Source organism: Cardinium endosymbiont of Oedothorax gibbosus (genome assembly GCF_936981045.1).
In the GTDB taxonomy this organism is placed as follows: domain Bacteria; phylum Bacteroidota; class Bacteroidia; order Cytophagales; family Amoebophilaceae; genus Cardinium.
This window is the reverse complement of the sequence record NZ_OW441264.1, coordinates 288,358-346,028: the sequence shown is the minus strand read 5'-3', so window position 1 is coordinate 346,028 and position 57,671 is coordinate 288,358. Positions and strand designations below refer to the sequence as shown.

Sequence of the window (57,671 nt, the reverse complement as noted above, 5' to 3'; positions counted from 1 at the left end):
TCTACTGTTCCACTAGTACCAGTAACTGTATATTTGGTTAAATCCTTTGTAGCACGCAACCCACTCCCTCTTAACACATGCCCTTTGTCTGTTATTACGATGGGCCATTCTGTAAATATTATTTCTTGCTTTGTATCGTACCACAACTGCTCCGTATGCATGCTTAATGATTGCTGTGGTTTACTAACCAGCACATTGCCTGCTATCATACAAAGGTCTTTTTCCTTGCTATAAGAGAGGGTATCGGCTTGAATGTGTGTAGGACCCTCCTCTTGATCCACTGTATTGGCCCATAAAACGATTTCTATACCACCTGCTAATGCTACATTTCCATTTTCATATTGACACATCTCACCTGCCTTAATGGTTGCATATAACCTACCACCATCTGTAGCCAATAGCTCAAATCGAGTCGTTTCCAATAGAGGCACTCCTTCCTGAAAATCTGCATATATTGGCGTGCAACACCCCATTATAAAAAAGTACAATAGCCCTACAAGGCCATTGCCTCTATAAGTAAGCTTAAAAGAGCAATTTTTTCTGATCATCATACTAAAAATAGTATATACCAGCCATAAAAAAGGATATACTAAGCGTTATCGCTCCCCATGAGGGGTGCCCAACTCGACTGCCAAATAATAGATCCCCCCTTGATTAGGTTCCAGAACCTGTATCAGAACAGGCTCGGTAGTACGTCGAATCATTTCATCTAAGTCCGCTATATTCTTAACAGGTTGCTTATCAAAAGCAAGTAAAATATAGTCTTTTTTAAGGCCAGCAGCTTGAAATTTTCCTTTGGCAACCTCCTGCACTAGCACCCCACCAGAAAGTTTCAGTTTCGCTTTTATTTTTTCATCCACATTTTGAAAAATAGCACCTTCCACCTGCAGTGTACCCTCTTTTCGCACAGTTTGTATCGCATCAGGTTGTTTTTCCAACAGCACGTTAATACACTTCTCTTGTCCCCTACGATATAGGGTAATGGTTACCTTATCACCCGGCTTAGCACAACCTATTACTTCTTGCAACTCTGAACTTTTATGAATTAGACGGCTATTGATTTGGGTAATCACATCTTCTTTTTGCAATAACTTTGCACAAGGACTATTGTCTTTAACTGCATCAACATAGACACCACTAATTATCTTTAAGCCTAATTTTTTAGCCAATTCAGCATCGACATCCCGAATGGTTACACCCAATAATACCCGTTGTACAACACCATACTGGATGAAATCATCAGCCACTTTTTTTACCAAGGAAGAAGGTATAGCAAAGCCATATCCTATAAAGGAAACTGATCTTGAAGAACAAATAGCTGTATTAATGCCTACCAATTCCCCATATATATTAACCAACGCGCCACCACTATTACCATGGTTAATCGCTGCATCAGTTTGAATAAAAGATTGAATACCTAATTTTCCGCTACCAAGGGTCTCTAAAGATCTAGATTTAGCACTTACAATCCCTTTGGTAACCGTAGAATACAAGTTAAAGGGATTACCAACAGCCAAAACCCACTCCCCTACTTCTAATTTATCCGAACTACCCAGCACTAAAGCAGGCAGACCAGATGCTTCAATTTTTAAAAGTGCTAAATCAGTAAGAGGGTCTGAACCAACTAATTTTGCTTTATAAAGCCGATTATCATTTAATTTTACTTCTATTTGATCAGCTCCCTCAACCACATGGTTATTGGTAATAATATATCCATTACTAGTATAAATCACCCCAGACCCAGAAGACTCTTGGGCAGGTCGTTCATATTCTTTAGGCACCAATAATCCGTCTCCAAAAAATTCTCTAAAAAACTGCTCTAAAGGACTAGGACTAAGAGATTCTCGTCTAAGTAATTTAGGATGCTGAGATGCTTTTATATGCACCACGGCTGGTGTAGCCACTCTAGCTGCATAGGTAAAATCAGGTAGGGTTGTCAACAAAGCTTTACCTTCTGATCCCAATGGGCTTTTTCCCAATGGTTGACGGGGCTCCACAGCAGCAACCTGCTGCACAGAGGTAACAGGAACTAAGCCTTCGTTTTTACTCCTTGCATAAGGGCTGGCCAACGATAGAGATACGCCCAATGCAACCACAACAACAGCACTAACCACCTTTTTACCTGCAACCTGTTTACTAAATTGGTCGTACATAGGAATTTTATTTTTGTATTTTTACCATCATCTTTTTCCTTGAGCCCTAAAGGGACCTTATACTAGTACTATCCGCCCACTATGCAAATAAGCACACAGCGCGCTAACAAAAATCTAAAATATTTTTCACCTATACAAAGATGCATCAAATATTACGGATCTACAACAGCTTAACCAGGCAAAAAGAAATGTTTCAGCCACTCAAGCCGCCTTTTGTAGGCATGTATCTGTGTGGCCCAACGGTTTATGGAAAGGCACATCTAGGTCATGCACGTGCGGCTATTACCTTTGATATCATCTTTCGTTATCTACAACATTTGAACTACAAAGTTCGTTATGTACGCAACATTACGGATGTAGGCCATTTGGAAAGAGATTTAGATGAAGGAAAAGACAAAATACAACAACAAGCCAAGCTGGAGGAGATCAGTCCTATGGAGGTAGCGCAACGCTACACCCATGCCTATCATAAAAACATGGAACAGCTTAATGTATTACCCCCTAGCATTGAGCCCTGCGCAAGCGGACATATTTTGGAACAAATTGCCATGATTGAACAAATCATTCAACATGGCTTAGCCTACATAATAGATGGATCTGTCTATTTTAATGTAGCCAAATACAATCAAATGCATCATTATGGTAAACTTTCGGGAAGGAGTATAGCAACCACCCGCTCAGGAACGCGTGCATTGGCCAAACAAACAGATAAAAAACAACGGGTAGATTTTGCTTTATGGAAAAAAGCAACCCCTATGCATATTATGCGTTGGCCTTCTCCTTGGGGAGAGGGTTTTCCTGGATGGCACATTGAATGCACTGCAATGTCTGTAAAGTATTTAGGCAACCAGTTTGACATTCATGGGGGAGGAATGGATTTGCTTTTTCCACACCATGAATGTGAAATCGCACAAGCACAAGCTGCCTTAAAAACAGATTTAGCTACCTATTGGATCCACAATAACTTGGTTACCATTGATGGTGTAAAAATGGGAAAATCATTGGGTAATTTTATTACACTAGATGAGCTTTTTACAGGAAACCATCTGGCCATAGACGAGCCCTACAGTCCTATGGCATTTCGATTTTTTATGCTACAGGCCCATTACAGAAGCACACTTTCTATTACCATAGAGGGCTTAAAAGCAGCCCATCAGGGCTATCGTAAATTAATGAATGGCCTGCATCTCCTGGAAAGGCTCCACCACAAGGCAATAGAGCCCTCTACAACAAGTGGGCCGTTAGATGCAGCCATTTATGCAGATTGCGCAGCTTGCTATAGCGCTATCAATGACGACTTTAATACGGCAAAGGTTTTGGCGCATTTATTTAATTTACTCAAAAAAATAAATGGATGGCACAATGGCACACTGAATGATGGCTCGATTTCAAAAGCTGCATTCAACCAATTACGTAGTACCTATACGACCTTTATGATCGACCTACTAGGTTTAAAAGAGGAACATCCATCCACTACTGACCAAACGTTAGAAATATTGCGCACCATTTACCAAGAAGCTAAAGAAGCGCAGCGCTACGATCAAATTGATTTTATACGCACCTCACTCCATAAAATAGGCATTGCTATAAAGGACCACCCGAATGGCGTCTGTTGGGAATACCAATAGTTTTTACATCTATTTAGCCAATGGTGGGGCTTAAGCCATGTATATGCTGTTTTCTTCCTGAATAAGCGTATCTATACAAGTTAATGGTAAAAAAGGAATGTATATGCTGCTTTTTGCTTGATAAAAAGAGGCCATTGTGATAGGTCGGTGGTATAATTTTTGCTATGCTTCTAAGGGTATACTGGACTGATTTATTCGGACATTTTTTTCTTAATTTTATTTTCTATTTTTTCCCATTTGCTAGTCTACCAATTTTACATGGTTAAGATGGACGTTCATAGGTTTTTGATAGTTAATACTAGAATGAAACCTTTGGTAATTGTATTTAGTAATGTACCTGTTAATTCCCTCTTTTAACACTTTAATATTTTTAAAATCATTGATAAATATGGAATTATATTTTAGGGTTGTAAAAAATCTTTCCATTACAATATTATCAATGCTTCTACCTCTGCCATTCATAGAAATTTGAATATTATGCCTTTTTAATAAGTCTGTATGCTTATGACTAGTATATTGACTGCCTTGATCACTATTAAAGCATTCTGGTGGAGGATATTTACTCAGTGCCTCTTGCAAGGTATCTATTACAAGCGTTGTATCCATAGTATTGGATACCTTATAACTCAATATGGCTTTACTGTGCCAATCTATAATAGCTGAGAGGTAGATAAACCCAATACTGGTGCGAATATAAGTAATATCCCCACTCCAAACTTGATTCGGTTTAGGTACATGCACCTGCTTTGTTGTACCAGCGTTGACCCAATATTTATCCAACAAGTAACTATATACGAACTATGTTAAAAAACAAATCTGATCGTAGAAATTTTTATAATTATTTGGTTCATTAATCTCAAACAAGAGCGCTTTAAGATGCTCCTAAAAGTCTTCTCTTAACTGCTAAGAAGTTACTTTCAGCTTAGAAAGGTACCCATCAATATAGCAAGTATGGTCCTTAAGAATAGCAAACACTTGTCTAATCAGTTTATTAGCGACAGCAATAAGCGCCACTTTCCCAGGTTTTCTTCTGGCTTTTAATCTCTCATAAAATGTTTTACACGCCTTATTAAACCGTATAGCAGACCAAGAAGCCATATAGAGCAAAGAACGCAGCTGGGAGTTCCCATGACGGTTGATATGCCCCTTCTTCCTTATGGAAGAGCCTGAATGCTCATAACTAGGAGCTAAGCCAATGAACTTAGAGAACTGTTTGGCCCTTTGAAAATGTTGCCCCCCTCCAGTGGAAACAATAAGCTCCAGAGCGGTTCTATCTCCAATGCCCTTAATAACCTAAGTTCGGGATTAGCTTGTTAAAAAATAGCTTTAAAAAGCTCCTTTGTGTTTTAAATTTGGAGATAAAAAAATACTAACCAGATTATCCAAAGGAGCCAGTTATGAATGTAGAAAAATTAGTTGAAATATATTATGCTGTTGATGAATTTCTCATAAAGTTTATGCCGTATATGGAAAAACAACTGTTAACCAACTCTAAAAGAAAACCCACTAGAACTTGTTCATTAACTTTGAGTGAAATAATGACTGTTCTTATTGCCTTTCATGTGATTGGTTTTAGAAATTTTAAGTCTTATTATATTCATTTACAGCAATTTCATTCTAGTAAATTTGGAAAGTTAGTAAGATACAATAGATTTATAGAACTGATCCAAAGAACGTTAGTTCCCTTGTACTGTTTTACACAAAGTCTTTCTAAAACAAAAACAGGTTGTTATTTTATGGATGCAACAGCCATCAAGGTTTGCCATATCAAAAGAGCCTATACGCACAGGGTTTTTAAATCGATTGCTACTAAAGGTAAAACCAGCATCGGTTGGTTTTTTGGATTAAAGTTGCACTTGATAGTCAATGATTTAGGAGAAATTATGAATTTTCAACTGACCACAGGTAAAACTAATGATAGGCTTCCTGTAGAAAATTTATGTAAACACTTCATGGGTAAAATGTTTGCCGATAAAGGTTACATAAGCAAAGATTTATTTGAAAAACTGATCGAGAAAGGCGTGGAACTCATTACCCAGATCAGAAAAAATATGAAAAATGCTTTTATGCCACTCTGGGATAAACTGATGCTTAGAAAACGATCTATAATTGAAACTATTATAGATCAGCTCAAAAATATTAGCCAGATAGAACATTCCAGGCATAGAAGCATACCTAATTTTCTAGTCAATTTGATAGCTGGAATTACAGCTTATGCACTAAAAGAGAAAAAACCTTCTATAACTAATATATATATGACTGGTTCACAATACGTCTAATCCCGAACTGAGGTTAATAGAACTAATGCGCTTATAGAGCTCATTATAGCTCTCCTGGGTGATAGAAAGCATTTATTGCTCCAGAAGCTCTATTTGTTCTTCCAGGCAGGCTATAGTTTCCTTGAGTGTTCTTAAGGCGAAGTCATCTGCTTGAGGCAACACATTAAAAGACTCTAGGAGATTATAGAACATAGTAAGTTGTTTTTTTAGCTAAACAAGAAGCGTTTTTTGTTGATTTAACCCTTGTATATTTTGGGGAGGCATTCTGTAAGGGGCAGGCTGCATCTTTTCTCCATAAAGGGAAGTTGGGCATCTACCTTATCGGTTTTAGTTATAACTAGCATCATCCGAGCAAAATGTTTGGTTTGCTTGGGATTGACCATCGACACAACTATTTCATGCTCTGTAAGTATCTGCAGTAATAAAGCGCCATAGTTGCCTGTGGCTTCTAAGACACAGTGATACGTTGTTTTATCAAGTTGAGCTAAAAAGGTTTCAATTCCTTTGGGATCATTCTTATAGGTGATGGTACGGTATCCTTTCTCTTGGGGAAAAGCTGCTACAAAGCTGCTTTTTCCTAGGTCAATGCCTATGTATTTCATAACTTATTATATATATACTATATTAATTCATCTTTTAAACTAGCGTCGCATATACAGGCTTTAAGGCCTACCGAACTATTCAGTTTTTAAGATGAAAGACCTAGGGGCTCAACGTATTTAACGGTATCTAAATAACCAACCTTGTGGCGGCCTTTTTCCAGGTCTTTTTTTCCTCTATAAACATACGACCTTGTTGGTCAAATAAAATCATTATAGTCAGAAAGGTCTTTAGATAAAATTTCAGGAGGTGCACAAGAAATGGCGTCAACTTAAGGGTTTATTGGTTAGCAAACTCTTCTAAAAACATGATTCCGTCTAGGTTTATCGACCTTGTCTCGACTATATAATCGACTTATCCGGATTTTAATTTTAGCACGTATACTGGCTCTATTAAAAAGTCTCTGAAAGCTTTTGGGAGAGCAATCGCCAACAAGAACCTGATACAGTTTCTGCCTCATTACACCAAATAAAACGGAAAAGTTTAACCGATATTGAGCAATTTGGTCTGGGTTCCAAGCGCCTTGTCTATCACACATATGAAGTGATAGTATATTACACATCACTAAGTGTGCCCAAAACTCTTGTAGTACGGCATCTAAGTTTTTTCCAGAGAAATTCTCTAATTCTGAACCTATCTTAAGTCGTTTATAACACTCCTCTATGTGCCACCTTAATAGGTATGCTTTGCTGATATCGTCTGCAGTAAATTTTTCTCGGTCAAAAAGAGAGGTAACCAATACTTCCAGTTTGTCGTTGGGTAAACTAAGGGCTATGACCCTTATTTTTTGGCCGATTGTCTTGGAATTATTTGCCAACATAAAATCAAAATCTGATTTACCAGATGAAACCATTTTCCATAGATTGGTATAATTTTTTTCTTGCACACGAAAAATAAAGTCTGTTTGGCAAGCATTATGTTGCTCAATAAACTTTATTGAAATATAACCACGATCATAGATGAATAATAGTTTTTCTTGCTCTAATGAACGCAGTTGGTTAATTACTTCAGGTAATTGTTCTTCTGCCATTGTTTGCTCTCCCACATGCCAAGGTGCAAAACGTGCACTGATAATCAGAGAAGTACATAAATCAACGAAAAGGGAACCTCTAGCCAATGAAGGCATAGTGCCTGTAGTTCCATTCGGGTTAAGGCGACCAAACTTAGAGACGATTTCTTGAGAACCAGGCAAGCGAACTGAGGAGCCATCTCTAGCAATAACTCTATAACCTCTCCATGTTCCATATGAGGTATCACCTTGATAAGCTGTTTGAAGGCTTAAATCCAATAATTCTTTAAATCCTGTATGAGCAATTTTATATCTTGCTTTTGAAAAAGCTTGCTTGGATGGGGGAATTTTAAAAGTTGATGGTTCCATAAGTTCACACTCTATACCTAAACTTTTTTTAACTAACCTCAAAATCATAGAAAATACCACTGGAAATGTAAGTTTTCTCCTGCGTGTGAAACTATTTTTTGCCAAACAATGCTTCACTGGAAACTTACGCAAGTGTATGGTATCTTTAATTCGTAAAATAATATTTTTCCCTTTCTCTACCATGTCTTTATATAAAAAAGTATATTTTGAGGTTGTTGCAATAGAGTTTTAAGCTTTGTTATAAAAAGTGACTTTTAGTGTTATACAATGGTTAAATTAGGTTGATTCTTTAATCGTTTAAACTTAAGCTTTTTAATAGTATTGTTATGGCCATCAAAACAAATAATCAATTAAGTTTTGCAGATATTTCAGCCAGTCGACGTAAGTGTAAGCATACTTTTTTCGATCAGCTTAATAAGTTGATTACTTGGCAAGTAATAGAAAAAGAACTTTTCTTGTATTATCCTAAAGGTTTGTGTTTATCAGGAAAGGCAGCTTATAGCCCGCTTCTTTTATTTAAAATGCTGTTGCTTCAAACATGGTATGCTCTGAGTGACTATCAAGTAGAAGAAGAAGTAAATGATCGTATCACTTTCAGCAGATTTTGTCGTATTTCCATGGATAGTTCTGTTCCAGATCATAGCGTATTAAGCAGGTTTAGGACTGCGCTTACGGAGAAGCAGGTCCTAGAAAGGTTATTGAAAATAATTAACGATCAACTATCTAGTCATGGTGTATTAGTTCAACATGGTGCAGTTGTTGATGCCTCTATTACGCCTACCCCTAGGCGCCCTAAAGGTAAAAAAAGCTATGATCTCCATGAAGATGGCACTATAACTGTAGCCGAAAGTTATCAAAAAGGTGTAGATCCAGAAGCGAGTTGGACAAAAAAAGGAGATAATCTCTACTATGGGTATAAGCGTCACATCCTTGTGGAAAGTAAAGAAGGCTTAGTCCTAGCAGTCAGTACCACAAAAGCATCTAGTCATGATAGTGCTCATTTACAAGTCTTATTGGATAAAGTAGAGCTAAAAGTAGGTAGTAGGCTATATGCAGATAAGGGCTATAGCGGATCACCTAATGAAACCTTATTAAAGAATAAAGCCTTAAAATCAGCTATTCAGAAGAAAGCTACTAGAAATAATCCTTTATCACCTACTGCTAAACGGTTTAATACATTGGTAGCTAAAACCAGGTATAAAGTAGAACGTGTATTTGGAAGTATTAAAAGTTGGTTCCGAAGCTCAGGAGCTCGCTACATAGGACTTGCTAAAACTCATACGCAACACGTTATCGAAGCAATAGCCTATAACTTATACAGGTCGCCAAATATCATATTAAGAGGTCTTTAGGGGAATGGTCTGTCTAAAATGCAATAAAAGTACATGAAAATCAATAAATAATAAAATTAATACCACTTTAATACCAAAAATCAGTCTAAACAACCCTAAAAATATTATAATAGAAATCTATCACAACGGCCTCAACGCTTAAAACAATGCAAAGAAAAGCCCCCTCTAAAGACGGAATAAGCAAGGCTATAGACATACTGCTAACGTGAGTTCGGGATTAGATTATTTTTTCATTTGATAATCAATATCAATGAAAATTTATAAAATTTGCTTTATAGACAGTTAAATAGGTAGTTGAATAACAAATAATTCTGGTAATCAGTTTATTATATATATTATATTTATAAAATTAGATATAAAAACTTGTTAAATAAGTGCAAATATTAACTAAATAATTGATATTAAATTGTTGTAAATCAGTCAAATAAATCCCGAACTCACATTAACAAGACTTTTCTTACTTAATACATCCAAGCTCTTTAGCTTTCCCACTGCCCAATTTCGCTCAACGGCAGTCTTCCCTAAAGCTTTAGCCAGTGCATCATTTTGATCCTTAAGAGTCTGTATTACATCTTTATAAACGCTAACAATTTTTGATGGATCAAAGGCTACTGAAGCATTTTCTAAACACTGACGTTTCCAATTTTGAATAGTTTTAGTCGTTACTCGCTATTTGGACGATAATGCAACCAGTGTGGAATCTTCTTTTAGTAAAGCGAATACTATTTTAACGTGAGTTCGGGATTAGATTATTTTTTCATTTGATAATCAATATTAATAAAAATTTATAAAATTTGTTTTATAGACAGTTAAATAGGTAGTTGAATAACAAATAATTCTGATAATCAGTTTATTATATATATTATATTTATAAAATTAGATATAAAAACTTGTTAAATAGGTGCAAATATTAACTAAATAATTGATATTAAATTGTTGTAAATCAGTCAAATAAATCCCGAACTCACGTTTTTAGTCTTTTCTTCCGAACTAAAATGCCTAATCTTATTTCTGACCATTGGATAGCTCTATTTTAATATCATTAAACTAAAATATACAGAAACAAATTATCATCTTTTTTGTCCGAATTTTTCAGGCCAGTATACAAAATGCCTTGCCCCTAATTCATAAGTACACTGCGGTAGGTTGCTACATCTTTTAATGCAGCACCCGTGCCCCGCACCACTGCTTGTAAGGGCTCTTCTGCAGTATGGACAGGAAGTTTAGTTATATGATGCAACCGTTTATCTAAGCCCCGTAATAAGGCACCACCCCCTGTTAAATGAATGCCATTTTTGTATATATCAGAAGCCAATTCAGGTGGAGCTATTTCCAATGCTTTTAGAACCGCATCGTCAATTTTTACAGCCGATTCCTCTAAGGCAACGGCTATCTCTCTATAGCTTACCGATATAATCTTAGGAATACCGGTCATAAGGTCTTTTCCATGTACTCCATAATCAGCTGGTGGTTTCGCTAAATCCACCCAAACAGCTCCTATGGCTATTTTAATTTGTTCTGCAGTACGCTCTCCAATCACCAGATTATGCTGCTTACGCATGTAGTCCAGTATATCTTTGTTGAAAACATTGCCTGCCACTTTAATAGATTGATCACATGCAATACCAGATAAGGATATAACGGCTATTTCTGTTGTGCCACCACCAATATCCACAATCATACAGCCAACAGGCTCTCCAATCTTAACGCCTATACCTATAGCAGCCGCAATGGGCTCATAAATCATATAGACTTCTTTGGCACCCGTATGGGCAGCAGAGTCCCGAACCGCTCTCTTTTCCACATCAGTGGTACCAGATGGAATGCAGATGATAATCCTATTAAAGAAGGGGGTAAACAAAGATAATTTTTTCTTAGACAACATCTTGATCATACCTTGAATCATGAGCTCTGCTGCATGGTAATCCGCAATTACACCATCCTTGAGCGGTTTAATGGTTTTTATCGTATCATGCGTTTTCTCATGCATTTGCATCGCAGCTTTCCCCACTGCTATCATCTTATTCGTGTTTCGATCTATTGCTATAATAGATGGTTCATCTACAACAATTTTATCATTGTGTATGATTAAAGTATTAGCCGTTCCTAGATCGACCGCAATATCCATATAAAAATAACTCCAAATTCCCATGTGTTATAACTGACAGGTTGATGCGTTTGTATTAACGAAAAAGTTTTTAATAAAAGATTACTCAACCATATAACCTATACCATTATAGTCTTAAAATTTAAGCAATGAAAGGGCTACACCATCAAAACAAGCATAGGTATCATGCGAAATCCAGTCTCCAAGATTACAATAACTGCTTGAATGGTTCAACGCCTTTATATATGGACAATGTGTATGACCAAATATATAAAATTCGTGGTGATTAAAAGGTTCTATCTTATCCTTACAATAATGAAATATACGGTCCTTTTCTTGGAAAAAAGAAGGTTTCGTATATTTTTTCTTGGTAAGATAACGGTATACCCTATTATACACCCAATCAGGCGGCAAAGCCCGCACAAAAGATTGGAACCAAGCACTATGATATAATGTGCGGAGCATGGTATAATGCATAGTGGAATGAAACGTATCGCCATGCCCAACCAAAAATCGCTTATTAGCAATGGTAATGGATGCAGGTTCTCTAAATAACTGCACACCACATTCTTGCGTTAAATAATCTATAGACCACCCATCATGATTCCCTAAAAAAAAATAAACAGGTATCTGGGCTTTATAGAACTCCCAAAGTTTTGCTTGAAATCGAATGGCACCTTTAGGGACAAGATGTTTATACTCAAACCAAAAGTCAAAGATATCTCCTAGTAAAAATAGTGCCTGTGCTTGTGGCTTTATATAAGCCAACCAATCTAGTACTTTATCCTCTAGTTGGGGAGCATGACCTACCCCACTGGGCCGAAGTGGTAGGTGCAAATCTGATATAAAAAATATTTTCTGCTCTAATTTTGTTATTTGTATCAAAGCTTTAAGTTAAAAAGCATACATCTTTAAGACCAACCCCAACCAAATAAAATAATAGGCTCAACGGACTGATTTTTTAGGTTGCCATAAAATAAGCTTTAAATTTAATTTAAGAAAAATCATTAGCTTTGGGCTACAACAATCAAGGGCATTAGAATGCCCATTGTACAAACTTAGGAAAGGTTCCTAAAAAGTGTTCATCATAACCCAATAGATAGATGTCTACTACAGATGCTGCTTTAGATCACTCAACCCATACATTTAAAGAATTGATTGGCCATGCGCAAGCCTATGGTTTTATCTATCCATCTAGTGAAATATATGACGGCTTGCAGTCTATTTATGATTATGGTCCTTATGGCGTAGCACTAAAGCGGAATTTACAAAACTTCTGGTGGCAAAGCATGACCCAACTACATCAAAATATTGTAGGGATTGATGCGGCGATTATGATGCACCCTACTACCTGGAAGGCCTCTGGTCATATAGATAGATTTACAGACCCAATGGTCGACAATAAGGATTCCAAAAAGCGGTATCGCGTGGATCTACTTATAGAGGAGCATGCCATGCAGTTAGCGGCTCAAGGAAAGTCTGCTCAAGCAGACGCCTTAATGAAAGAGATGGAGGCTTGTTTACAAACTGGTAACCTATCTGGCTTGGATCAGCTCCTGCAAGCCTTCGCTATTGCATGCCCCCTATCTAAGACCACCCATTGGACCCCCGTGCGTCAATTTAACCTTATGTTTTCCACTCAAGTGGGTGGACAAAATGATGCTACCACTATTTATTTGCGACCAGAAACGGCACAGGGTATTTTTGTCAATTTTTTGAATGTCCAAAAAACAGCACGGATGAAAGTTCCTTTTGGAATTGCCCAAATTGGGAAAGCATTTCGGAATGAAATTGTAGCCCGTCAATTTACTTTCCGTATGCGTGAGTTTGAACAAATGGAAATGCAGTTTTTTATTCAACCTGGAACAGAAAAAAGTTGGTTCGACTATTGGCAAGCAACACGTAAAGCTTGGTATAGCAGCTTAGGTATTAACCAGCAAAAGATCCACATACATCCTCATCAACAGCTGGCACATTATGCAGCCGCTGCAGTTGACATTGAATATGCATTCCCATTTGGATGTAAAGAAGTAGAGGGGATCCACTCTAGAACAGACTTTGACCTAAGAAGCCATGCACATTATGCCAAAAAGAAATTGCAATACTTTGACCCTGATCTGAAAAAGAGTTACACACCATACGTAATAGAGACTTCTGCAGGGCTTGACCGATTGGTTTTAATGTTGCTGAGTAATGCTTTAGAAAAAGAGCATAACCCAGCAGATGAAAAAGGGAACAGAACCTATTTAAAGTTTCCACCTCCATTAGCACCTATTAAAGCAGCTATTTTCCCATTGGTAAAAAAGGATGGATTAGCCCAAAAAGCTCTAGCACTATTTGATCAGCTCAAATATAACTTCCCGCTTATTTATGAAGAGGTCCAATCCATTGGCAAGCGATATACCAGACAAGATCTTATCGGTACTCCTTATTGTATTACCATTGACTACCAAACCTTAGAAGATGAAACCGTTACTATCCGTGAACGCGATTCTATGGCACAACATCGCATCAACGTGGCTCAAATAGCTGGCCACTTACATGCTACAACTAGTATAAAATCACTGCTATTACAGCTGAAAAAGTAGATTATACTTGATTTATTTAAGAAATATTGGTATCGTTGCATGGTGCCCATGCTAGGGGGATTAGCTCAGTTGGTTAGAGCGTCTCGATGGCATCGAGAAGGTCGGGGGTTCGAGTCCCCCATTCTCCACCAGACAAAGCTTATACTTTAATGATGCTTAAATTCATTGCCGCAATTTTGCGGCTGTTTCATTTCAGGTATGTATTACTCGTGCCTATTGTTTCCTGTGTCTCGGTACAGGAACCAGAAGGTGGCCCTCCTGATGAAAGCCCGCCTAAACTAGTTCGTACGTTTCCAGAAGGCGGCGCATTAAATTTTAAGCGTAAAATCATCCGACTTACCTTCAATAAAGATATTGCTGTTGAAAACCCTTACAATAATTTGCTGATTATGCCCAAGTTAGATCAACCGAAAAATAAACAGCCCTACACCTATACCGTATATGAAAAAACCTTACAACTTAAGCTAAATGTTCCTCTAAAAAAGGAAACTACCTACTCCATCCACTTTAGTAAAGCAGTTAAAGACACACATGAGGGTACCAAGGCTACTGGTGAGGTGTTAACCTTTAGTACAGGCTCTTTTATAGATCCCATTACCGTTAAGGGAAAAATAAAAGCACTATTAACCAATAAACCAATAGGGGATGTGAGGGTCTATCTCTATAGTGCAGAACGAGATCCTAAAGAATGGCAGGAAAAAGGTATACCGGATTATTATACCACAGCTGATCAAGATGGAAATTTTACCATAAGCTGCATACACTTGGGCAAGTATTATATACGGGCTACTACTGGGAAAGACAACACCTATAAAATTGATTATGAAAAAGATAACTATGGATTTTTAAAAAATCCCATCGATTTGAACGACGCTCGAGAAGATATTGTACTCCCGCTTATAACAGCTGATGTGCGTGATTTAAAATTACTACGTAGTACGCCCCAAAAAGGATTTTTTGAAATAGTTTTTAACAAAGCCATAACCAACTATCAAGTGATACCCCTTCAAACGGTAGGGACAAAGGGGAAGCCAGCAATCTATAGCTTTCTTTCAGAGCAATCACCTAAAGTAATCGCTATTTACAATACTTTTGGTCTCCTAGAAGGAGATACCTTGAAGGTTAAATTAAAGGCTGAGGATGCTTTGCATAGGTCATTAGAAAAAAATATACTTATTCACTTCAAGGAAGGAAAAACAGACAAAACAAGTCTAAGCTATAGCCTATCGCCACGCGTACTTCCTTCTATACTGCCTGATTTTACAGAATCCATTGTATTTAACAAACCCATCAAAGAATTTAACGAAGCATTAATTTATTTTGAATGTAAAAATCAACAGAACATTGCACTTAAGCAAGGGGAATGGACGTGGAACGGAAATCGAACCAAACTGACCATACGGAAACATTTCACTCCAGAAGAGATCATGCAGTTTGCCATACAAGAGGAAGAAAGAGACCATAAGGGTAAAAGTATAAAGCAGGTGGTTGCTTTACAGATAGAACCAGGTGCTTGTATGGCATTTGATCAATCAACCCATAAAAAGATTAGTCAAACCTATCCACTTAGAAAAAAAGATGAAACAGGAACCATTTCAGGAATTGTAGAGACCACTACGGCCTATTTCATTATTGAGTTACTGAATCAAAAAGATGAATGCGTAGATGCCATTCGGAATGCAAAAAGTTACCAATTTAAAATGATTATGCCTGGTTCCTATAGAATGCGTTTATTGGTGCTCAATGAAGGGGAAGAGGAATGGTCGCCTGGGGATGTACTTCAAAACATTGAGCCGAACCCAGTAATTTTTTACGAAAAGGAAATTAATGTGATAGAAAACTGGGATGTAACGGGTGTCGACTTTAAATTTTAAGCGATTATGGCCATTACAATTATTTTAGATGATTCATATCTACACAGATGGTGCTTCTAGAGGTAATCCAGGTCCGGGTGGGTATGGCGTTATCCTAAAGCACAATAACTATACGATACAACTATCCCAAGGCTACAGAAAAACAACCAATAATCGAATGGAACTGTTAGCTGTTATCATAGGCTTAGAAGCCTTAAAGCAGACCGAACAAGAGGTTACGATCTATTCCGATTCCAAATATGTAATAGATGCTATAGAAAAAGGATGGCTTAAAAATTGGATCAAAATAGATTTTAAAAATAAAAAAAATCCTGATCTATGGAAACGTTTTTGGATAGTCTATCAAAAAAATCTTGTTCATTTTCGTTGGGTGAAGGGCCATGCTGGCTACTATGAGAATGAACGTTGTGATCAGCTCGCTGTAGCTAGTAGCTATACCAATCTGCTGGCAGACAGCTATTACGAAAGTATGCAAGGAATATAAATTACTTTATATCCGTATCCGTCATACGAACAATAATTTTCCATATTCAAAAGGACCCCATACATAAGAAAAAACGGTTCCGTCGCGTCTATATTTTCCTTAGTATAGGCTTTTCTTTTAAGTGAAATTTGGATTAACATGAGTTCGGGATTAGATTATTTTTTCGTTTGATAATCAATATCAACCTAAGTTCGGGATTAGACGTATTGTGAACCAGTCATATATATATTAGTTATAGAAGGTTTTTTCTCTTTTAGTGCATAAGCTGTAATTCCAGCTATCAAATTGACTAGAAAATTAAGTATGCTTCTATGCCTGGAATGTTCTATCTGGCTAATATTTTTGAGCTGATCTATAATAGTTTCAATTATAGATCGTTTTCTAAGCATCAGTTTATCCCAGAGTGGCATAAAAGCATTTTTCATATTTTTTCTGATCTGGGTAATGAGTTCCACGCCTTTCTCGATCAGTTTTTTAAATAAATCTTTGCTTATGTAACCTTTATCGGCAAACATTTTACCCATCAAGTGTTTACACAAATTTTCTACAGGAAGCCTATCATTAGTTTTACCTGTGGTCAGTTGAAAATTCATAATTTCTCCTAAATCATTGACTATCAAGTGTAACTTTAATCCAAAAAACCAACCGGTGCTGGTTTTACCTTTAGTAGCAATCGATTTAAAAACCCTGTGCGTATAGGCTCTTTTGATATGGCAAACCTTGATGGCTGTTGCATCCATAAAATAACAACCTGTTTTTGTTTTAGAAAGACTTTGTGTAAAACAGTACAAGGGAGCTAACGTTCTTTGGATCAGTTCTACAAATCTATTCTAGCTTACTAACTTTCCAAATTCACTAGAATGAAATTTCTGTGAATGAACATAATAAAACTTAAAATTTCTAAAACCAATCACATGAAAGGCAATAAGAACAGTCATTATTTCACTCAAAGTTAATGAACAAGTTCTAGTGGGTTTTCTTTTAGAGTTGGTTAACAGTTGTTTTTCCATATACGGCATAAACTTTATGAGAAATTCATTAACAGCATAATATATTTCAACTAACTTTTCTACATTCATAACTGGCTCCTTTGGATAATCTGGTTAGTATTTTTTTATCTCCAAATTTAAAACACAAAGAAGCTTTTTAAAGCTATTTTTTAACAAGCTAATCCCGAACTCAGGTTAAAAATTTATAAAATTTGTTTTATAGACAGTTAAATAGGTAGTTGAATAACAAATAATTCTGATAATCAGTTTATTACATATATTATATTTATAAAATTAGATATAAAAACTTGTTAAATAGGTGCAAATATTAACTAAATAATTGATATTAAATTGTTGTAAATCAGTCAAATAAATCCAGAACTCACGTTAAAACTAAACGATACGGAAAATAAATTAAAATATTTTTGTCAGATTTTTTCAGTCCAGTATAATCACGTGAGTTCTGGATTTATTTGACTGATTTACAACAATTTAATATCAATTATTTAGTTAATATTTGCACCTATTTAACAAGTTTTTATATCTAATTTTATAAATATAATATATGTAATAAACTGATTATCAGAATTATTTGTTATTCAACTACCTATTTAACTGTCTATAAAACAAATTTTATAAATTTTTATTAATATTGATTATCAAATGAAAAAATAATCTAATCCCGAACTCACGTTTTTAGAGTCATACAATAAATTAATCAGATGGGTAGAAATAAGATTAGGCATTTTAGTTCGGAAGAAAAAACTAAGATAGTATTCGCTTTACTAAAAGAAGATTTAACGCTAGTTGAGCTGTCTTCCAAATATGGCGTCACTAGTAAAACCCTTCAAAATTGGAAGTGTCAATTTTTAGAGAATGCCTCTATAGCCTTTGATCCATCAAAGGTTGTTAGTGTGTATAAAGAGGAAATTAGCACACTTAAGCATCAAAACGATGCACTTGAGAAGGCTTTAGGAAAGGCTACCGTTGAGCGAGATTGGGCAGTGGGAAAGCTAAAGAGCTTGGATTTACTAAATAAGCAAAGTCTTGTCAGATCCAAGCTTCCCAACTTATCCAAGGCAAGACAATGTGCATTATTATCGATACATGACTCTTTGATATATTACAAAGCTAGGGAATTAAGTGGTTGTTAAGCATACAGACTTATTAAAAAGGCATAATATTCAAATCTCTATGAATGGCAGAGGTAGAAGCATTGATAATATTGTAATGGAAATATTTTTTACAACCCTAAAATATAATTCCATATTTATCAATGATTTTAAAAATATTAAAGTGTTAAAAGAGGGAATTAACAGGTACATTACTAAATACAATTACCAAAGGTTTTATTCTAGTATTAATTATCAAAAATCTATGAACGTCTATCTTAACCATGTAAAATTGCTGGACTAGCAAATGGGAAAAAATAGAAAATAAAATTAAGAAAAAAATGTCCGAATAAATCAGTCCAGTATACTTTTTTGTCCGATTTTTTCAGGACACTAGTTGCACCAAAAGGGCAACTGTTTCTTCAACTTCTGCACAGGTAGTATATTTGCTGAAGGAAAAACGTATGGCATGGTTGGTTTCTTTTTGCAAAGCAGCTATAACGGGCGAACCCAAAGCACTACCACTGGTACAAGCACTTCCTGTAGAAGCCGCTATACCATGAATATCCAAATTGTAAATCAGCATATTATGCTCTTTCCAGTCAGGCGATGAAATATTTAATAGGTTGGGACTGCTTTGGGTTAAGCTTTCGCTATGGCCATTAAAGGTTATATTGGGCATATGTGTTTTTAGTAACGCGATCATATGCTGCTTAATAGCTAACAAATGTGCAACCACTTTTCCCCTATCTCGGAAAGCGATTTCCAATGCTTTAGCCATTCCAACAATATGGGCTACATTTTCGGTGCCTCCGCGCATATTTAACTCTTGACTACCTCCAGTAATAAGGGGTGCAACAGAAACTTTAGCATCAACATAGACAAAGCCAATACCTTTAGGTCCATGTATTTTATGGGCAGAGACAAGGGCAAGGTGGCAAGATAAGAAATCAGCAATACAACAATAGATGCCTTGAATCGTATCTGAATGCAAAAATGCGCCATATTTTCGACAAAGCTGCCCCATGGCCACGATATCTGTTATATTGCCGATTTCGTGATTGACCTGCATAAAACTCACCAAAGCATGAGGATGTCCCTTTAGCCACTGCTCTACTTCATCCAACATGAAGTCTCCAGTTTGGTTGACCCGCACATAGGATAATTTAATCTTCCCCTGCTTGGCTAACGCTTCTAGTGGCATCCGTACGGCAAGATGCTCCAATGGAGAAGTCAACACATGCATAATGTGCATGGCATCTATAATCCCCCTTAATAGCATATTATTCCCCTCTGTGCCTCCAGAGGTAAACAATATTTCAGAAGGCGCAACATCGAATAATCCAGCTATTTTTTTTCTGGCTTTTTCAATGGCTGCTTTTGCATGGCAACCATAACGATGCACAGAAGAAGGGTTGCCACATAAATTGGCCATATAAGGCATCATAGAGGCCAATACTTCTGGATCTAATTGGGTAGTAGCTGCATGATCTAAATAGATATCCATAATAGGCATTTATATCACACTTTTACATTCTTTACCCCTCCATACATCCTGTATAGTGCAACATCTGACGGGCCAGCCTTTTAATGTCTTCAACTGGAGTGGTCCGACTTACCTGTACCATCACTTCAAATAAATTTTTACGCATAGGGTCAAAATGACCTACACGGCATTTGGTGTGATGCTTGGCTACAATACAATCTAACACTGCATTCGTATGCAAATCTAAGTGAAACAAATAGTCAAAAGAAGTCTCTATAAACTTTTTTATACGGTCACTTTTTACCTTCCCCAAAATAGTAATGGCATTATGTCCAAAAGCATAGCGTAAATTACTGCTGGCATGTACGCAGTCTTTTGCTGTAGTGTAACAAAGCACACTAACTTTTTTATCCAAATTTTTTAAATCTCGAATAAAACGTTGTACAACTTCATGCTTGGCGGGACCCTCATAGCTATACAGTACGCCTATGGTGGTTGCTTGGTTTAACCCTACATTACTGCGCACAGCAGTCTTATTTTTTGAGACAAAACGGGTAACAATGCCTAAAACAAAAAACTTAAAACTTAAGTATAGACGCATCATTGTATCATCTTTATAAGATCATTTTCTTCTAAAATGGGAATCGTCCATTGCATTGCCTTGGCCAACTTTGATGGACCAGCTTTGATCCCTGCTACTAAATAATCGACCTTAGCAGACATAGCAGACAATACCCTTCCTCCTGCTTGTTCAATTAATTTAGTCAATTCCTCTCTTGTAAATTTTTGAAAGGTACCCGAAATAACAAAATTTTTTGAGGATAAAGGCAAGAAGGTATCAACTGTTTCTGGTAGCGCAAACTGCAGTCCCGCAATTTGAAGCCCACGAAGAATGGCTTGTTGGTAAGGGTCCTGGAAGTAATCCAATATACTCTGCACAATTTTCTCCCCAATATCTGGTAACTGTAACAGCTCTGCTTCAGTAGCCCTTTTCAAACGCTCCATAGACCTAAAATGTACAGCTAGTTTCTTGGCTACCGTCTCCCCTATATGTTTAATGCCCAAAGCAAACAATACGTTATCAAAAGGTTTTGTTTTGGACGTCTGAATATTAGATAATAATTTTTGTGTGGATAACGCTTGAAATCCTTCCAAACTATTGACCGCCTCGTAACGCAATCTATAAAGATCTGCTGCAGTTTGCACCAATTTAGCCTCCAACAACGCATCAAACGTTTTAGGTCCTAATGTACCAATATCCATAGCTTTTCGATGGGAAAAATGCAATAAGGTGCCTTTTAATTGCGGCAAACATTGTTGCTTATTGGGGCAATAGTAAGCAACTGTTCCTGGTGCTCGATGGAGTGGTGTGCCACAAGCAGGGCAAGCACCAATAAAAACAATGGGCTTGCTGGTTGTATTGCGGCGCGTCCTATCTACACCTACTACCTTGGGAATAATCTCCCCTCCTTTCTCAATAAAAATCGTATCGCCCAAATAAAGATCTCGCCTAACTAGTTCATCTGCATTATACAAAGATGCACGACGCACCATAGTGCCCGCCAATGGAATTGGACTAAAATGGGCTACTGGCGTAACCGCACCTGTTCTGCCTACCTGAAAACTGACCTTGTTTAAGGTGGAATAGGCCATCTCTGGTTGATATTTATAGGCAATGGCCCAACGGGGCGATTTTGAAGTCATACCCACAATACCTTGCTGATGGAGGTTATTTACTTTTATCACGATTCCATCTATATCGACAGGTAATTCTTTTCTATGTTGCGCCCAATAATGGATGTAGGTCATTATTTCCATAACATTATGACATACTTTATAAGTAGGTGCAATAGAAAAACCTAGTCTATCTAGCAACACTAGAGCTGCTTCTTGAGTAGCACAATGATAAGATGAGGCATAAAAACTATACCCATAAAATGTCAATTGACGTTCCTTAACTAAATCTACATCTAATGTTTTTAATGTGCCTACTGCAAGGTTACGGGGATTAGCCCATAAGGGTTCTCCTTCTGCTTTACGTCTACTATTTAATGCTTTAAAAACAGTTTTGGACATAAAGGCTTCCCCACGTACTTCAAATGAGGAACATGGGGCACCTTGAATTTTTTGGGGCAAGTGCAAACATTGGGTCACATGGTGGGTTACATCATCTCCTTTTTGACCATTACCACGTGTTACCGCACGTACCAAATCGCCCTCTTCATAAAGGATACTTAATGCAACGCCATCTATTTTAGGTTCACATATAAAATCTACAGTTGCATTTGGAAGCATTTTTTTTACCCTTACAACAAATTGCTCTATTTCTTTTTCTGAATAGGTTTTAGCTAAAGAGAGCATAGGGGTTTGGTGATAGACCACTGCAAAACCTTTAGAAGGTCGATCTCCAATCACTTCAGTTGGAGAGTCAGGGCGCTTTAAATGCGGGTAGGCCTGCTCCAATTGAGTCAACCGTTCCAATAATTGGTCATATGCATAATCGGAGATTTCAGCAATCCCCTTTTGAAAATAACATTCATTGTAGTAGTGCATTAAATCTACTAAACGTTTGATTTCCTGACTGATATCGGACTGTTCCATGGATGAGTTACTGCATATATAAAACTTAACCTATTCTTTTCTAGCTTCAAGGCATCTACTCAGCCTTCTGACAGCACTACCCATTTTGCCAGTGACCTGACACAGATAGGCCTCAACCTAGCCAACTACAATAAAAATTCGACCAATGCCGCGAGGGTAGCTCCAAGTAAACTGATCCACAACGTAAGCTGGTTCGAATGATGATTGGGACTTGCTTCAAAAAGCATAGTAGCCGAAATGTATAAAAAATTACCGGTTACAATGGATAATAATATGATACTACCATAATCAGAAATATAATGGTTGGCATAGCTACTTAGCCACAACCCTACTGGAGCGGCTAAAGCAAACAGCGTTAAATAGAACAACATCCGTCGTACGGATAGGGTAAATCCACTCAACACAATCATTAAAGCAACCGCCTCTAGAAATTTATGAAGCATCATGCCAAGTAAAAGCCCCTCTTGGGTAGCATGATCGGCATGACCATGGGCCAAAAGGGTACCATCTAAGAGCGCATGCAATGCTATAGAAGTTAAAAAAGAAAGTATTTTATAGTTTTTTACACAATAGTGGCCTGAAGCTGGAGCAATAGAATGGCCATGCTCTACGCCAGCGCTAAAGGTTTCAATAAAACGCTGCAAAAAAAATCCAATCATGATATAGCCCCCAACATGAATGGCCATAACCTTAGAAATAAAGAGCTCAGGCATTAGATGCAAAAAAGTGTTTGCCAATAAGTAACCACCCGAAAAAGTTAGCAAATGTGGTAAAATGTTAATGGAACATTGCGCAATAACGACTAGGCCACCTAGTAATGCTGAAAGAAAAAGTGCAAAAAACGCTACAACCATTATCAATTCATGCTCATTAAAAGATCGATAGATCTTATATCCCCTAGTTCAATAGGGTTATGCAACACGTACAGCTACCCGTAATCGTGCACTTCGGGCACGACTGTTTCTACCTACCTCCTCTATAGAAGGTAAAAAAGGCTTTTTTTGTAGTGGAACAAAAGGACGTACTAGATTACCATAAGCATCTTTTTGCACTTGTCCCAACACATTTCCTGTATTAAAAAAGTTTTTAATGAATCGATCCTCCAAAGAGTGATAAGCAATAATGGCCAAACGCCCTTTAGGTTTAATCAATTCAACACTATGCTTTAACAACCTCTCTAATGCACCAAGCTCATCATTCACTTCAATACGAAAGGCTTGAAATACCTTTGCAAGGTACTGATTTACTTTTAGTTTAGGGGCAAATGGCTCAATAATAGCTTTCAACTGATAGGTCGTTGCAATAGGTGCACGGTTGCGTGCCTTTATAATGGCCTTGGCAATAGCAGTTGAGCGGACCACTTCCCCATAAAAATGCAATATATAAGCCAACTGTTCTACTGAATAGGTATTCACCACCCTCTGCGCCGAATGTGCGACATTTGGATCCATCCTCATATCCAATACGCCATCAAATCGAGTAGAAAAACCACGTTCTGGGGTATCTATTTGGTGCGAAGAGGTGCCTAAATCTGCCAGTAAACCATCTAATTGTCTGATTCCATAAAAGTTTATAAACTCCTTTACAAACCGAAATGATGTTCTGATAAAGGTGAAAGGCTTACCTCTAAACAAGAGGGCCATTTTAGCAGCCTCTGGGTCCTTATCAAAGGCAAATAAATAGCCGCTGGAAAGCGATTCAACTATTCTTCTTCCATGGCCCCCTCCTCCAAAAGTAAGGTCTGCATAGTGCCCTGTTGGTACTATAGCCAATCCTTTCATCACTTCATCTACCATTACTGGCATATGGTAGTTCTCTGAAATAGTTGTAACCATGCATTAAAAATTGTAGATTTTTAAACTATTTATAAAGATAATGAGACCCTTTGAAAATACAAATAAACCAGTACAGGTAAGCCAAATGGTTATTGAAATAAATAATTATTAAATGTATAAGATGCACTACAACAGAAATAGGTTTTTATCACGTTGTCTAATAAATAGAATTTGTATGCCACAAAGAAATTTAAAACAAGCCGTTTTTTCGGCCATTTAGTTTTTTTATGAAAAGTAATGTTAATGAAACATGCATGTGGGTTTGGGTGGGTTGCCATTATTAGTAAGCACCTCAGTTCGGGATTATACGTATTGTGAACCAGTCATATATATATTAGTTATAGAAGGTTTTTTCTCTTTTAGTGCATAAGCTGTAATTCCAGCTATCAAATTGACTAGAAAATTAGGTATGCTTCTATGCCTGGAATGTTCTATCTGGCTAATATTTTTGAGCTGATCTATAATAGTTTCAATTATAGATCGTTTTCTAAGCATCAGTTTATCCCAGAGTGGCATAAAAGCATTTTTCATATTTTTTCTGATCTGGGTAATGAGTTCCACGCCTTTCTCGATCAGTTTTTTAAATAAATCTTTGCTTATGTAACCTTTATTGGCAAACATTTTACCCATCAAGTGTTTACACAAATTTTCTACAGGAAGCCTATCATTAGTTTTACCTGTGGTCAGTTGAAAATTCATAATTTCTCCTAAATCATTGACTATCAAGTGCAACTTTAATCCAAAAAACCAACCGGTGCTGGTTTTACCTTTAGTAGCAATCGATTTAAAAACCCTGTGCGTATAGGCTCTTTTGATATGGCAAACCTTGATGGCTGTTGCATCCATAAAATAACAACCTGTTTTTGTTTTAGAAAGACTTTGTGTAAAACAGTACAAGGGAACTAACGTTCTTTGGATCAGTTCTACAAATCTATTCTAGCTTACTAATTTTCCAAATTTACTAGAATGAAATTGCTGTAAATGAATATAATAAGACTTAAAATTTCTAAAACCAATCACATGAAAGGCAATAAGAACAGTCATTATTTCACTCAAAGTTAATGAACAAGTTCTAGTGGGTTTTCTTTTAGAGTTGGTTAACAGTTGTTTTTCCATATACGGCATAAACTTTATGAGAAATTCATCAACAGCATAATATATTTCAACTAATTATTTCTACATTCATAACTGGCTCCTTTGGATAATCTGGTTAGTATTTTTTTATCTCCAAATTTAAAACACAAAGAAGCTTTTTAAAGCTATTTTTTAACAAGCTAATCCCGAACTTAGGTTATAAGATTATTTTTGCTGTTCGCATGATTAGTTTGTAACTTTAAAATAGAGAGCTTACCTTAGGGGTAAGCCGATCACCTAAACGCATAAGCTTGTGGAACTGGCCAATGTAATTTTTTTTTGATTGTACAGAATGATGAAAAAGCATACAGTCCCTGATGTCAACGCTTGGAATCTGCATCAACTTGCAAGAGCGGTAAGCCAGCATGCAAATGACATAAAACAATCCTGTTCCATTATCCAGGAAGCATATCAATGGGCAGAGCACTTTGGAGAGCAAGTAGACAAAGCTACATTCAAGCCTTCGGTAAAAGAGTCACTACAAGTAGCGATCATTGCTACTACGGAGATGTCTTTAGATCTGCCTACTGCTATAGCCGCGATCTTAACACCAGCTTTTTTAGCAGGATTGATTAAAGAAGAAGCTGTTGAAAAGCGATTTGGCGCAAAAGCAACCTCCATATTGAAGGAACTGGAAGCACTAAAGCGCTATAGATTGCGTAATGATACCATTCGTAATTATCCGCATCATCCTGATATAAATTGCCACCATATTGTAGCCATTTTGCTACAAATGTGTGACATCATTCGTGTACATTGTAGCGGTGTAGCTTTGGAAAATCTAGATTCAGAATTGGTCCATTCTAGTGCTCAACTATTGCTTGATCTAAAATATTTTTATATCCCACTCTCGCATAGAATGCGGATGTATGATATTCAAACCAAATTAGCAGATTTTTGGCTAAAGCATACAGATACACTTAGTTACTATGCCATCACTGCCAAACTTGGGATGACTAAAATGAAAAGGCAACAAAAGCTAAATCTTATTGCTGAGGAAGTTCAAGCCGCTCTGCAAACACGTGGCATTCATTTTATCATAAAAAAACGGATTAAATCTGTTTATTCTATTTGGCATAAAATTAAAAAATTAAAGATTAGCTTTGACCAAGTACATGACCTTACTGCCATCAGAATCATTCTAACCAATATGGATGGTAAAACGTTACAAGAGGAAAAAGTAGCTTGTTGGAGAATGCTTAGTATCATTAGTAATCTTTATAAGCCAATGTGCAATATTATGAGGGACTGGGTCAGTACACCAAGAGACAGTAGCTACGAATCGCTTCATCTTACCTTTGAAACCTATAAATATGGACAATTAGAAGTACAAATACGTACAGAACGCATGGATTATATAGCGGAGCATGGTAAGGCAGCACATTGGAGATATAAGTATACCCTATAGGCGCAAATCAAACAGTGGCGTAAAAATTGGTGGTTTTCAGATTGCGCTTTATGGACTTCATCTGTCTTTTACCTAGTTGTTCAATGATTGTATAATTGTCTATTAATCTATGGTAGATCTTACCTCCATTTATACTGCTTTCTTTTTTAAAAAAAGGATGCAATGGATGGTTGCGATTACCTTTTTGATTTGCGTTACTTTATATGCGATACTTGGTCTGCCTAATGTCCATGCAACCAGTTGTTTATTGCTTATTCCAAGAGGGTGTACACGCTACCAACTCAAAGAGCAACTAAAAAATGAAGGATATATAAGAAATGGAGCTGCCTTTTTATGGGCAGTCTATTTGTTGAAGTACCATCCTAAAAATACACCCGGCCAATATCGACTCATGGGTAATATAACCAATTGGCAATTGATCAGGATGTTGCGTGGTGGTATGCAGCATCCCGTTAAGCTTACTTTTTCCACCGCGGCCAATACAACTTCGTTAGTAGACCAACTGATCAGCCGTATAGGTGTAAACAAAGAAGCACTATGCAACTTGCTACATGATGCTAAAAAGTTATCTTCCTATGGATTTACGCCAGAAAATGTATTAACCATGTTTATTCCAGACACCTATGAGGTATACTGGACCATTACTGCAGAACAACTTTTATCAAAAATGCACCTGGCTTATCAACGTTTTTGGAACACAACACGGATGCATAAAGCAAAAAAAATACAATTAAGTCCAATTGATGTTTCTATTTTGGCTTCTATCGTGCAAGCGGAAACAAATGATCCACAAGAAGCAGCTATGATTGCAGGGGTCTATCTAAACAGACTAAAACGTAATATGCCGCTTCAATCCTGTCCAATGCTTATCTATGCACTGAGAGAAAAGCAACTGCTTATTAACAGAGTGTTGCAACAAGATACCTATATCGATTCGCCTTATAATTCTTATCGTAAGAAAGGTCTACCACCTGGACCTATTGGTTTACCCAGCGTGGCTATGATTGATGCGGTACTCAATTATGTGCCACATGATTATCTTTTTTTTTCAGCGAAAGAAGATTTTTCAGGGTTGCATTACTTTGCGCGTCATTATAGTGCACATTTAAAAAATGCCTATAAATATAGAAAAGCCCTGGATAGGCTACAAATTATGCATTGAAGCTTGAACTACGCACTCGTTCTGTGCAAATGCGATTGTATATCACCCAGTTGAGCGGGTAGTTAAATAGTCATCCCTGAAATATTATATATTTATTTGTTAATCAAGATAAATATGATTAAATTTGTATTGTAGAATAACCAAATTTTGCGTTATTTTGTATAAAAACCTTGCAAAATAAGGATGAAATCTAAGAGAATATATCATAATTGTGATAGGTTATTTGAGCAACGCTTATCTGGTTTTCTTAATCCCAAACAGGCTTTATTTCAGTTAGCTGATTCCATTCCTTGGCACTCCCTAATATCAGATTTAGACCGCTATTTTAGCCATGGTCCTGGCCAACCTCCTTTACCTATTCGTTTGATTGTAGGTTTGCTCGTTATCAGCCATATGTATCGGATTTCTAATGGCACTCCGGCACAGGTGTGAAACAAATGGGGTGTAAGTCCCCAGACTCTAATTTGTCTATTTCAGGAGTCTAGAAGGAGGTTGGATTTGTGAAGCGACTTACAGGTTCAAGTTACTTTTAAATGCATCTGCAAAATAGCGGGCTGCAACAAAAGTGAACCCAAATTAGCCTCGTTAAACCTTTTAAGCGCATTTGCCGACTGTCTAGTCGCTACAGGAAGACTGATAGTAGGATGGAAAAAATAGACCATAACCATCTTACAAGTTCCGGGGTGTTAGGGGTTGCACGCTATGAATTGTATACTGGACTGATTTCTTCGGACAAATTTTCCTTAATTTTGTTTCCTACTTTTTCCCATTTTCTAGCCCCCATTTTTTAAATACCTAAGATAAACACTCATAACGTGAGTTCGGGATTTATTTGACTGATTTACAACAATTTAATATCAATTATTTAGTTAATATTTGCACCTATTTAACAAGTTTTTATATCTAATTTTATAAATATAATATATATAATAAACTGATTACCAGAATTATTTGTTATTCAACTACCTATTTAACTGTCTAATAAAACAAATTTTATAAATTTTCATTGATATTGATTATCAAATGAAAAAATAATCTAATCCCGAACTCACGTTCATAGGTTTTTGATAGTTAATGCTAGAATAGAATCTTTTATAATTATACTTGGTAATGTACCTATTAATTCCCTCTTTTAACACTTTAATATTTTTAAAATCATTGATAAATATGCAATTATATTTTAGGGTTCTAAAAAATCTTTCCATTACAATTATAATCAATACCTGAGTTCGGGATTAGATTATTTTTTCATTTGATAATCAATATCAATGAAAATTTATAAAATTTGTTTTATTAGACAGTTAAATAGGTAGTTGAATAACAAATAATTCTGGTAATCAGTTTATTATATATATTATATTTATAAAATTAGATATAAAAACTTGTTAAATAGGTGCAAATATTAACTAAATAATTGATATTAAATTGTTGTAAATCAGTCAAATAAATCCCGAACTCACTTTTTTATTTTTGGTAACTCTACGAAATTGGCTATTTACAGATTCCAAACATTTGTTGTGTAAATGACCTTACGCATGGCATTAGGGTACTGTAAAAATACCATCAGATTATCCCAGTTAGCATACCAAGATTAGGCTATTTGTGGATATTGTTGATTCCACTTAGTAGCAAAAGCTTCTAAGGCCATCAATGCTTTTTGCTCGGTAACTGCTGTATAAATTGGTTTTAAATCAGCAACTAATACCTTTCTATGTTTATAAGAAACATACTGCAAACTACCCCTAATTGCATGAACAATACAGAGCTGATGTTCCGTTTTTAGGTATACAGCAGCAATGGCCTCAGACATGCCTGACAAATTATCTGTACATGCAATGAGCATATCGTTCATACCCCGATTTTTGAGTTCTGTTAAATTGCCTAACCAAAATTTAGCCCCTTCATTTTCACTCATCCAAAGCCCTAAAACATCCTTTATGCTAGATCTATCTATACCTAAAGCAACATAGACTGCCTTGTTGATGATGCGCTTATCTTGTCTAACTTTAACTACAAAGCAATCAAAAAAAACAATAGAATAGACTGATTCTAAGGGACGATTTTGCCATATCTTAACATCTTCAATAACAGAGTCTGTGATGTTACTTATCAGGCTTTCACTTACTTCTGCGCCATATAATTCCTGTATTTGAATCTGAATATCTGACAGACTCATACCTTTAGCATATAATGCTTTTTCTACAAGACGCTTACTTAATTGTTTGAGTAAGCCGTCTTGATCAAAAAGTCTGGAAAGGTCTACACCTGATTCTATCAGTACATCTATGGCCTTGCTTATCCTATCTTTAACTGTCTCTTTTCTTTTCATTGTTTTAAGTGTTATGATTTAGGTAAAGATAAATCCTAAAAAATATTTATACACTTAAAACAAAAGACTCCGGGATTAGACGTATTGTGAACCAGTCATATATATATTAGTTATAGAAGGTTTTTTCTCTTTTAGTGCATAAGCTGTAATTCCAGCTATCAAATTGACTAGAAAATTAGGTATGCTTCTATGCCTGGAATGTTCTATCTGGCTAATATTTTTGAGCTGATCTATAATAGTTTCAATTATAGATCGTTTTCTAAGCATCAGTTTATCCCAGAGTGGCGTAAAAGCATTTTTCATATTTTTTCTGATCTGGGTAATGAGTTCCACGCCTTTCTCGATCAGTTTTTCAAATAAATCTTTGCTTATGTAACCTTTATCGGCAAACATTTTACCCATCAAGTGTTTATACAAATTTTCTACAGGAAGCCTATCATTAGTTTTACCTGTGGTCAGTTGAAAATTCATAATTTCTCCTAAATCATTGACTATCAAGTGCAAATTTAATCTAAAAAACCAACCGATGCTGGTTTTACCTTTAGTAGCAATCGATTTAAAAACCCTGTGCGTATAGGCTCTTTTGATATGGAAAACCTTGATGGCTGTTGCATCCATAAAATAACAACCTGTTTTTTTTAGCAAGACTTTGTGTAAAACAGTACAAGGGAACTAACGTTCTTTGGATCAGTTCTATAAATCTATTCTAGCTTACTAACTTTCCAAATTCACCAGAATGAAATTTCTGTAAATGAATATAATAAGACTTAAAATTTCTAAAACCAATCACATGAAAGGCAATAAGAATAGTCATTATTTCACTCAAAGTTAATGAACAAGTTCTAGTGGGTTTTCTTTTAGAATTGGTTAACAGTTGTTTTTCCATATACGGCATAAACTTTATGAGAAATTCATCAACAGCATAATATATTTCAACTAATTTTTCTACATTCATAACTGGCTCCTTTGGATAATCTGGTTAGTATTTTTTTATCTCCAAATTTAAAAAACAAAGGAACTTTATTAAAGCTATTTTTTAACAAGCTAATCCCGAACTCAGGTATATAGACTATAAAATCTGACTTCCTTACATTGCTTGGATTTAAGATATAGAGTTCTTTGGAGTTGCCGAACTTTTAATGTTCCGTTCATAGCTTTAGGGCAATCAGACATTCTCAACTCTTTTAAACTCGTTAACTGAAGTAGGGTCCCTTTCCTCTTGAGTGGTTTCCCAATCAATACGAACGGTATTATGGACCCCGCGGACTTCTGATATCACCCTTATTACGTGAGTTCGGGATTTATTTGACTGATTTACAACAATTTAATATCAATTATTTAGTTAATATTTGCACCTATTTAACAAGTTTTTATATCTAATTTTATAAATATAATATATATAATAAACTGATTATAAGAATTATTTGTTATTCAACTACCTATTTAACTGTCTATAAAAAAAATTTTATAAATTTTCATTGATATTGATTATCAAATGAAAAAATAATCTAATCCCGAACTCACGTTTATTGATTTCGCTTTACTTACACAATAAAGTTTCCAGTAGCCTACTGGATTCATATCAGATTTCCCGGACTACGATGTGAAACATTCATAGCGTGCAACCCCTAACACCCCGGCACTTGTATGATGGTCATGGTCTATTTTTTTCCATCCTACTATCAGCCTTCCTGTAGCCACTAGACAGTCGGCAAATGCGCTTAAACGGCTTAACGAGGCTAATTTGGGTTCACTTTTGTTGCAGCTCGCTATTTTGCAGATGCATTTAAAGGTAACTTAAACCTGTGAATCACCCCACAAATCCAACCTCCTGCTAGACTCCCGAAATAGACAAATTAGAGTCAGGGGACTTACACCCCATTTGTTGCACACCTGTTCCGGCGTGCAATGGCTCAAACTCGGTATAAGGTAGAACGCGTATTTGGAAGTATCAAAAGTTGGTTCCGAAGTTCAAGAGCGCATTATATAGGTCTTGCTAAAACCCATACACAACACGTTTTGGACGCAATAGCCTATAACTTATACAGGTCTCCAAATATCATATTAAAAGGTGTTTAGGGGAATGGTCTATCAAAAATGAACTGAAATAAACCTGAAAACCAATAAATAATAAAATGAGTTCGGGATTAGATTATTTTTTCATTTGATAATTAATATTAATAAAAATTTATAAAATTTGTTTTATAGACAGTTAAATAGGTAGTTGAATAACAAATAATTCTTATAATCAGTTTATTATATATATTATATTTATAAAATTAGATATAAAAACTTGTTAAATAGGTGCAAATATTAACTAAATAATTGATATTAAATTGTTGTAAATCAGTCAAATAAATCCCGAACTCACGTTCTTAATTTTTTATTCCGAACTAAAATGCCTAATCTTATTTCTACCCATCTGATTAATTTATTGTATGACTCTAAAACTAAACGATACGGAAAATAAATTAAAATATTTTTGTCCGATTTTTTCAGTCCAGTATAATTCCTTGACCAGCTATTATTTTGTAAGGTTAATAAACTTTTTCCATCCAATGGATATGATATAAAAGGTGGCCAAAATCGTTATATGAAGGAATATATAGGCCCACCCTGTGCCTAAAAAAGCGAGTTGGGCTGGCCATAAGGAAACTTTCCCCAATACTAAAAAGGTAAGCAAAAGAAGTAAAAAACCATGTGCATGATAAGGTATTGGATAACATTTTTGACCCATATAATACCCCAGTAGCCCCATAGCAGTTACACCACTGATAGAGGCGTATACGCAGCCCCAATGGGCCCATCTCGGTATCAATAGAAGTGCTGTAAACCCAATCACTAGGCTGCCCAATGCACTGATCCAAGTATTATATCGTGGATGATCGCTCAGTTTAAAGGCCGCACTAAAGTTGTAATAGACACCTAAAAGAATATGTGCAAATGCTAAGTAGGATACGGTGTCAATGGTGTGACGATAACCTGCATTCGGAATCAGGATTTTTGCCACCCAATTTATATTTAAACTAAAAAGCAATAGGCAGAAGCAGGATGCTAGTATAAATAGATGCATCGTTTGGCTATATAGCTTTAGCGCCTCCTTGCGACCTGAGTTGGCAAAAAAAAATGGTTCTGCAGCATGTTTAAAGGCTTGAATCCCTAATGTTATACATAGAGTTAGCTTATAGGAGGTGCCAAAGTTGCCTAACATTTCCTCCTTTGTATGGGTGCTATAAAAATTATTAGGAACCAATTGTCGAAATAATAAAAGAGGTAGTGTCTCATTCATCCTAAAAAACAACGTTGTAAAAAAAGAAGTGGCTGCATAACCGCCTATTGCCCGAGTTGTACGGCTATTCCAGATTAAATAAAATCCCTTAAAATTTGGTAGTAGAAAGGCTAAAGCGGTTAGGTTAGACAATAAATTGGCTATAAAAACAGCATCTAACCCATTTAAATATAGGGTTACATTTAAACCACTATACATTAAATATTCTATATATCTTAAATATAGAGGGCAATAAAGTAAAATAAAAGAAAAAGTAAGATTCGCAAAAGCTTGTAAAAATTTCACCGCCAGAAACCAAAAGGTCTTTTTTTCTACACGTAGGTTCGCATAGGGCATCATCAATAGGGTATCTAGCATAAGAATACCAGCCATATAATAGAAATAACGTATATGGGCTAAGTGGTTGGTTATTTTTGCGATTTGTGGGGTATATATGATGAGTAAGGTTGAAAAAATAATACTGGTAACCAGTAATATAGTTACAATTATATTGAAGGTATATTGTTTGCCTAATGTATGTACATACCTAAAATAGGTCATATCCATGGCCAAATCATAGATGACGTGGCCCAAAGCAATATAACTTCCATAGAATTCTATAATAATGCTATATGCACTGGGCGTCAGTACATTGGTTTGAAGTAGTAAAGCCAAATACGCACATCCGCGTACGATAATGTTGCTTATACCATATATAATGGTTTCTTTACCAAGTTTTTTAACCGCATTGTGCATGGTAGCTATTAGATATTTAATACCCTTCCTTTTCTTTATTCGTTACGGTTGACCTAAGTGGGTAGCCCTTTTTTAGGGTATAAAAGATGAGGGATTGCTAAATATGGCTCTGTCCACTTAAGTGTGTAAATTATTTTTTTGGTTTTATTCAATTCTGTTTTCAAATTTAATTAAAAAATGTGCCATAGCCTCGCTCCAGTTATGAATAACGTGAGTTCGGGATTTATTTGACTGACTTACAACAATTTAATATCAATTATTTAGTTAATATTTGCACCTATTTAACAAGTTTTTATATCTAATTTTATAAATATAATATATATAATAAACTGATTACCAGAATTATTTGTTATTAAACTACCTATTTAACTGTCTATAAAACAAATTTTATAAATTTTTATTAATATTGATTATCAAATGAAAAAATAATCTAATCCCGAACTCACGTTAGTAGCAAAAGCTTCTAAGGCCATCAATGCTTCTTGCTCAGTAACTGCTGTATAAATTGGTTTTAAATCAGCAACTAATACCTTTCTATGTTTATAAGAAACATACTGCAAACTACCCCTAATTGCATGAACAATACAGAGCTGATGTTCCGTTTTTGGGTATACAGCAGAAATGGCCTCAGACATGCCTGACAAATTATCTGTACATGCAATGAGCATATCGTTCATACCCCGATTTTTGAGTTCTGTTAAATTGCCTAACCAAAATTTAGCCCCTTCATTTTCACTCATCCAAAGCCCTAAAACATCCTTTATGCCAGATCTATCTATACCTAAAGCGACATAGACTGCCTTGTTGATGATGCGCTTATTTTGTCTAACTTTAACTACAAAGCAATCAAAAAAAACAATAGAATAGACTGATTCTAAGGGACGATTTTGCCATATCTTAACATCTTCAATAACAGAGTCTGTGATGTTACTTATCAGGCTTTCACTTACTTCTGCGCCATATAATTCCTGTATTTGAATCTGAATATCTGACAGACTCATACCTTTAGCATATAAAGATAAGATCTTATCATCCAAACCAGGAATTCTTGTTTGACGATTAGGCAATAAAATAGGTTCAAAAGTCGATGCTCTATCTCTGGGTACTTCAACCGATATAACGCCATTATCAGTAATAACTTGCTTACTGGATAATCTATTACGTACATTCTCTGAATCACTACGTGCATACTTATTATAACCTAAATGGTAATCCATTTCTGACTGTAATGCTTTTTCTACAAGACGCTTACTTAATTGTTTGAGTAAGCCATCTTGATCAAAAAGTCTGGAAAGGTCTACACCTGATTCTATCAGTACATCTATGGCCTTGCTTATCCCATCTTTAACTGTCTCTTTTCTTTTCATTGTTTTAAGTGTTACGATTTAGGTAAAGATAAATCCTAAAAAATATTTACACACTTAAAACAAAAGACCCATTTTTTTCCTCTATAAACATACGACCTTATGCTGAGCATTTCTACAAGAAATAGAGGGCTTCTTACGTGGATAAACAGCCGATATATTCAGTACACCCATATACTTAAGCACACGATCTCTGCCTACATTAAAGCCATCCTCTTGTAGCTGATTGTATATATAGCGATAACCATATTCCGGATGTTCCCTGTAGATTGAATCTATTTTGTTTAAAACAGATGTATTACAACCACTTAATTCCCTAGCTTTGTAATATATCAAAGAGCGATGTATCGATAATAATGCACATTGTCTTGCCTTGGATAAATTGGGAAGCTTGCATGTGACAAGACTTTGCTTATTTGGTAAATCCAAGCTCTTTAGCTTGCCCACTGCCCAATCTCGCTCAACGGTAGCCTTTCCTAAAGCCTTCGCAAGTGCATCGTTTTGATGCTTAAGTGTGCTAATTTCCTCTTTATACACACTAACAACCTTGGATGGATCAAAGGCTATAGAGGCATTCTCTAAAAATTGACGCTTCCAATTTTGAAGGGTTTTACTAGTGACGCCATATTTGGAAGACAGCTCAACTAGCGTTAAATCTTCTTTTAGTAAAGCGAATACTATCTTAGTTTTTTCTTCCGAACTAAAATGCCTAATCTTATTTCTACCCATCTGATTAATTTATTGTATGACTCTAAAACTAAACGATACGGAAAATAAATTAAAATATTTTTGTCCGATTTTTTCAGTCCAGTATACTTATGAAGCAAGCCATCATCAGCTTGTTTCTGAAAACAGGTCCAAAAGAACTCATTTTTATGTTAAATTAATTTGTATAAGCATGATAAAATCAGTAAATTTCTTGTCCCTTGATTATGTTGGTGATGTAGCTCAGTCGGTAGAGCATCGGACTGAAAATCCGTGGGCCGGAGGTTCGAGTCCTCTCATCACCACCTTATATCTTACCATCTAAGCCTATAACTGTTTTTGCACTCATATAAAGATGCTTTATCAACTTTTTTCTAAAATTTTTACTTCAAAGAAAGAGCAACAACTCCGTTTTTATAATCAAAAAATACCTGAAATCAACCAAATTTATCAGTCGTTACAGCTTCTTTCTCATGATCAATTACGGGCAGAGGTTACGGCTGTTCGTGGAGAGATAGACACGCACTTGCAACTTATTACATCTGAAATTGAGCGGCTAAGTAGATCAGCAGATGAACAGCTAACCGATGCTTTGGCTACAGTTCACGCCAGGGTAGACCATTACAAGCGGCTAGAGCAGTTAAAAAAACACCACAGAGTAGCATTGGGATCCATTTTAGATCAGGTATTGGCACGTGTCTTTGCCATTGTCAAAGAAACCGCTCGCCGTTTTAGAGATCATAGTCAGTTAAGCGTTTCCGCCAATGACCATGATCGAGCCATTGCTGCCCGTAAGTCTTACGTGACCATAGAGGGCGATCAAGCCATTTGGCAGAATCAATGGCAAGTAAGTGGGCGTATGGTTGTTTGGGAAATGGTTCACTACGATGTGCAATTAATAGGAGGGATGGTCTTACATCAAGGGAAAATAGCTGAAATGGCTACTGGGGAGGGTAAGACCCTGATTACCACCTTAGCTGCCTTTTTAAATGCATTAAGCAATGCAGGCGTCCATGTGGTTACCGTAAACGACTATTTGGCCAAGAGAGACACAGAATGGATGGCGCCTATTTTTGAATTCCATGGTTTTACAGTAGACTGTATAGATCGCTATCCTGCTTACTCCCTTGAGCGGCAACGTGCCTATCAAGCCGATATTATATTTGGTACCAATAATGAATTTGGTTTTGACTACCTCAGGGATAATATGGTAACAGATGCCAGTGATTTGGTACAGCGTGCGCACTATTTTGCTATTGTAGATGAAGTTGATTCTGTCCTTATTGATGATGCTAGAACACCACTTATTATTTCAGGTCCCGTAGAAGAGCGTGATGAGCACATTTATAAAGAGTTGGCTGCTAAAATTGCACAGCTCTATAGACTACAAAAGGAACTAGTGATTAAGCTGCTACAAGAAGCAAAGCAAAAAATAAAAGCAGGCAATATAGAGGAAGGAGGGCTAGCTCTTTTTCGTGCCTATAGGGGATTGCCTAAGTATAAGCCTTTAATTAAATTTCTTAGTGAAAAAGGCATGCGTCAAATCCTAGACAATGTAGAATCTTATTACATACAGGAAAATGCTAAGATGATGCCTCAAGCAGATGCCTCCCTTTTCTTTTCCATTGATGAAAGGCATAACAATGTTGAGATCACTGAAAAAGGGCTCACCTATCTAACCGAACAAGAAAAAGATCCCTCTTTCTTTATATTGCCAGACGTAGCAGCTCATATTGCGGCTATTGAGAATGATACTGCTTTGACCCATGAAGAAAGCCTCGCTAAGCGTTCTTATTTTCAGCAAACTTATAAGGTAAAAGCACAACGTATTCATGCCTTGCATCAGTTGTTAAAAGCATATGCCTTATTTGAAAAAGATGTGGCCTATATTGTATCCAAGGGTAAAGTAAAAATTGTAGATGAACAAACCGGTCGGGTATTGGATGGCCGTAGATATTCAGATGGCCTCCATCAAGCCTTAGAAGCCAAGGAGGGTGTTAAGATTGAAAAACCTTCTCAGACCTATGCCTCTATTACCCTTCAAAGCTACTTCCATATGTATGATAAGTTAGCCGGTATGACTGGTACAGCCGAGACGGATGCGGAGGAATTTTGGGATATTTATGGCCTTGCGGTAGTACCTATTCCCACCCATAGGCCATTGTTGCGAGAGGACAAAGAAGATAAGGTTTACAAGACAGTACGGGAAAAATTTAATGCCATCATTAAAGAAATAGTCTCCTTATCTGCCAAAAGGAGACCGGTTTTAGTGGGTACTACTTCTGTAGAAGTATCTGAATTGGTCAGCAAAATGCTTGCTTTTCGTAAAATTCCCCATCAGATTTTAAATGCAAAACACCATCAAAAAGAAGCGGAAATAGTGGCACAAGCTGGTATAGCTGGTACCGTTACGATTGCCACAAATATGGCGGGTCGCGGTACGGATATTAAGTTGGACCAGGCCTCAAAAGCAGCTGGTGGGTTGGCCATTATTGGTACAGAACGTCATGAATCAAGACGCGTCGATAGGCAGTTGCGTGGCCGTTCTGGGCGACAAGGCGATCCAGGTTCTTCTCAGTTTTTTCTTTCCTTAGAGGATAGTTTAATGCGTCTCTTTGGTTCTGATAGAATTGCGGCTATAATGGATAAAATTGGTTTGGAAGAGGGAGAGGTCATTCAACATGGTATGGTCAGCAGGTCTATCGAAAGGGCACAAAAAAAGGTAGAACAGAATAACTTTGCTATGCGCAAGCGTTTGTTAGAGTATGACCGTGAAATGGGTACCCATCGTGGTGCAGTTTATCAGAGGCGGAACCGTGCTTTATTAGGCAAAGGGGTTGAAGTGGATATTATCAATATGCTCTACGATACGGTGACCAACATTATAGAGCATGAAGATAGTAAACTAGAAGCAAGTTTTCTAAATCCCATTTTTTCTGCTGTATTTGGAGATACCTTTTCAGAATCATTTTTTGCAGGTAAAAAGAAAGAAGTCCTTATAGAGGCTATCTATCAGCAACTGGCAAAGACATATTCCCAACGCACTACAGCATTACAGGAGAGGTTATTTTCCTATTTTAAGGCGTCTGTTATAGGCAGTAGTGATCGTGTGGAAGTTCCCTTTTTTGATGGTAAAATGTACATTAGAGCGACTGTGTACCCTACACTCTTTATGGCGTCTGGTGGAAGAGAGCTGGTTAAAAATTTAGCATGCATGGTTGTCCTTCATGTAATTGATCAACATTGGAAAAGTCATTTACGGGTTATGGATGATTTAAAGCAATCGGTTCAAAATGCCATCTATGAAAGGCAAGACCCTATTATAACCTTTAAGTTTGAAGCCTATCACTTGTTTAGAAAATTCACGGCTACCATAAGTCAAGAAATTATTTCTTTCTTGTTCCATGCACCTTTTTATGTACAATTGCCATTAAAGTCCTATACGGAAGGGCAGCCGGGCAAAAAAGGTTAGTGGTTGCCTTAATTTTACTGCGCGCCAAATTTTTTGTCGGCAGCCATAAGCGTGGGGGCATACCAACCATCCATTAACCGCTTTTTGTAAGCCTGGGCTAGTACCTGTTCAAGTCAGTGGTAAAAATTTATATCACACTTCTTTATCAAGCAAAAAAAATAAAATATACATTCTTTACCATTTATGAAATAAGGAAGTGATAAATGCATGGGGATCAAAAGGCCTTAAGTCTTCTACTTTTTCGCCCACACCAATATATTTAATTGGAATAGAAAACTGATCTACTATACCCAGTACCATGCCTCCTTTAGAGGTTCCATCTAGTTTGGTTACAACGATTCCGGTTACGGCTACAGCAGCTGTGAAAGCTTCTACTTGAAGGAAGGCATTCTGTCCATTTGTGCCATCCAGCACCAATAATACCTCTTGTGGAGCTCCAGGAAGACACTTTTGAATGGTTCGTTTAATTTTAGCTAGTTCATTGATAAGATGTACTTTGGTATGTAACCGGCCCGCCGTGTCTATAATGGCCACATCTGCATTATTTCGTATAGTCTGTTGTACCGTTTCATATGCAACGGATGAAGGGTCTGATTGCATCTCTCGTGCTACTACTTCTGCCCCTATGCGATTGCCCCAAATGGTAAGCTGTTCTACCGCCGCCGGACGAAAAGTATCTGCAGCACCCAGTATAACTTTTTTGCCTTGGGTTATAAACTGTGCAGCTAGTTTGCCAATGGTAGTAGTTTTACCTACACCATTCACCCCTACTACAAGTATGATGTGCGGATGAACAGGAGCAATAGCATCCTTATTCGATATAGGTGCAACATGTAAAAGCTGCTCCGCCTCAGACTGTAAAATTTGGTCTAGTTCACTTGTGGTAAGGTATTTATCCCGTGCTACACGTTGTTCTATAGCACCTATAATCTTAAGGGTTGTAGATACACCCACATCTGAACCAATCAGCAATTCCTCTAACCTATCCAGCACATCACTATCAACGGTAGATTTTCCAGCGATAATTTTGGAAAGCTTACTCCAAAAAGACTGACGCGTCTTAGAAAGCACTTCTACTAAATGTGTTTTAGGAGTGGCTGGCTTAGAAAAAAAATCAAAAATACTCATAGCAAGTAACTTATTTTCCTGCCTATGCAAAACTATAGATTGCTGAATCAGTCTATTGCGCAATATACAAGGCAAGAGACGATCTGTTATTAAGGCTAGCAGAGACCAATGGCTATGTTCTACTAGATAGTATCTCTTTTATTGCTTCGGAGGGTACAATTCTGCTACGAAAGGTATAAGCCCCGGTTTTTGCTGATTTTTTTACTTGAATCAGCTTGGTCAACTTGACTGCATCTCCTTTAGAAAGGGTTGCCACTACTTTCTTTGCCATAATGGGTGATTATTTAATTTCCTTATGAAGGGTATGACGTTTAAGTATAGGATTATACTTTTTTAATTCCATGCGTGCAGTAGTAGTCGTTCTATTCTTTTCCGTGCAATACCGCGACATGCCTGCCATTCCACTACTTTTATGCTCTGTACACTCTAAGATTACTTGAACCCTACTGCCTTTTTTCTTTGCCATTTTGCTTTACTACTATTTATCAAGTTTCAAGTGATTACTTATTTAGACCAACCAGTGGTATTGCTTGGACAAAGTCCCCTTCTGCTTGGCCTCTTTTAACACCGCATAAATCCCCTTCTTATTGATGGTACGAATAATAGAAGTGCAAACCTTCAATGGAATCCAAATATCCTGTTCCGGAACATAAAAACGTTTCCTTTGCAAGTTTGGATAAAACCATCTTTTGGTTTTGTTATTTGCATAGGATACATTATTCCCTACAATAGGCTTTTTTCCCGTTATATCACAAATTCTTGCCATTTTTCTATATGCTTTAAAATACCTACAAATATATTATAAATTCGGACATTATTCAAATCCTTAATTGCTTCCGGTATGCATAACAAGCCCATATTGATACGCTCATGAAGGTTCTGTCTCGTTTATTCTAAAAAATGATTATTTTAGTATCGGTATTTAAAAAAGTAGTTATTATGTTTAATATTTCGCCCAAATTATTACCTTATTTTAAAGGCTATTGTTCTTCAGCAGAAGTCATCCTATTATTTGTCTAGATGAAGTGTCGTTTTTCCTTGAGCTATAGAGATTTGGAAGAGATGGTGCGTATGAGAGGCGCAAGAGTTGATCGTTCTACGCTACAAAGATGGGTTATTAAGTTTGTTCCTCTTATAGATGAAGCAGTAAGAAAAAAAAAGCGACCAGTTGGTGGTAGTTGGAGAATGGATGAAACCTATGTTAAACTAAACGGGAAGTGGATCTATTTATATAGAGCAGTAGATCGTTATGGTGATACAGTTGACTTTTTTCTATCTGAGCATAGAGACAAGTCTGCAGCTTTTTCTTTTTTTCGTAAGGCGATCACAGAAAATAATATTCCTAAGAAAGTAGTAATTGACAAAAGCGGTAGTAATAAAGCTGCCCTTGATGCGATCAATACAGAACTTGATCAAGATCATACCATTCAAATATTTCAAAACAAATACTTGAATAATAGAGTTGAACAAGATCATAGGTTTATCAAAAAACGGCTAAAACCTATGCTTAGTTTTAAGTGTCTTAAGGCTGCAGCCATTACCATTGCAGGGATAGAAAACATTCGTATGATTCAAAAAGGACAAGTAATCGGAGCTAAAAATCATCTTTCTACTTTTGAGAATTTTGTTATGCTAATGGCCGAATAATAACCAATATATATCCAAAACTTCACTTAAAAGAAAAGACGTTACTAACGAAAATATAGAAGCGACAGAACCCTGCAGCAATGCACCTAGCGTATGGAAGTGTTCGATAAACTGTGTCAGATCTTTAAAAAGTTATAATTTACATACTTAACAGATAAAGGTTTTAGCCATGGAAGAAAGAATACACAATGATTGTGTTGGCTTAGCAACGTGAGTTCGGGATTTATTTGACTGATTTACAACAATTTAATATCAATTATTTAGTTAGTATTTGCACCTATTTAACAAGTTTTTATATCTAATTTTATAAATATAATATATATAATAAACTGATTATAAGAATTATTTGTTATTCAACTACCTATTTAACTGTCTATAAAACAAATTTTATAAATTTTTATCAATATTGATTATCAAATGAAAAAATAATCTAATCCAGAACTCACGTTACTAGATTATAAAGCATTAGAGGCCCAATGGGAGCGAAGCTACAATATGACGACATTTGCGAGATCTTTCAAGAAAAAGAGTAGTATCTTATAACCTCAGTTCGGGATTAGACGCGTTGTGAACCAGTCATATATATATTAGTTATAGAAGGTTTTTTCTCTTTTAGTGCATAAGCTGTAATTCCAGCTATCAAATTGACTGGAAAATTAGGTATGCTTCTATGCTTGGAATGTTCTATCTGGCTAATATTTTTGAGCTGATCTATAATAGTTTCAATTATAGATCGTTTTCTAAGCATCAGTTTATCCCAAAGTGGCATAAAAGCATTTTTCATATTTTTTCTGATCTGGGTAATGAGTTCCACGCCTTTCTCGATCAGTTTTTTAAATAAATCTTTGCTTATGTAACCTTTATCGGCAAACATTTTACCCATCAAGTGTTTACATAAATTTTCTACAGGAAGCCTATCATTAGTTTTACCTGTGGTCAGTTGAAAATTCATAATTTCTCCTAAATCATTGACTATCAAGTGCAACTTTAATCCAAAAAACCAACCGATGCTGGTTTTACCTTTAGTAGCAATCGATTTAAAAACCCTGTGCGTATAGGCTCTTTTGATATGGCAAACCTTGATGGCTGTTGCATCCATAAAATAACAACCTGTTTTTGTTTTAGAAAAACTTTGTGTAAAACAGTACAAGGGAACTAACATTCTTTGGATCAGTTCTATAAATCTATTCTAGCTTACTAACTTTCCAAATTTACTAGAATGAAATTGCTGTAAATGAATATAATAAGACTTAAAATTTCTAAAACCAATCACATGAAAGGCAATAAGAACAGTCATTATTTCACTCAAAGTTAATGAACAAGTTCTAGTGGGTTTTCTTTTAGAGTTGGTTAACAGTTGTTTTTCCATATACGGCATAAACTTTATGAGAAATTCATCAACAGCATAATATATTTCAACTAATTTTTCTACATTCATAACTGGCTCCTTTGGATAATCTGGTTAGTATTTTTTTATCTCCAAATTTAAAACACAAAGGAGCTTTTTAAAGCTATTTTTTAACAAGCTAATCCCGAACTTAGGTTGTCAGATATTCAGATTCAAATACAGGAATTATATGGCGCAGAAGTAAGTGAAAGCCTGATAAGTAACATCACAGACTCTGTTGTTGAAGATGTTAAGATATGGCAAAATCGTCCCTTAGAATCAGTCTATCCTATTGTTTTTTTGATTGCTTTGTAGTTAAAGTTAGACAAGATAAGCGCATCATCAAAAAGGCAGTCTATGTCGCTTTAGGTATAGATAGATCTAGCATAAAGGATGTTTTAGGGCTTTGGATGAGTGAAAATGAAGGGGCTAAATTTTGGTTAGGCAATTTAACAGAACTCAAAAATCGGGGTATGAACGATATGCTCATTGCATGTACAGATAATTTGTCAGGCATGTCTGAGGCCATTGCTGCTGTATACCCAAAAACGGAACATCAGCTCTGTATTGTTCATGCAATTAGGGGTAGTTTGCAGTATGTTTCTTATAAACATAGAAAGGTATTAGTTGCTGATTTAAAACCAATTTATACAGCAGTTACCGAGCAAAAAGCATTGATGGCCTTAGAAGCTTTTGCTACTAAGTGGAATCAACAATACCCACAAATAGCCCAATCTTGGTATGCTAACTGGGATAATCTGATGGTATTTTTACAGTACCCTAATGCCATACGTAAGGTCATTTACACAACAAATGTTTGGAATCTGTAAATAGCCAATTTCGTAGAGTTACCAAAAATAAAAGAGTGTTCCCTAACGATCTAGCTGTTTTTAAAACATTATATCTAACTATTAACTACATGACTAAAAAATGGACCACCTCTATTCATAACTGGAGCGAGGCTATGGCACATTTTTTAATTAAATTTGAAAACAGAATTGAATAAAACCAAAAAAATAACTTACACACTTAAGTGGACAAAGCCCATTCTCGCACGGGCATAGTTCACTTTTCTTCCATCTTTTTTATGGCACAATATACTAATTTATACAAGGAATTTATACTGGTAAATGCCCCCTTTTTCTTAGTAAATTGTCTAATCTGCCTGTGCAAGCTTTCTGTGGGATTGGTTGTATAAATTAGCCTTCTGACAGGACCTGAATACCTAAAATAAGCAGATAAATGCTCCCAATTATTTTGACAAGATTTGGTAACCATCTGATACTTTTTTTCCCATTTTTCTTCCAGTTCCAATAGATAATGTTCAGCAACTTCCTTACTTGAAGCTTGATATATTTGCTTTAAATCAGTTAAAAAAATTTTACATCTTTGCTAGCTACATACTTGAGTGTGTTGCGTATCTGATGTACTATACAGACCTGAACTTGTGTATTAACGTGAGTTCGGGATTAGATTATTTTTTCATTTGATAATCAATATCAATGAAAATTTATAAAATTTGTTTTATTAGACAGTTAAATAGGTAGTTGAATAACAAATAATTCTGGTAATCAGTTTATTATATATATTATATTTATAAAATTAGATATAAAAACTTGTTAAATAGGTGCAAATATTAACTAAATAATTGATATTAAATTGTTGTAAATCAGTCAAATAAATCCCGAACTCACGTTATTAGGAAAAGCGGTATTTATGGCTGAAGGGAAGCTTTTTAGGCCATCAACGCAGACAATAAGGATATCTTCTACACCCCTTTCCTTAAGTTCGTTAAGTACACCTAGCCAGAAGTTAGTACCTTCACTTTCAGACAAATAGAAGCCTAATACTTCTTTTTTCCCCTCCTGATCTATGCCTAATAAGGTATACATGCATTTACTTACACATTTTCCATCTTCTTTCACCTTAAAAAACATGCCATCCATAAAAACTATTGGATAAACTGATTGAAGAGGACGGTTACGCCATTCATTTATTACCGGTAACAAGTTATCTGTAATAGCCGATATTTCAGCAGCTGGCACTTTATGATCATAAATTTCTTTAACATGAGACGCTATAGAATTATACCTCATACCACTAGAAAACATGCTTAAGATCTTGGTTTCCAGCTCAGGATGTAAACTTTTTTAAAGCTTTTTAACTATTTGCAGATCGAAACTACCTGTCCTATCCCTAGGGGTTACTAAATCAAATGAACCAGAGCTTGTACGAAAAGTTTTAGAGCTTTTGCCATTTCTTCTATTATTTTCTCGTGAATCACTAGATAAATGGTATGCCATTTCACCTTCTAGACTTGCCTCTAGAAGCTTTTTTATCAGAAGCGTTAAAGCACCACCTTTGCCTGTTAAAGGCTTACCTAAACGGATAGAGGATAAAATATTTGCCTCTAGAGATTTGTAATCTACTAAGCCAACGTAGTCATTATGCATTGTTTCTTCTATGGCTAAAACCTTTATCTGTTAAGTATGTAAATTATAACTTTTTAAAGATTTGACACAGTTTAGTGAACACTTCCGAACCCTTAAAGATGCTACAGTGAAAAAATACTATTATCAATCTCATGAGCATCTAAAAACGCATCTTTATCATTTTATTATAGCTTATAATCACGCTAAACGGCTTAAAACACTTAAGGGGCTTTCACCTTATGAGTTTATTTGTAAGCAGTGGGAGAAAAAGCCTGAATTATTTCATACTAATCCTTTCCACTACACTTTGGGACTAAACACCTAGTAACTTCTTAAAAACAAACGCGACAGAACCAAAATTATTCCTTATAATGTGCTTAACTTGACATCTATGGTTGGTGTGGCCCCTTGCTACCAGCCTTCATATCTTAACTTTATTGAATATCAAATTATTATTAAAGTAGTTCTGACGAAGTAAGCTCTTAAGCCCTCACTATTTGCTAAACAGATAGTAGCATAATTTTTATTTTCTCTAAAAATAGAATAAATTTACATTCATCAAATTGATGTTGATCTCGTAGCTCAGCTGGTAGAGCATCTCCCTTTTAAGGAGAGGGTCCTGGGTTCGAGTCCCAGCGGGATCACATTGCCAAAATGGTTACCAAACTTCGTTAAGCCTGTTTCTAGCCGCTATACTGGCGTATGACTTCCCTCCCACTAATAGTAAATCGCTAAGGCGTTCTTTAACAAAAGCGCTTGACTTTTTACTTACTTTTATCAAGCAAAAAATAGAATACATTTCTTTATGTATCGCATAACCAAATTCAGTCCACTATGCACCTCCCGCACATCCTTGCCTACTTTAGTGACTTAGTAGCCGTTACAGCAGGCCGAGTAGTAGCTGAAACAGCTAATTTGCCCATAACAGAACTCAGCATAGACAGCAGGAGTAAAACCCTTACACCATTTCCGCTTTTTTTTGCAATGGTAGGTATTAACCACAATGGTCATGATTATATAACAGAAGCGTATAACAAAGGCATACGCCAGTTTGTAGTAAACCACTCATGCAACTACTCTATCATAGAAACATACAACGATGTAAATATTCTAGCCGTAACGGATACATTAGAAGCGTTACACCAATTTATTACTTTTTACCGATCAAAATATCGCTTACCGCTGTTGGGTATTACAGGCAGCAATGGCAAAACGACTGTCAAGGAGTGGATGCATGAATGGTTATCCAGAAAGTACAAAACCGTTAGCAATCCACACAGTTATAATTCTCAAGTGGGTGTACCACTTGCTGTAAGTTTGTTACAGCCTGACCATGAATATGGAGTTTTCGAAGCAGGTATTTCGCAAACAGGTGAAATGGAAAAATTGGCTCGACTTATTCAACCCACCCATGGACTACTGACCAACATCGGCCCTGCGCACAGCCAAGGCTTTCAAAACATTACGCAAAAGATTGAGGAGAAATTAAAATTGTTTACCAGCTGTAGCACCATTTACTATTGTAAAGACCATCCACTGATTGACCTAACCCTTGCACAACTATATGGAAAAGTACTGGTAAATTGGTCTTTTCACAACCCAACAGCAGATTATCTGGTTACCTGCAAGCGACTAGCCAACCAAACCACATTACAAATTACTAGATCAACCAAAAGCAATACTTTTGTAACCCCTTTTCAAGATAGTGCTTCCATAGAAAATATCACCCATTGTCTGGTCTATCTACTAGACAATGGGTTTGATCCAGCACAACTGCAACGTTCACTGCTGCAGCTTAAAGCCATACCGATGCGCATGACCCTTAAAGCTGGCATCCATCGGTGTCAGATTATAGATGACACCTACACCAATGATATAGTCAGCCTAAGGATTGCATTAGATTTTATGAAACAACAACAGCTCACCAAACAAACGGTTATTCTATCTGATATGCTCCAATGTGCCACACCTGATCACCATCTTTATCAGGAACTAGCTATATTATTGGCCAAATATGCAATCGATCGATTGATTGGTATTGGACCAGTTATCAGCCACTATAGCCCCCTTTTTTCGATGTCAAAAACTATTTTTTTTAATAGCGTAGAAGCATTTATAGCAGAAAAGCCATCCTTTAAAGATGAAACCATCCTAGTAAAGGGGGCACGTAGCTTTCGGTTAGAACGCGTGGTGCAAACGATAGAAAAAAATACCCATGGAACGATTTTAGAGATAGATATGCATGCGATTAGGCACAACCTCTCCTACTTTAGAAGGCAACTAAAAGTAGGTACCAAAATCATGGCTATGGTCAAGGCCTCCACCTACGGCAGTAGCAGCAGTAGTTTTGAACTCGCTTCTGCACTACAGCGCCATAGTGTTGAATATCTGGGAGTTGCCTATATGGATGAGGGCATTTGTTTGCGCAAAAAAGGCATTACCTTACCAATTATGGTGATGAAACCAACAGACGATCACTTTGATGCCATCCTAAACTACCATTTAGAGCCAGAAATATACAGTTTAGCATTATTAGATGAACTAGCTGCTTTTATATCAGAAAGATCGATCCAACCTATACCCATCCACCTTAAACTAGAAACGGGCATGCACCGTTTGGGCATAACGGAAAGAGAACTAGACCAGCTCATAAGGCAACTACAACACATGCCTTGTCTACATGTCGTGAGTATCTTTAGCCATTTAGCCGCTTCACAAACAGATGTACACGATTCGTATACCTGCTTGCAAGTAGAAAAGTTTATACAGATGACGGAATATATAGAAAAACATCTGTCAATCAATCCTTTAAAACATATTTTAAATACCAATGGTATACTACGTTTTCCCCAGTTTCAATTTGATATGGTACGAATAGGGATTGGGTTACATGGTGTAGGGGTTGCGCCAACCATACGGCCCTATCTACTACCAGCCAGCACGCTTAAAACTACGATCTCACAGGTCAAATCTATTCAAAAAGGCGATAGCATAGGATATGATCGAAAAGCCATAGCCACGCAAGCTATGACGATTGCGACCATACCGATAGGTTATGCAGATGGTTTCAGCAGATCATTTGGCTGCGGAAAAGGCAGAGTAATCATTCAAGGTCATGCATGTCCTATTATAGGCAATGTATGTATGGATATGGCTATGGTTGATGTGACAGGTATAACGGTAAAACTTGGTGATGAAGTGATTATTTTTAGTGCAGCACACTCTATAGATCTACTAGCGGAGCAGTTAGGTACCATTTCCTACGAATTGCTCACGCAAATAGGCCCAAGGATAAAACGCATTTATTATACCTAATCATACTTTATTATACGCTAGGCATGACCTAAATTTGAAATAATAAAATCATTGGTATCTTGATTATTTATTTTAATATAGCATTTATACGCTAAACCATTATGCAAGCAAAGCTACTGTATCTATTCAGCGGTATGGCAATGGTATCCATTCAGCCTTTTAGCAATACTGCCTAAAAACAAGAAAAAAACGTCCCTTGTAAAAAGTTGCAATCAGAAAGCACATCTTACAGCTGATCAGAAAAACAGTTTCATGGAGCCCATAGGGTGGCTACTGATTTTCCAGCTGTAAGGTGTATTTTCAACAACTTTTTTCATAAGGCTTGATTTTTTGGCTACTTTTTGATCAAGCAAAAAGGTATGATATACATTTCTTTCTTACCCTTTAGACATTAATTCCTCTATTGCTTCTGCCTCTATAGGAATATTTTCTGTAGACCTTCTGCGAAAGAATCTATTCGCTACGGATGATGGCTATAGGACAGATTTGTATGGGATTTTTAAGGAAAATGGTTACAAGATTTGAACTTATAAGCTTAAAAAATGACCTAAAAACAGCCTAGAAAGCATATATTTCTTGGGTATGTACGTCAGTTCGGGATTAGACGTATTGTGAACCAGTCATATATATATTAGTTATAGAAAGTTTTTTCTCTTTTAGTCCATAAGCTGTAATTCCAGCTATCAAATTGACTAGAAAATTAGGTATGCTTCTATGCCTGGAATGTTCTATCTGGCTAATATTTTTGAGCTGATCTATAATAACGTGAGTTCGGGATTAGATTATTTTTTCATTTGATAATCAATATCAATGAAAATTTATAAAATTTGTTTTATTAGACAGTTAAATAGGTAGTTGAATAACAAATAATTCTGGTAATCAGTTTATTATATATATTGAGGTTGTTGCAATAGAGTTTTAAGCTTTGTTATAAAAAGTGACTTTTAGTGTTATACAATGGTTAAATTAGGTTGATTCTTTAATCGTTTAAACTTAAGCTTTTTAATAATATTGTTATGGCCGTCAAAACAAATAATCAATTAAGTTTTGCAGATATTTCAGCCAGTCGACGTAAGTGTAAGCATACTTTTTTCGATCAGCTTAATAAGCTGATTACTTGGAAAGTAATAGAAAAAGAACTTTTCTTGTATTATCCTAAAGGTTTGTGTTTATCAGGAAAGGCAGCTTATAGCCCGCTTCTTTTATTTAAAATGCTGTTGCTTCAAACATGGTATGCTCTGAGTGACTATCAAGTAGAAGAAGAAGTAAATGATCGTATCACTTTCAGCAGATTTTGTTGTATTTCCATGGATAGTTCTGTTCCAGATCATAGCGTATTAAGCAGGTTTAGGACTGCGCTTACGGAGAAGCAGGTCCTAGAAAGGTTATTGAAAATAATTAACGATCAACTATCTAGTCATGGTGTATTAGTTCAACATGGTGCAGTTGTTGATGCCTCTATTACGCCTACCGCTAGGCGCCCTAAAGGTAAAAAAAGCTATGATCTCCATGAAGATGGCACTATAACTGTAGCCGAAAGTTATCAAAAAGGTGTAGATCCAGAAGCGAGTTGGACAAAAAAAGGAGATAATCTCTACTATGGGTATAAGCGTCACATCCTTGTGGAAAGTAAAGAAGGCTTAGTCCTAGCAGTCAGTACCACAAAAGCATCTAGTCATGATAGTGCTCATTTACAAGTCTTATTGGATAAAGTAGAGCTAAAAGTAGGTAGTAGGCTATATGCAGATAAGGGCTATAGCGGATCACCTAATGAAACCTTATTAAAGAATAAAGCCTTAAAATCAGCTATTCAGAAGAAAGCCACTAGAAATAATCCTTTATCACCTACTGCTAAACGGTTTAATACATTGGTAGCTAAAACCAGGTATAAAGTAGAACGTGTATTTGGAAGTATTAAAAGTTGATTCCGAAGCTCAGGAGCTCGCTACATAGGACTTGCTAAAACTCATACGCAACACGTTATCGAAGCAATAGCCTATAACTTATACAGGTCGCCAAATATCATATTAAGAGGTCTTTAGGGGAATGGTCTGTCTAAAATGCAATAAAAGTACATGAAAATCAATAAATAATAAAATTAATACCACTTTAATACCAAAAATCAGTCTAAACAACCCTAAAAATATTATAATAGAAATCTATCACAACGGCCTAAAATTATATTTATAAAATTAGATATAAAAACTTGTTAAATAGGTGCAAATATTAACTAAATAATTGATATTAAATTGTTGTAAATCAGTCAAATAAATCCAGAACTCACGTTAATAGTTTCAATTATAGATCGTTTTCTAAGCATCAGTTTATCCCAGAGTGGCATAAAAGCATTTTTCATATTTTTTCTGATCTGGGCAATGAGTTCCACGCCTTTCTCGATCAGTTTTTCAAACAAATCTTTGCTTATGTAGTCGTCCCTGAAATATTATATATTTATTTGTTAATCAAGATAAATATGATTAAATTTGTATTATAGAATAACCAAATTTTGGTTTGTTTTGTACAAAAAGCTTGCAAAATAGGGATAAAATCTAAGAAGATATATCATAATTATGGTAGACTGCTTGAGCAACACTTATCTAGTTTTCTTAATCCAAAACACGCTTTATTCCAGTTAGCTGATTCGCTTCCTTGGCGCTCTCTAGAGTCAGATTTAGACCGCTGCTTTACCTATGGCCCTGGACAGCTTCCCTTACCTATTCATCTCATTGTAGGCCTGCTGATTCTGAGTCATATGTATCACATTTCTGATGAGCAAGTAGTCCTTAGATGGATAGAAAATCCTTATTGGCAATACTTTTGTGGTTATGATTATTTTCAGATTAAGTCACCTTGTCATCCTAGTTCATTAACCCGTTGGCCTCAGAGATTGGGAGAAGAAGGTCTCAACAAAATCTTATCGATGACTATACAACTAGCCCTTAAAAAAAGTAGTTTGCTCAAAAGAACTTGAAAAAGTGATACCTGATACTGCTGTAATGGAGAAAAATATTCGCTTTCCTACTGATTCTTCATTGCTGAATAAGGCTAGAGAAAAGCTGGTCAGTATAGCCAAGAAAACAGGTATTAAACTTCGTCAAAACTACCAACGTCTAAGAGCAGCTATCAAACGTAAAGTTGATGGCTATGCACATGCTAAGCAATTTAAACGTTTATCCAAGGGCGTTAAAACATTAAAAAACTATCTTGGGCGCGTAGTAAGAGATGTATAACGCTCTATACAATCCTGTGATGAGCAAATACGCACTCAATTTACACAGCTACTATCTCTAAGAAAAAGAATTATCAACCAATCAAAAAAAGTAAAAATAAAGTTTACAGTATCCATGAACCCTCTGTCTACTGTGTGAGTAAAGGTAAGCCTTCAAATCCGTATGAATATGGTTGCAAGGTACAATTTACGCTAACCCATAAACAGGGGTTAATTGTATCCACGGAAGCTTTACATCCTAATGTATATGATGGACATAGCTTACAGAGGAGTTTATTACAAGCAGAAAAACTATCTGGTACTAAGGTGAAATGTGCCTTTGTAGATAAGGGCTTAAAGGGGAAGTGTTCTATAAACTGTGTCAAGGCGATAAAAAGTTATAAATTAATTAAATAAACATTAAAGGTTTTAGACATGGAAGAAAATAAGGACAATTCCTATGTTGGTTTAGTAGATTACAAATCTCTGGAGGAAAATATTTTGTGCTCTATCCGTTTAGGTAAGCCTTTAACAGGAAAAGGTGGTGCTTTAACGCCTCTGATAAAAAAGCTTCTAGAGGCAAGTCTAGAAGGTGAAATGGCACACCATTTATCTAGTGATTCAACAGAAAATAATAGAAGAAATGGAAAAAGCTCTAAAACTTTACGTACAAGTTCTGGTTCCTTTGATCTGCTAACTCCTAGGGATAGGACAGGTAGTTTCGATCCACAAATAGTTAAAAAGCGTCAAACAAGCCTACATCCTGAGCTGGAAAGCAAGATCTTAAGCATGTTTTCTAGTGGTATGAGCTATAAATCTATAGCCGTTCATGTTGAAGAGATCTATGATCATAAAGTATCAGCTGCTGAAATATCATCTATTACAGATAGCTTGTTACCGATAATAAATGAATGGCGTAACCGCCCTCTTCAATCAGTTTATCCGATAGTTTTCATGGATAGGATGTTTTTTAAGGTAAAAGAAGATGGCAGATGTGTAAGCAAATGCATGTATACCTTATTAGGCATAGATCAAGAGGGTAAAAAAGAAGTATTGGGATTTTATTTGTCTGAAAGTGAGTGGGCTAACTTCTGGTTGGGTGTACTTAACGAGCTTAAGGAAAGAGGTGTAGAAGATATCCTTATTGCCTGTGTTGATGGCCTAAAAAGCTTTCCTTCAGCCATAAATAGCGTTTTCCCTAATGCACAAGTGCAGGTCTGTGTAGTACATCAGATACGAAACTCACTCAAGTACGTAGCTAGCAAAGACGTAAAACGTTTTTTAACTGATTTAAAGCAAATATATCAAGCTTCAAGTAAGGAAGTTGCTGAGCATTATCTATTGGAATTAGAAGAAAAATGGGGGGGGAAGTATCCAATGGTTACCAAATCTTGGCAAAATAATTGGGAACATTTGTCTGGTTATTTTAAGTATTCAGATCCTGTCAGAAGGCTAATTTATACCACCAATCCTATAGAAAGCTTGCATAGGCAGATTAGGAAGTTTACCAAGACAAAAGGAGCGTTTACCAGTATAAATGCTTTGTATAAATTAGTATATTGTGCCATAAAGAAGATCGAGGATAAATGGACTATGCCGCTGCGAAACTGGGCGTTGACCATATCTCAGATAGACATCTTTTTTCCCGGTAGATTAAAATAGACGTTGAGATGAACAGGAGATGTGACACAGTTTACAGAACACTTCCCTTAGAAGCAGCTCTGTCCACTTAAGTGTGTAAATTATTTTTTTGGTTTTATTCAATTCTGTTTTCAAATTTAATTAAAAAATGTGCCATAGCCTCGCTCCAGTTATGAATAGAGGTGGTCCATTTTCTAGTCATGTAGTTAATAGTTAGATATAATGTTTTAAAAACAGCTAGATCGTTAGGGAACACTCTTTTATTTTTGGTAACTCTACGAAATTGGCTATTTACAGATTCCAAACATTTGTTGTGTAAATGACCTTACGTATGGCATTAGGGTACTGTAAAAATACCATCAGATTATCCCAGTTAGCATACCAAGATTGGGCTATTTATGGGTATTGTTGATTCCACTTAGTAGCAAAAGCTTCTAAGGCCATCAATGCTTCTTGCTCGGTAACTGCTGTATAAATTGGTTTTAAATCAGCAACTAATACCTTTCTATGTTTATAAGAAACATACTGCAAACTACCCCTAATTGCATGAACAATACAGAGCTGATGTTCCGTTTTTGGGTATACAGCAGCAATGGCCTCAGACATGCCTGACAAATTATCTGTACATGCAATGAGCATATCGTTCATACCCCGATTTTTGAGTTCTGTTAAATTGCCTAACCAAAATTTAGCCCCTTCATTTTCACTCATCCAAAGCCCTAAAACATCCTTTATGCCAGATCTATCTATACCTAAAGCGACATAGACTGCCTTGTTGATGATGCGCTTATCTTGTCTAACTTTAACTACAAAGCAATCAAAAAAAACAATATAATAGACTGATTCTAAGGGACGATTTTGCCATATCTTAACATATTCAATAACAGAGTCTGTGATGTTACTTATCAGGCTTTCACTTACTTCTGCGCCATATAATTCCTGTATTTGAATCTGAATATCTGATAGACTCATACCTTTAGCATATAATGCTTTTTCTACAAGACGCTTACTTAATTGTTTGAGTAAGCCGTCTTGATCAAAAAGTCTGGAAAGGTCTACACCTGATTCTATCAGTACATCTATGGCCTTGCTTATCCCATCTTTAACTGTCTCTTTTCTTTTCATTGTTTTAAGTGTTATGATTTAGGTAAAGATAAATCCTAAAAAATATTTACACACTTAAAACAAAAGACCCGATAGCTAATTTACAGCTCATCTCAATAACCTTGGCTACTAGGTTGCTAATACCATGATGTATCTTAGTTAATGGAGCATTTGACATAAAAGCAGGTGTAGTAACTAATTTATTATCATGGTCTACAACAATACTATTAGCTTTACAAGTCTCTTCTAGTGCGCCTATTTTATTTATTAATGGATTGCTTGCTCCTAGCGTAATTTTTACCTTAGTATATTCCTTCAAGGCTAAAGCCAATATAGCTGGAGCAATACATATGGCTCCGATTGGTTTTAATGACTTGTAGAACTGGACAATAATAGATTTTAAGTCATCTATTACCATAGCATTTTCATTTTTAAAAGCCAAATCAGATAAGCTTGTAGCAACACCAGCTCCACCAGGTAATATAAGTGCATTAAAATTTGTAACATCTAGTTTACTTAATGGGTAAATTTTACCACGCGCAATACGGGCTGATTCTACCAGAATATTGCGTTCTTGGGTCATTGCTTGGCCTGTTAAATGGTTGATTACGCAATGTTGTTTTTGATTAGGAGCAAAAATTTTGACACTGGCGTCATGTTTATCTAATTCAAGCAACGTAAAGATTGTTTCAAAAATTTCTGCTCCATCTAAAAAACCACATCCTGAAATTACTACAGCAATTTTTATCATAATATTATTCTTTTAAACCAATGCTCTGCACAAAAAGTTACTTTCTATGAATTATTTTTAATTGGCTAGTAAGTATCAACTTTTATTACCTTCCCAGTTAGCCCCTTGTTAATTGATGCCTATAATTTTTAGACTATATTACGAATCAATTTACCTGCGGCTTCCCTCATGTGTTCCCTATAAACGTGAGTTCGGGATTAGATTATTTTTTCATTTGATAATCAATATTGATAAAAATTTATAAAATTTGTTTTATAGATAATTAAATAGGTAGTTTAATAACAAATAATTCTGATAATCAGTTTATTATATATATTATATTTATAAAATTAGATATAAAAACTTATTAAATAGGTGCAAATATTAACTAAATAATTGATATTAAATTGTTGTAAATCAGTCAAATAAATCCCAAACTTGCGTTATAATAATCTTGTAGACTTTTCACTTTATAGGGTTTAGTTAATTCAACGTTGAAAAACGTATTTACACTTCTAAGTGAATCCAAATACAAAGTTTTTCTTATAAATGCCTCTTGACGAATGGCACAGCCATACATCTCTAGCTTTTCTAGATTAGGTATATTAATAATAATATCAAAATGTTTATTTCTCATTAAATCGATAATGTCATTTTCTCTTATAACAAGGACTTTATAGGTTAAGTTTTTTATATTTGCAAGGTGAGTATTTAGCTTATGATTAATAAAAACATTAGAAAAGGCTTTGTTTATTAAACCAATGATTCTAGCTATTTGATCATGAGGGGATTGCCATATTAAAATGTTACTTTCCAATGAAATGGTATAACCTACCGCTAAACAAGCTTTTAGTAAGGCTTTATGTAAGCTACTATCTATACCCATCACTTCTCCAGTAGATTTCATTTCTGGTCCTAAAAAGTTATCCGTATATAAAAATTTAGCAAACGGGAAAACAGGCATTTTAATTGAAAATAAATTTGGTAATGGTTTAGCAACTAATTTTTGTTCTTT

General features: G+C 35.9%; 38 protein-coding genes, 3 tRNA genes and 16 pseudogenes (2 of these 57 only partly in view). 22 read left to right on the top strand and 35 right to left on the bottom strand.

All coding sequences use genetic code 11. From position 1 onward, the window contains the following. Both lptC and NBW36_RS01515 read right to left on the bottom strand, forming a co-directional pair. On the bottom strand, positions 1–551 hold the 5' portion of the coding sequence (gene lptC, locus NBW36_RS01520) for an LPS export ABC transporter periplasmic protein LptC (RefSeq protein WP_250238657.1). Its footprint begins 40 nt before the window's first position; 551 of the gene's 591 nt are visible here — the first part of the coding sequence; it begins with the start codon at positions 549–551; the stop codon falls past the left edge of the window. A 45-nt stretch (positions 552–596) separates the two neighbouring features. Beyond that, positions 597–2,153, bottom strand: a complete 1,557-nt coding sequence (locus tag NBW36_RS01515) for a Do family serine endopeptidase (RefSeq protein ID WP_250238656.1) — start codon at positions 2,151–2,153, stop codon at positions 597–599. A 140-nt stretch (positions 2,154–2,293) separates the two neighbouring features. Between NBW36_RS01515 and cysS the strand changes: the two genes are divergently transcribed. After that, a complete protein-coding gene (gene cysS, locus NBW36_RS01510) occupies positions 2,294–3,781 on the top strand; it encodes a cysteine--tRNA ligase (protein WP_250238655.1) in 1,488 nt (495 codons plus the stop codon). Between the two features lie 240 nt (positions 3,782–4,021). Here cysS and NBW36_RS01505 read toward each other — a convergent pair. Both NBW36_RS01505 and NBW36_RS01500 read right to left on the bottom strand, forming a co-directional pair. After that, positions 4,022–4,576: pseudogene (locus NBW36_RS01505) on the bottom strand (IS3 family transposase); the annotation flags it as partial. Positions 4,577–4,684: 108 nt separating this feature from the next. Then, entirely contained in the window at positions 4,685–5,062 is a 378-nt protein-coding gene (locus NBW36_RS01500; RefSeq protein ID WP_256465601.1) for a transposase, read from the bottom strand. A 116-nt stretch (positions 5,063–5,178) separates the two neighbouring features. Here NBW36_RS01500 and NBW36_RS01495 point away from each other — a divergent pair, with 116 nt between their 5' ends. After that, positions 5,179–6,060: an IS982 family transposase gene (locus NBW36_RS01495; RefSeq protein ID WP_250238654.1), complete on the top strand. Its 882-nt coding sequence runs from the start codon at positions 5,179–5,181 to the stop codon at positions 6,058–6,060. Positions 6,061–6,296: 236 nt separating this feature from the next. On the opposite strand, the gene NBW36_RS01490 is transcribed toward NBW36_RS01495, so the two are convergent. Next, positions 6,297–6,662, bottom strand: a complete 366-nt coding sequence (locus NBW36_RS01490; protein WP_250238653.1) for an IS110 family transposase — start codon at positions 6,660–6,662, stop codon at positions 6,297–6,299. A 284-nt stretch (positions 6,663–6,946) separates the two neighbouring features. Beyond that, a complete protein-coding gene (locus tag NBW36_RS01485) occupies positions 6,947–8,221 on the bottom strand; it encodes an IS4 family transposase (protein WP_250238652.1) in 1,275 nt (424 codons plus the stop codon). A 143-nt stretch (positions 8,222–8,364) separates the two neighbouring features. Here NBW36_RS01485 and NBW36_RS01480 point away from each other — a divergent pair, with 143 nt between their 5' ends. Beyond that, positions 8,365–9,390, top strand: coding sequence for an IS5 family transposase (locus tag NBW36_RS01480; RefSeq protein WP_250237574.1), 1,026 nt, complete (start codon positions 8,365–8,367; stop codon positions 9,388–9,390). A gap of 1,120 nt (positions 9,391–10,510) precedes the next feature. Here the strand turns inward: NBW36_RS01480 and NBW36_RS01475 are convergent. Then, positions 10,511–11,542 (bottom strand): rod shape-determining protein, encoded by a 1,032-nt coding sequence (locus NBW36_RS01475; protein ID WP_250238651.1) that lies wholly within the window; start codon positions 11,540–11,542, stop codon positions 10,511–10,513. 90 nt (positions 11,543–11,632) lie between these two features. Then, entirely contained in the window at positions 11,633–12,382 is a 750-nt protein-coding gene (locus NBW36_RS01470; RefSeq protein WP_250238649.1) for a UDP-2,3-diacylglucosamine diphosphatase, read from the bottom strand. A gap of 218 nt (positions 12,383–12,600) precedes the next feature. On the opposite strand from NBW36_RS01470, the gene NBW36_RS01465 reads away from it, so the two are divergent. The 4 genes from NBW36_RS01465 to rnhA all read left to right on the top strand — a co-directional run bounded on the left by NBW36_RS01465 (position 12,601) and on the right by rnhA (position 16,443). Then, positions 12,601–14,085 carry a glycine--tRNA ligase gene (locus tag NBW36_RS01465; RefSeq protein ID WP_250238647.1) on the top strand — a complete coding sequence of 495 codons (1,485 nt, stop codon included), beginning with the start codon at positions 12,601–12,603 and terminating at the stop codon, positions 14,083–14,085. Positions 14,086–14,139: 54 nt separating this feature from the next. Next, positions 14,140–14,216, top strand: a tRNA-Ala gene (locus NBW36_RS01460). Positions 14,217–14,237: 21 nt separating this feature from the next. Beyond that, the gene (locus NBW36_RS01455; RefSeq protein ID WP_250238640.1) at positions 14,238–15,959 is read left to right on the top strand and encodes an Ig-like domain-containing domain; all 1,722 of its coding nucleotides are present in this window, start codon (positions 14,238–14,240) and stop codon (positions 15,957–15,959) included. Between the two features lie 28 nt (positions 15,960–15,987). Beyond that, positions 15,988–16,443 (top strand): ribonuclease HI, encoded by a 456-nt coding sequence (gene rnhA / locus NBW36_RS01450; protein ID WP_250238638.1) that lies wholly within the window; start codon positions 15,988–15,990, stop codon positions 16,441–16,443. Positions 16,444–16,640: 197 nt separating this feature from the next. Here the strand turns inward: rnhA and NBW36_RS01445 are convergent. Further along, positions 16,641–17,522: pseudogene (locus tag NBW36_RS01445) on the bottom strand (IS982 family transposase). Positions 17,523–18,154: 632 nt separating this feature from the next. Between NBW36_RS01445 and NBW36_RS05495 the strand changes: the two are divergent. Then, positions 18,155–18,848, top strand: a pseudogene (locus NBW36_RS05495) (transposase). Between the two features lie 81 nt (positions 18,849–18,929). Here NBW36_RS05495 and NBW36_RS01430 read toward each other — a convergent pair. The 6 genes and pseudogenes from NBW36_RS01430 to NBW36_RS01405 form a co-directional block, all read right to left on the bottom strand. Next, complete coding sequence (locus NBW36_RS01430) at positions 18,930–20,060, bottom strand: cysteine desulfurase family protein (protein ID WP_250238634.1); 1,131 nt, start codon at positions 20,058–20,060, stop codon at positions 18,930–18,932. Positions 20,061–20,082: 22 nt separating this feature from the next. Next, a complete protein-coding gene (locus tag NBW36_RS01425; protein ID WP_250238633.1) occupies positions 20,083–20,634 on the bottom strand; it encodes a DUF6913 domain-containing protein in 552 nt (183 codons plus the stop codon). After that, complete coding sequence (ligA, locus tag NBW36_RS01420) at positions 20,631–22,631, bottom strand: NAD-dependent DNA ligase LigA (protein WP_250238631.1); 2,001 nt, start codon at positions 22,629–22,631, stop codon at positions 20,631–20,633. Before ligA ends, NBW36_RS01425 begins: the two co-directional genes overlap by 4 nt. A gap of 125 nt (positions 22,632–22,756) precedes the next feature. Beyond that, positions 22,757–23,485: a ZIP family metal transporter gene (locus NBW36_RS01415; protein WP_250238629.1), complete on the bottom strand. Its 729-nt coding sequence runs from the start codon at positions 23,483–23,485 to the stop codon at positions 22,757–22,759. Between the two features lie 57 nt (positions 23,486–23,542). Beyond that, positions 23,543–24,466, bottom strand: a complete 924-nt coding sequence (gene rsmH / locus NBW36_RS01410) for a 16S rRNA (cytosine(1402)-N(4))-methyltransferase RsmH (RefSeq protein WP_250238627.1) — start codon at positions 24,464–24,466, stop codon at positions 23,543–23,545. Between the two features lie 303 nt (positions 24,467–24,769). Continuing rightward, positions 24,770–25,591, bottom strand: a pseudogene (locus tag NBW36_RS01405) (IS982 family transposase). A 304-nt stretch (positions 25,592–25,895) separates the two neighbouring features. On the opposite strand from NBW36_RS01405, the gene NBW36_RS01400 reads away from it, so the two are divergent. The 3 genes and pseudogenes from NBW36_RS01400 to NBW36_RS01390 form a co-directional block, all read left to right on the top strand. Continuing rightward, the gene (locus NBW36_RS01400; RefSeq protein WP_250238625.1) at positions 25,896–27,008 is read left to right on the top strand and encodes a RelA/SpoT-related domain-containing protein; all 1,113 of its coding nucleotides are present in this window, start codon (positions 25,896–25,898) and stop codon (positions 27,006–27,008) included. Between the two features lie 109 nt (positions 27,009–27,117). Next, on the top strand, positions 27,118–28,170 hold the full coding sequence (gene mltG, locus NBW36_RS01395; protein WP_250238623.1) for an endolytic transglycosylase MltG: 1,053 nt from the start codon (positions 27,118–27,120) through the stop codon (positions 28,168–28,170). A 183-nt stretch (positions 28,171–28,353) separates the two neighbouring features. Further along, positions 28,354–28,581: pseudogene (locus NBW36_RS01390) on the top strand (transposase); the annotation flags it as partial. Positions 28,582–28,688: 107 nt separating this feature from the next. Here NBW36_RS01390 and NBW36_RS01385 read toward each other — a convergent pair. The 4 genes and pseudogenes from NBW36_RS01385 to NBW36_RS01370 form a co-directional block, all read right to left on the bottom strand. Next, the gene (locus NBW36_RS01385) at positions 28,689–28,832 is read right to left on the bottom strand and encodes a hypothetical protein (protein ID WP_250238621.1); all 144 of its coding nucleotides are present in this window, start codon (positions 28,830–28,832) and stop codon (positions 28,689–28,691) included. Positions 28,833–29,189: 357 nt separating this feature from the next. Next, positions 29,190–29,375: an integrase core domain-containing protein gene (locus NBW36_RS01380; RefSeq protein WP_250238620.1), complete on the bottom strand. Its 186-nt coding sequence runs from the start codon at positions 29,373–29,375 to the stop codon at positions 29,190–29,192. Between the two features lie 386 nt (positions 29,376–29,761). After that, positions 29,762–30,499, bottom strand: coding sequence for an IS256 family transposase (locus tag NBW36_RS01375; protein ID WP_250238609.1), 738 nt, complete (start codon positions 30,497–30,499; stop codon positions 29,762–29,764). A gap of 75 nt (positions 30,500–30,574) precedes the next feature. Next, positions 30,575–31,454 (bottom strand): annotated as a pseudogene (locus tag NBW36_RS01370) (IS982 family transposase). Positions 31,455–32,392: 938 nt separating this feature from the next. Between NBW36_RS01370 and NBW36_RS01365 the strand changes: the two are divergent. After that, positions 32,393–32,578: a transposase gene (locus NBW36_RS01365; RefSeq protein WP_439099485.1), complete on the top strand. Its 186-nt coding sequence runs from the start codon at positions 32,393–32,395 to the stop codon at positions 32,576–32,578. Between the two features lie 445 nt (positions 32,579–33,023). Here NBW36_RS01365 and NBW36_RS01360 read toward each other — a convergent pair whose 3' ends face one another. The 3 genes from NBW36_RS01360 to NBW36_RS01350 form a co-directional block, all read right to left on the bottom strand. Next, complete coding sequence (locus NBW36_RS01360; RefSeq protein ID WP_250238608.1) at positions 33,024–34,523, bottom strand: lipopolysaccharide biosynthesis protein; 1,500 nt, start codon at positions 34,521–34,523, stop codon at positions 33,024–33,026. 413 nt (positions 34,524–34,936) lie between these two features. Further along, entirely contained in the window at positions 34,937–35,890 is a 954-nt protein-coding gene (locus NBW36_RS01355) for an IS256 family transposase (protein ID WP_250238607.1), read from the bottom strand. A gap of 81 nt (positions 35,891–35,971) precedes the next feature. Continuing rightward, complete coding sequence (locus tag NBW36_RS01350) at positions 35,972–36,616, bottom strand: IS3 family transposase (protein WP_250238606.1); 645 nt, start codon at positions 36,614–36,616, stop codon at positions 35,972–35,974. A 208-nt stretch (positions 36,617–36,824) separates the two neighbouring features. Here NBW36_RS01350 and NBW36_RS01345 point away from each other — a divergent pair. Beyond that, positions 36,825–36,897 (top strand) — tRNA-Phe (locus NBW36_RS01345). Between the two features lie 50 nt (positions 36,898–36,947). Continuing rightward, complete coding sequence (secA, locus tag NBW36_RS01340) at positions 36,948–40,064, top strand: preprotein translocase subunit SecA (protein WP_250238605.1); 3,117 nt, start codon at positions 36,948–36,950, stop codon at positions 40,062–40,064. A 174-nt stretch (positions 40,065–40,238) separates the two neighbouring features. Here the strand turns inward: secA and ftsY are convergent, their stop codons facing one another. The 4 genes from ftsY to rpmB form a co-directional block, all read right to left on the bottom strand. Then, on the bottom strand, positions 40,239–41,192 hold the full coding sequence (ftsY, locus tag NBW36_RS01335; RefSeq protein ID WP_250238603.1) for a signal recognition particle-docking protein FtsY: 954 nt from the start codon (positions 41,190–41,192) through the stop codon (positions 40,239–40,241). Between the two features lie 112 nt (positions 41,193–41,304). Next, positions 41,305–41,463, bottom strand: coding sequence for a DUF4295 family protein (locus NBW36_RS01330; protein WP_250238601.1), 159 nt, complete (start codon positions 41,461–41,463; stop codon positions 41,305–41,307). A 9-nt stretch (positions 41,464–41,472) separates the two neighbouring features. Beyond that, on the bottom strand, positions 41,473–41,658 hold the full coding sequence (gene rpmG / locus NBW36_RS01325; RefSeq protein ID WP_250238599.1) for a 50S ribosomal protein L33: 186 nt from the start codon (positions 41,656–41,658) through the stop codon (positions 41,473–41,475). A gap of 42 nt (positions 41,659–41,700) precedes the next feature. Further along, entirely contained in the window at positions 41,701–41,958 is a 258-nt protein-coding gene (rpmB, locus tag NBW36_RS01320) for a 50S ribosomal protein L28 (RefSeq protein WP_250238597.1), read from the bottom strand. Between the two features lie 173 nt (positions 41,959–42,131). Here rpmB and NBW36_RS01315 point away from each other — a divergent pair. After that, positions 42,132–42,839 (top strand): annotated as a pseudogene (locus NBW36_RS01315) (IS6 family transposase). A gap of 556 nt (positions 42,840–43,395) precedes the next feature. On the opposite strand, the pseudogene NBW36_RS01310 reads toward NBW36_RS01315, so the two are convergent. Continuing rightward, positions 43,396–44,277 (bottom strand): annotated as a pseudogene (locus tag NBW36_RS01310) (IS982 family transposase). 105 nt (positions 44,278–44,382) lie between these two features. Between NBW36_RS01310 and NBW36_RS01300 the strand changes: the two are divergent. Beyond that, a pseudogene (locus tag NBW36_RS01300) lies at positions 44,383–45,232 on the top strand (IS256 family transposase). A 62-nt stretch (positions 45,233–45,294) separates the two neighbouring features. Here the strand turns inward: NBW36_RS01300 and NBW36_RS01295 are convergent. Both NBW36_RS01295 and NBW36_RS01290 read right to left on the bottom strand, forming a co-directional pair. Beyond that, positions 45,295–45,674, bottom strand: a pseudogene (locus tag NBW36_RS01295) (transposase); the annotation flags it as partial. A gap of 249 nt (positions 45,675–45,923) precedes the next feature. Beyond that, positions 45,924–46,679, bottom strand: a pseudogene (locus tag NBW36_RS01290) (IS256 family transposase); the annotation flags it as partial. A gap of 85 nt (positions 46,680–46,764) precedes the next feature. Here NBW36_RS01290 and NBW36_RS01285 point away from each other — a divergent pair. The 3 genes and pseudogenes from NBW36_RS01285 to NBW36_RS01275 all read left to right on the top strand — a co-directional run. Next, positions 46,765–46,983: pseudogene (locus NBW36_RS01285) on the top strand (IS481 family transposase); the annotation flags it as partial. A 246-nt stretch (positions 46,984–47,229) separates the two neighbouring features. Then, positions 47,230–47,302 (top strand) — tRNA-Lys (locus NBW36_RS01280). A 190-nt stretch (positions 47,303–47,492) separates the two neighbouring features. Continuing rightward, positions 47,493–49,973, top strand: coding sequence for a bifunctional UDP-N-acetylmuramoyl-tripeptide:D-alanyl-D-alanine ligase/alanine racemase (locus tag NBW36_RS01275; protein ID WP_250238592.1), 2,481 nt, complete (start codon positions 47,493–47,495; stop codon positions 49,971–49,973). Positions 49,974–50,573: 600 nt separating this feature from the next. Here NBW36_RS01275 and NBW36_RS01270 read toward each other — a convergent pair. After that, a pseudogene (locus NBW36_RS01270) lies at positions 50,574–50,735 on the bottom strand (IS982 family transposase); the annotation flags it as partial. 254 nt (positions 50,736–50,989) lie between these two features. Between NBW36_RS01270 and NBW36_RS01265 the strand changes: the two are divergent. Then, a pseudogene (locus NBW36_RS01265) lies at positions 50,990–52,015 on the top strand (IS5 family transposase). 245 nt (positions 52,016–52,260) lie between these two features. Here NBW36_RS01265 and NBW36_RS01260 read toward each other — a convergent pair. Then, positions 52,261–52,401, bottom strand: a pseudogene (locus tag NBW36_RS01260) (transposase); the annotation flags it as partial. A 114-nt stretch (positions 52,402–52,515) separates the two neighbouring features. Between NBW36_RS01260 and NBW36_RS01255 the strand changes: the two are divergent. After that, positions 52,516–53,544 (top strand): annotated as a pseudogene (locus tag NBW36_RS01255) (IS5 family transposase); the annotation flags it as partial. A 72-nt stretch (positions 53,545–53,616) separates the two neighbouring features. Further along, on the top strand, positions 53,617–54,843 hold the full coding sequence (locus NBW36_RS01250; protein ID WP_250238590.1) for an IS256 family transposase: 1,227 nt from the start codon (positions 53,617–53,619) through the stop codon (positions 54,841–54,843). A 94-nt stretch (positions 54,844–54,937) separates the two neighbouring features. Here NBW36_RS01250 and NBW36_RS05520 read toward each other — a convergent pair whose 3' ends face one another. The 4 genes from NBW36_RS05520 to carB all read right to left on the bottom strand — a co-directional run. Further along, the gene (locus NBW36_RS05520; RefSeq protein WP_369127318.1) at positions 54,938–55,078 is read right to left on the bottom strand and encodes a hypothetical protein; all 141 of its coding nucleotides are present in this window, start codon (positions 55,076–55,078) and stop codon (positions 54,938–54,940) included. 140 nt (positions 55,079–55,218) lie between these two features. Further along, positions 55,219–55,947 (bottom strand): IS256 family transposase, encoded by a 729-nt coding sequence (locus tag NBW36_RS01245; protein WP_252393348.1) that lies wholly within the window; start codon positions 55,945–55,947, stop codon positions 55,219–55,221. A 46-nt stretch (positions 55,948–55,993) separates the two neighbouring features. After that, positions 55,994–56,677 (bottom strand): isoprenoid biosynthesis glyoxalase ElbB, encoded by a 684-nt coding sequence (gene elbB, locus NBW36_RS01240; protein ID WP_250238588.1) that lies wholly within the window; start codon positions 56,675–56,677, stop codon positions 55,994–55,996. Positions 56,678–57,077: 400 nt separating this feature from the next. After that, on the bottom strand, positions 57,078–57,671 hold the end of the coding sequence (carB, locus tag NBW36_RS01235; protein ID WP_250238586.1) for a carbamoyl-phosphate synthase large subunit. The gene runs 2,613 nt beyond the window's last position; only the last 594 of its 3,207 coding nucleotides appear in the window; its start codon lies off the right edge, out of view; it ends in the stop codon at positions 57,078–57,080.

What these genes read in the sequence shown, in the direction of transcription:
- NBW36_RS01515 (WP_250238656.1), bottom strand. Translation starts at nt 2,153, where the DNA reads ATGTACGACCAATTTAGTAAACAGGTTGCAGGTAAAAAGGTGGTTAGT.
- cysS (WP_250238655.1), top strand. Translation starts at nt 2,294, where the DNA reads ATGCATCAAATATTACGGATCTACAACAGCTTAACCAGGCAAAAAGAA.
- NBW36_RS01495 (WP_250238654.1), top strand. Translation starts at nt 5,179, where the DNA reads ATGAATGTAGAAAAATTAGTTGAAATATATTATGCTGTTGATGAATTT.
- NBW36_RS01490 (WP_250238653.1), bottom strand. Translation starts at nt 6,662, where the DNA reads ATGAAATACATAGGCATTGACCTAGGAAAAAGCAGCTTTGTAGCAGCT.
- NBW36_RS01485 (WP_250238652.1), bottom strand. Translation starts at nt 8,221, where the DNA reads ATGGTAGAGAAAGGGAAAAATATTATTTTACGAATTAAAGATACCATA.
- NBW36_RS01480 (WP_250237574.1), top strand. Translation starts at nt 8,365, where the DNA reads ATGGCCATCAAAACAAATAATCAATTAAGTTTTGCAGATATTTCAGCC.
- NBW36_RS01475 (WP_250238651.1), bottom strand. Translation starts at nt 11,542, where the DNA reads ATGGGAATTTGGAGTTATTTTTATATGGATATTGCGGTCGATCTAGGA.
- NBW36_RS01465 (WP_250238647.1), top strand. Translation starts at nt 12,601, where the DNA reads ATGTCTACTACAGATGCTGCTTTAGATCACTCAACCCATACATTTAAA.
- NBW36_RS01455 (WP_250238640.1), top strand. Translation starts at nt 14,238, where the DNA reads ATGCTTAAATTCATTGCCGCAATTTTGCGGCTGTTTCATTTCAGGTAT.
- rnhA (WP_250238638.1), top strand. Translation starts at nt 15,988, where the DNA reads ATGATTCATATCTACACAGATGGTGCTTCTAGAGGTAATCCAGGTCCG.
- NBW36_RS01430 (WP_250238634.1), bottom strand. Translation starts at nt 20,060, where the DNA reads ATGCCTATTATGGATATCTATTTAGATCATGCAGCTACTACCCAATTA.
- NBW36_RS01425 (WP_250238633.1), bottom strand. Translation starts at nt 20,634, where the DNA reads ATGATGCGTCTATACTTAAGTTTTAAGTTTTTTGTTTTAGGCATTGTT.
- ligA (WP_250238631.1), bottom strand. Translation starts at nt 22,631, where the DNA reads ATGGAACAGTCCGATATCAGTCAGGAAATCAAACGTTTAGTAGATTTA.
- NBW36_RS01415 (WP_250238629.1), bottom strand. Translation starts at nt 23,485, where the DNA reads ATGGTTGTAGCGTTTTTTGCACTTTTTCTTTCAGCATTACTAGGTGGC.
- rsmH (WP_250238627.1), bottom strand. Translation starts at nt 24,466, where the DNA reads ATGGTTACAACTATTTCAGAGAACTACCATATGCCAGTAATGGTAGAT.
- NBW36_RS01400 (WP_250238625.1), top strand. Translation starts at nt 25,896, where the DNA reads ATGAAAAAGCATACAGTCCCTGATGTCAACGCTTGGAATCTGCATCAA.
- mltG (WP_250238623.1), top strand. Translation starts at nt 27,118, where the DNA reads ATGGTAGATCTTACCTCCATTTATACTGCTTTCTTTTTTAAAAAAAGG.
- NBW36_RS01385 (WP_250238621.1), bottom strand. Translation starts at nt 28,832, where the DNA reads ATGGTCTATTTTTTCCATCCTACTATCAGTCTTCCTGTAGCGACTAGA.
- NBW36_RS01380 (WP_250238620.1), bottom strand. Translation starts at nt 29,375, where the DNA reads ATGGAAAGATTTTTTAGAACCCTAAAATATAATTGCATATTTATCAAT.
- NBW36_RS01375 (WP_250238609.1), bottom strand. Translation starts at nt 30,499, where the DNA reads ATGAAAAGAAAAGAGACAGTTAAAGATAGGATAAGCAAGGCCATAGAT.
- NBW36_RS01360 (WP_250238608.1), bottom strand. Translation starts at nt 34,523, where the DNA reads ATGCACAATGCGGTTAAAAAACTTGGTAAAGAAACCATTATATATGGT.
- NBW36_RS01355 (WP_250238607.1), bottom strand. Translation starts at nt 35,890, where the DNA reads ATGAAAAGAAAAGAGACAGTTAAAGATGGGATAAGCAAGGCCATAGAT.
- NBW36_RS01350 (WP_250238606.1), bottom strand. Translation starts at nt 36,616, where the DNA reads ATGGGTAGAAATAAGATTAGGCATTTTAGTTCGGAAGAAAAAACTAAG.
- secA (WP_250238605.1), top strand. Translation starts at nt 36,948, where the DNA reads ATGCTTTATCAACTTTTTTCTAAAATTTTTACTTCAAAGAAAGAGCAA.
- ftsY (WP_250238603.1), bottom strand. Translation starts at nt 41,192, where the DNA reads ATGAGTATTTTTGATTTTTTTTCTAAGCCAGCCACTCCTAAAACACAT.
- NBW36_RS01330 (WP_250238601.1), bottom strand. Translation starts at nt 41,463, where the DNA reads ATGGCAAAGAAAGTAGTGGCAACCCTTTCTAAAGGAGATGCAGTCAAG.
- rpmG (WP_250238599.1), bottom strand. Translation starts at nt 41,658, where the DNA reads ATGGCAAAGAAAAAAGGCAGTAGGGTTCAAGTAATCTTAGAGTGTACA.
- rpmB (WP_250238597.1), bottom strand. Translation starts at nt 41,958, where the DNA reads ATGGCAAGAATTTGTGATATAACGGGAAAAAAGCCTATTGTAGGGAAT.
- NBW36_RS01275 (WP_250238592.1), top strand. Translation starts at nt 47,493, where the DNA reads ATGCACCTCCCGCACATCCTTGCCTACTTTAGTGACTTAGTAGCCGTT.
- NBW36_RS01250 (WP_250238590.1), top strand. Translation starts at nt 53,617, where the DNA reads ATGGAAGAAAATAAGGACAATTCCTATGTTGGTTTAGTAGATTACAAA.
- NBW36_RS01245 (WP_252393348.1), bottom strand. Translation starts at nt 55,947, where the DNA reads ATGAAAAGAAAAGAGACAGTTAAAGATGGGATAAGCAAGGCCATAGAT.
- elbB (WP_250238588.1), bottom strand. Translation starts at nt 56,677, where the DNA reads ATGATAAAAATTGCTGTAGTAATTTCAGGATGTGGTTTTTTAGATGGA.